Origin of the sequence: Ralstonia mannitolilytica (genome assembly GCF_905397375.1) — a bacterium.
Taxonomy (GTDB): domain Bacteria; phylum Pseudomonadota; class Gammaproteobacteria; order Burkholderiales; family Burkholderiaceae; genus Ralstonia; species Ralstonia mannitolilytica.
The window spans coordinates 281,511-339,181 of record NZ_CAJPVG010000003.1; the positions used below are offsets into that span (position 1 = coordinate 281,511).

Annotated in this window: 50 protein-coding genes (1 of these 50 only partly in view); 13 read left to right on the top strand and 37 right to left on the bottom strand. The window is 65.9% G+C overall.

Going from position 1 to position 57,671, the window contains the following annotated elements:
• From KHN96_RS09405 to rpsB, 17 genes are all read right to left on the bottom strand, one after another.
• A protein-coding gene (locus KHN96_RS09405) for a M24 family metallopeptidase (protein WP_045786765.1) crosses the window boundary here: on the bottom strand, positions 1 to 161 show its start. It extends 715 nt beyond the left edge of the window; the window shows 161 of its 876 coding nt (coding positions 1-161); its start codon is at positions 159 to 161; the stop codon falls past the left edge of the window.
• A 137-nt stretch (positions 162 to 298) separates the two neighbouring features.
• On the bottom strand, positions 299 to 1,081 hold the full coding sequence (locus tag KHN96_RS09410) for a TrmH family RNA methyltransferase (RefSeq protein ID WP_045786764.1): 783 nt from the start codon (positions 1,079 to 1,081) through the stop codon (positions 299 to 301).
• A gap of 19 nt (positions 1,082 to 1,100) precedes the next feature.
• The gene (gene rnhB, locus KHN96_RS09415) at positions 1,101 to 1,799 is read right to left on the bottom strand and encodes a ribonuclease HII (RefSeq protein WP_062739154.1); all 699 of its coding nucleotides are present in this window, start codon (positions 1,797 to 1,799) and stop codon (positions 1,101 to 1,103) included.
• A 4-nt stretch (positions 1,800 to 1,803) separates the two neighbouring features.
• Positions 1,804 to 2,937, bottom strand: a complete 1,134-nt coding sequence (gene lpxB / locus KHN96_RS09420) for a lipid-A-disaccharide synthase (protein ID WP_373271739.1) — start codon at positions 2,935 to 2,937, stop codon at positions 1,804 to 1,806.
• Positions 2,938 to 2,969: 32 nt separating this feature from the next.
• The gene (gene lpxA, locus KHN96_RS09425) at positions 2,970 to 3,782 is read right to left on the bottom strand and encodes an acyl-ACP--UDP-N-acetylglucosamine O-acyltransferase (RefSeq protein ID WP_045786761.1); all 813 of its coding nucleotides are present in this window, start codon (positions 3,780 to 3,782) and stop codon (positions 2,970 to 2,972) included.
• Positions 3,779 to 4,273, bottom strand: a complete 495-nt coding sequence (fabZ, locus tag KHN96_RS09430) for a 3-hydroxyacyl-ACP dehydratase FabZ (RefSeq protein WP_045786760.1) — start codon at positions 4,271 to 4,273, stop codon at positions 3,779 to 3,781. Before fabZ ends, lpxA begins: the two co-directional genes overlap by 4 nt.
• Entirely contained in the window at positions 4,270 to 5,343 is a 1,074-nt protein-coding gene (gene lpxD, locus KHN96_RS09435; RefSeq protein ID WP_045786759.1) for a UDP-3-O-(3-hydroxymyristoyl)glucosamine N-acyltransferase, read from the bottom strand. The genes fabZ and lpxD overlap by 4 nt, the downstream gene beginning before the upstream one ends.
• Positions 5,344 to 5,353: 10 nt before the next feature.
• Entirely contained in the window at positions 5,354 to 5,908 is a 555-nt protein-coding gene (locus tag KHN96_RS09440) for an OmpH/Skp family outer membrane protein (RefSeq protein WP_045786758.1), read from the bottom strand.
• Positions 5,908 to 8,205 (bottom strand): outer membrane protein assembly factor BamA, encoded by a 2,298-nt coding sequence (bamA, locus tag KHN96_RS09445; protein WP_045786757.1) that lies wholly within the window; start codon positions 8,203 to 8,205, stop codon positions 5,908 to 5,910. Before bamA ends, KHN96_RS09440 begins: the two co-directional genes overlap by 1 nt.
• Before the next feature lie 103 nt (positions 8,206 to 8,308).
• Positions 8,309 to 9,697 (bottom strand): RIP metalloprotease RseP, encoded by a 1,389-nt coding sequence (gene rseP / locus KHN96_RS09450; RefSeq protein WP_062739153.1) that lies wholly within the window; start codon positions 9,695 to 9,697, stop codon positions 8,309 to 8,311.
• 87 nt (positions 9,698 to 9,784) lie between these two features.
• Positions 9,785 to 10,975, bottom strand: a complete 1,191-nt coding sequence (gene ispC / locus KHN96_RS09455) for a 1-deoxy-D-xylulose-5-phosphate reductoisomerase (protein ID WP_045786755.1) — start codon at positions 10,973 to 10,975, stop codon at positions 9,785 to 9,787.
• Between the two features lie 11 nt (positions 10,976 to 10,986).
• A complete protein-coding gene (locus tag KHN96_RS09460; RefSeq protein WP_045786754.1) occupies positions 10,987 to 11,805 on the bottom strand; it encodes a phosphatidate cytidylyltransferase in 819 nt (272 codons plus the stop codon).
• A gap of 3 nt (positions 11,806 to 11,808) precedes the next feature.
• Entirely contained in the window at positions 11,809 to 12,585 is a 777-nt protein-coding gene (gene uppS / locus KHN96_RS09465) for a polyprenyl diphosphate synthase (RefSeq protein ID WP_045786753.1), read from the bottom strand.
• A 52-nt stretch (positions 12,586 to 12,637) separates the two neighbouring features.
• Positions 12,638 to 13,198 (bottom strand): ribosome recycling factor, encoded by a 561-nt coding sequence (gene frr, locus KHN96_RS09470; RefSeq protein WP_045786752.1) that lies wholly within the window; start codon positions 13,196 to 13,198, stop codon positions 12,638 to 12,640.
• Between the two features lie 171 nt (positions 13,199 to 13,369).
• A complete protein-coding gene (gene pyrH, locus KHN96_RS09475; RefSeq protein WP_045786751.1) occupies positions 13,370 to 14,080 on the bottom strand; it encodes a UMP kinase in 711 nt (236 codons plus the stop codon).
• 281 nt (positions 14,081 to 14,361) lie between these two features.
• Positions 14,362 to 15,252, bottom strand: coding sequence for a translation elongation factor Ts (gene tsf / locus KHN96_RS09480; RefSeq protein ID WP_062739152.1), 891 nt, complete (start codon positions 15,250 to 15,252; stop codon positions 14,362 to 14,364).
• A 256-nt stretch (positions 15,253 to 15,508) separates the two neighbouring features.
• Complete coding sequence (gene rpsB / locus KHN96_RS09485; protein ID WP_045786749.1) at positions 15,509 to 16,252, bottom strand: 30S ribosomal protein S2; 744 nt, start codon at positions 16,250 to 16,252, stop codon at positions 15,509 to 15,511.
• A gap of 308 nt (positions 16,253 to 16,560) precedes the next feature.
• Between rpsB and map the strand changes: the two genes are divergently transcribed.
• From map to KHN96_RS09500, 3 genes are all read left to right on the top strand, one after another.
• Complete coding sequence (map, locus tag KHN96_RS09490) at positions 16,561 to 17,385, top strand: type I methionyl aminopeptidase (protein WP_045786748.1); 825 nt, start codon at positions 16,561 to 16,563, stop codon at positions 17,383 to 17,385.
• Between the two features lie 95 nt (positions 17,386 to 17,480).
• Positions 17,481 to 20,063: a [protein-PII] uridylyltransferase gene (locus tag KHN96_RS09495; protein WP_045786747.1), complete on the top strand. Its 2,583-nt coding sequence runs from the start codon at positions 17,481 to 17,483 to the stop codon at positions 20,061 to 20,063.
• An 18-nt stretch (positions 20,064 to 20,081) separates the two neighbouring features.
• On the top strand, positions 20,082 to 21,728 hold the full coding sequence (locus KHN96_RS09500) for a pseudouridine synthase (RefSeq protein WP_062739150.1): 1,647 nt from the start codon (positions 20,082 to 20,084) through the stop codon (positions 21,726 to 21,728).
• Between the two features lie 61 nt (positions 21,729 to 21,789).
• Here KHN96_RS09500 and KHN96_RS09505 read toward each other — a convergent pair whose 3' ends face one another.
• The 7 genes from KHN96_RS09505 to KHN96_RS09535 all read right to left on the bottom strand — a co-directional run bounded on the left by KHN96_RS09505 (position 21,790) and on the right by KHN96_RS09535 (position 32,954).
• Positions 21,790 to 22,911: an alpha/beta fold hydrolase gene (locus KHN96_RS09505; protein WP_062739149.1), complete on the bottom strand. Its 1,122-nt coding sequence runs from the start codon at positions 22,909 to 22,911 to the stop codon at positions 21,790 to 21,792.
• Positions 22,912 to 22,979: 68 nt separating this feature from the next.
• Positions 22,980 to 23,513 carry a peptide deformylase gene (gene def / locus KHN96_RS09510; RefSeq protein WP_045786744.1) on the bottom strand — a complete coding sequence of 178 codons (534 nt, stop codon included), beginning with the start codon at positions 23,511 to 23,513 and terminating at the stop codon, positions 22,980 to 22,982.
• Positions 23,510 to 25,948, bottom strand: a complete 2,439-nt coding sequence (gene ligA / locus KHN96_RS09515; RefSeq protein ID WP_062739148.1) for an NAD-dependent DNA ligase LigA — start codon at positions 25,946 to 25,948, stop codon at positions 23,510 to 23,512. The genes def and ligA overlap by 4 nt, the downstream gene beginning before the upstream one ends.
• A 12-nt stretch (positions 25,949 to 25,960) precedes the next feature.
• Positions 25,961 to 27,184 carry a cell division protein ZipA C-terminal FtsZ-binding domain-containing protein gene (locus tag KHN96_RS09520; protein WP_045786742.1) on the bottom strand — a complete coding sequence of 408 codons (1,224 nt, stop codon included), beginning with the start codon at positions 27,182 to 27,184 and terminating at the stop codon, positions 25,961 to 25,963.
• The gene (gene smc, locus KHN96_RS09525; protein WP_115043937.1) at positions 27,185 to 30,700 is read right to left on the bottom strand and encodes a chromosome segregation protein SMC; all 3,516 of its coding nucleotides are present in this window, start codon (positions 30,698 to 30,700) and stop codon (positions 27,185 to 27,187) included. It lies immediately after the preceding gene.
• Positions 30,701 to 30,949: 249 nt separating this feature from the next.
• Positions 30,950 to 31,996 (bottom strand): alpha/beta fold hydrolase, encoded by a 1,047-nt coding sequence (locus KHN96_RS09530; RefSeq protein WP_062739146.1) that lies wholly within the window; start codon positions 31,994 to 31,996, stop codon positions 30,950 to 30,952.
• Between the two features lie 37 nt (positions 31,997 to 32,033).
• Positions 32,034 to 32,954 carry a DMT family transporter gene (locus KHN96_RS09535; RefSeq protein ID WP_062739145.1) on the bottom strand — a complete coding sequence of 307 codons (921 nt, stop codon included), beginning with the start codon at positions 32,952 to 32,954 and terminating at the stop codon, positions 32,034 to 32,036.
• Positions 32,955 to 33,083: 129 nt separating this feature from the next.
• Here KHN96_RS09535 and dapC point away from each other — a divergent pair, with 129 nt between their 5' ends.
• Genes dapC through prmB form a run of 7 tightly spaced genes read left to right on the top strand, consistent with a single transcriptional unit; the run spans position 33,084 to position 38,627 of the window.
• On the top strand, positions 33,084 to 34,283 hold the full coding sequence (dapC, locus tag KHN96_RS09540) for a succinyldiaminopimelate transaminase (RefSeq protein WP_062739144.1): 1,200 nt from the start codon (positions 33,084 to 33,086) through the stop codon (positions 34,281 to 34,283).
• Positions 34,284 to 34,328: 45 nt separating this feature from the next.
• A complete protein-coding gene (dapD, locus tag KHN96_RS09545; RefSeq protein ID WP_004626643.1) occupies positions 34,329 to 35,156 on the top strand; it encodes a 2,3,4,5-tetrahydropyridine-2,6-dicarboxylate N-succinyltransferase in 828 nt (275 codons plus the stop codon).
• A gap of 60 nt (positions 35,157 to 35,216) precedes the next feature.
• Positions 35,217 to 35,630, top strand: coding sequence for a hypothetical protein (locus KHN96_RS09550; RefSeq protein ID WP_062739143.1), 414 nt, complete (start codon positions 35,217 to 35,219; stop codon positions 35,628 to 35,630).
• A gap of 14 nt (positions 35,631 to 35,644) precedes the next feature.
• Positions 35,645 to 35,989 carry an arsenate reductase gene (locus KHN96_RS09555; protein WP_045786736.1) on the top strand — a complete coding sequence of 115 codons (345 nt, stop codon included), beginning with the start codon at positions 35,645 to 35,647 and terminating at the stop codon, positions 35,987 to 35,989.
• A 37-nt stretch (positions 35,990 to 36,026) separates the two neighbouring features.
• Entirely contained in the window at positions 36,027 to 37,178 is a 1,152-nt protein-coding gene (gene dapE, locus KHN96_RS09560; RefSeq protein WP_062739151.1) for a succinyl-diaminopimelate desuccinylase, read from the top strand.
• A 10-nt stretch (positions 37,179 to 37,188) separates the two neighbouring features.
• Entirely contained in the window at positions 37,189 to 37,707 is a 519-nt protein-coding gene (locus tag KHN96_RS09565) for a class IV adenylate cyclase (RefSeq protein ID WP_045786735.1), read from the top strand.
• Positions 37,708 to 37,724: 17 nt separating this feature from the next.
• Positions 37,725 to 38,627 carry a 50S ribosomal protein L3 N(5)-glutamine methyltransferase gene (gene prmB / locus KHN96_RS09570; protein WP_045786734.1) on the top strand — a complete coding sequence of 301 codons (903 nt, stop codon included), beginning with the start codon at positions 37,725 to 37,727 and terminating at the stop codon, positions 38,625 to 38,627.
• Between the two features lie 96 nt (positions 38,628 to 38,723).
• Here prmB and KHN96_RS09575 read toward each other — a convergent pair whose 3' ends face one another.
• From KHN96_RS09575 to KHN96_RS09615, 9 genes are all read right to left on the bottom strand, one after another.
• Positions 38,724 to 39,089, bottom strand: coding sequence for a chitin-binding domain-containing protein (locus tag KHN96_RS09575; RefSeq protein ID WP_062739142.1), 366 nt, complete (start codon positions 39,087 to 39,089; stop codon positions 38,724 to 38,726).
• A 321-nt stretch (positions 39,090 to 39,410) separates the two neighbouring features.
• Entirely contained in the window at positions 39,411 to 40,226 is an 816-nt protein-coding gene (locus tag KHN96_RS09580) for a M55 family metallopeptidase (RefSeq protein ID WP_062739141.1), read from the bottom strand.
• Between the two features lie 9 nt (positions 40,227 to 40,235).
• The gene (locus KHN96_RS09585) at positions 40,236 to 41,261 is read right to left on the bottom strand and encodes a DmpA family aminopeptidase (protein ID WP_062739140.1); all 1,026 of its coding nucleotides are present in this window, start codon (positions 41,259 to 41,261) and stop codon (positions 40,236 to 40,238) included.
• A gap of 1 nt (position 41,262) precedes the next feature.
• Positions 41,263 to 42,162: a glutathione ABC transporter permease GsiD gene (gene gsiD / locus KHN96_RS09590; protein WP_062739139.1), complete on the bottom strand. Its 900-nt coding sequence runs from the start codon at positions 42,160 to 42,162 to the stop codon at positions 41,263 to 41,265.
• Between the two features lie 10 nt (positions 42,163 to 42,172).
• A complete protein-coding gene (gene gsiC, locus KHN96_RS09595) occupies positions 42,173 to 43,096 on the bottom strand; it encodes a glutathione ABC transporter permease GsiC (RefSeq protein ID WP_045786729.1) in 924 nt (307 codons plus the stop codon).
• Positions 43,097 to 43,166: 70 nt separating this feature from the next.
• The gene (gene gsiB / locus KHN96_RS09600) at positions 43,167 to 44,732 is read right to left on the bottom strand and encodes a glutathione ABC transporter substrate-binding protein GsiB (protein WP_062739138.1); all 1,566 of its coding nucleotides are present in this window, start codon (positions 44,730 to 44,732) and stop codon (positions 43,167 to 43,169) included.
• Between the two features lie 49 nt (positions 44,733 to 44,781).
• Positions 44,782 to 46,629, bottom strand: coding sequence for a dipeptide ABC transporter ATP-binding protein (locus tag KHN96_RS09605; protein ID WP_373994663.1), 1,848 nt, complete (start codon positions 46,627 to 46,629; stop codon positions 44,782 to 44,784).
• A gap of 87 nt (positions 46,630 to 46,716) precedes the next feature.
• Positions 46,717 to 47,682: an isoaspartyl peptidase/L-asparaginase family protein gene (locus KHN96_RS09610; protein ID WP_062739136.1), complete on the bottom strand. Its 966-nt coding sequence runs from the start codon at positions 47,680 to 47,682 to the stop codon at positions 46,717 to 46,719.
• Positions 47,683 to 47,699: 17 nt separating this feature from the next.
• Positions 47,700 to 48,692 carry a MurR/RpiR family transcriptional regulator gene (locus tag KHN96_RS09615; RefSeq protein WP_045786725.1) on the bottom strand — a complete coding sequence of 331 codons (993 nt, stop codon included), beginning with the start codon at positions 48,690 to 48,692 and terminating at the stop codon, positions 47,700 to 47,702.
• 239 nt (positions 48,693 to 48,931) lie between these two features.
• Between KHN96_RS09615 and KHN96_RS09620 the strand changes: the two genes are divergently transcribed.
• Both KHN96_RS09620 and KHN96_RS09625 read left to right on the top strand, forming a co-directional pair.
• Positions 48,932 to 50,863, top strand: coding sequence for an ATP-binding cassette domain-containing protein (locus KHN96_RS09620; RefSeq protein WP_062739135.1), 1,932 nt, complete (start codon positions 48,932 to 48,934; stop codon positions 50,861 to 50,863).
• 31 nt (positions 50,864 to 50,894) lie between these two features.
• Positions 50,895 to 52,013 carry a CaiB/BaiF CoA transferase family protein gene (locus tag KHN96_RS09625; protein ID WP_062739134.1) on the top strand — a complete coding sequence of 373 codons (1,119 nt, stop codon included), beginning with the start codon at positions 50,895 to 50,897 and terminating at the stop codon, positions 52,011 to 52,013.
• Here the strand turns inward: KHN96_RS09625 and KHN96_RS09630 are convergent.
• The 4 genes from KHN96_RS09630 to alr form a co-directional block, all read right to left on the bottom strand.
• Positions 51,996 to 52,511, bottom strand: coding sequence for a 2-thiouracil desulfurase family protein (locus KHN96_RS09630; RefSeq protein WP_045786722.1), 516 nt, complete (start codon positions 52,509 to 52,511; stop codon positions 51,996 to 51,998). The two genes, KHN96_RS09625 and KHN96_RS09630, sit on opposite strands and share 18 nt — an antisense overlap.
• A gap of 16 nt (positions 52,512 to 52,527) precedes the next feature.
• On the bottom strand, positions 52,528 to 53,007 hold the full coding sequence (locus KHN96_RS09635) for a disulfide bond formation protein B (protein WP_045786721.1): 480 nt from the start codon (positions 53,005 to 53,007) through the stop codon (positions 52,528 to 52,530).
• 110 nt (positions 53,008 to 53,117) lie between these two features.
• Positions 53,118 to 54,488 carry a DNA repair protein RadA gene (gene radA / locus KHN96_RS09640; RefSeq protein ID WP_045786720.1) on the bottom strand — a complete coding sequence of 457 codons (1,371 nt, stop codon included), beginning with the start codon at positions 54,486 to 54,488 and terminating at the stop codon, positions 53,118 to 53,120.
• A 94-nt stretch (positions 54,489 to 54,582) separates the two neighbouring features.
• Positions 54,583 to 55,710 (bottom strand): alanine racemase, encoded by a 1,128-nt coding sequence (alr, locus tag KHN96_RS09645; protein WP_045786719.1) that lies wholly within the window; start codon positions 55,708 to 55,710, stop codon positions 54,583 to 54,585.
• Between the two features lie 630 nt (positions 55,711 to 56,340).
• Here alr and lplT point away from each other — a divergent pair.
• On the top strand, positions 56,341 to 57,657 hold the full coding sequence (gene lplT / locus KHN96_RS09650) for a lysophospholipid transporter LplT (RefSeq protein ID WP_115043939.1): 1,317 nt from the start codon (positions 56,341 to 56,343) through the stop codon (positions 57,655 to 57,657).
• Positions 57,658 to 57,671: the final 14 nt, after the last annotated feature.

The following is a 57,671-nucleotide window of genomic DNA, read 5'->3' on the forward strand; positions in this document are numbered from 1 at the left end:
TCGCCAAGCCATTCGGTGAGCAGCTTGGCAGCATCCTTTTCCGTCATGCCCGGGCGAAGCATGGCTCCGACGGCCTCGACGCACTGGTAGGCAAGCTGCTGGATTTCGCGGAATTGCGCCAGTTCGTCCATATTGACGTGCGCCAGCGTGGGGGTCGGCATGGCGGTCTCCTTGAGTCTGGTTATCTGGGGCGCTCAACGGTGCCGCCACCAATGTTCCATTACTCAATGGCAAAGTCAATGCAGGTTTTGGCGTTTGAAAACACCGTGTGATGGACAGTCGGCAGAAAAATGGCGCCCTAACGCGCCCGACGTTGGCGCACAGCCTCGAACAGGCAGATGGCTGCCGCGGCAGCCACGTTCAGGGATTCCATCCCGCCCGGCTGAGGAATCACGACGGGAGTGGTCACCGCGGAAAGCCAGACGTCCGACACGCCTGCGCCTTCATTGCCGAACACCCAGCCAACGGGCGTATCGAGCCGTACATCGAACACCGCCTGCCTGGCATGCGAGGACGTCGCCAGCAACGGCACTTGCAGGCGCGACTTCACGCTCTCGAACGTGCAGTGCTCAACGATATTGAGATGGAAATGCGCGCCCATTGCCGCGCGCAGCGTCTTGGCGGACCACGCAAAGGCACAGCCTGCCGTCATGAAGACGTCGCGCACACCCGAGGCGGCGGCGCAACGCAGGATCGAGCCCACGTTACCGGCGTCCTGGATGCCATCGAGGATCACGCAGTCGGCATCGATGACATGCGGCAGGCGCCCTTCCGGGGTGTCGATCAGGGCCATCACGTCGACCCCGTTCACGACCGTCGTGAGTTGGCTGAACAACGGGTCGGCCAGCAGAATGATCGTCTGCGGATCGACGCGATCCAGCAGTGGCGCGACCTCGGGATGCGCCAGGTGCCGTTCAGAGACGAGGCACTGCTGCGGTATGAACCCGGCATCGAGATAGGCCGCGACGAGATGCACGCCATCGAGCATGGACTGCCCGGCGCGCCGGCGCTGCTGCGTGGAACCCGACAGCGCCTTGAGGTGCTTGAACACCGCGTTGTCGCGGGAGGTGATGTGCTTCACGGAATGATCGGGCCCAATGTCAGTCGTCCCATGCGCTTTGGGCCGCGGCGGCTTCGGCGGTCATCACCGTGAGGCCTTGCAGCGCGCGGCGCACAGGTGCGAACGAGCGGCGATGATGCGGCGTCACGCCATGCAAGTCGATTGCCGCGAGGTGTTGTGGAGTGCCGTAGCCGGCATGGACGTCGAAACCATAGTGCGGGAATTCGACATGCAGCGCGGCCAGTTGCCGGTCGCGCGTGACCTTGGCCAGGATGGACGCCGCCGAGATGGCCGGCACCAGCGCATCGCCCTTGACGACGGCCTCCACGGCAAACGCCACCTGAGGGCAGCGGTTACCGTCCACCTGCACGAGGTCGGGCAGCGCGCCTTGAGCGGCCACGCCCTGCACGGCGCGCTGCATCGCGAGCATCGTGGCGTGCAGGATGTTGATGCGGTCGATTTCTTCAACGGTGGCTTCGGCGACGTGCCAGGCCACGGCTTTCTCGACGATCTCTTCGTACAGCGCCTCGCGCTTCTTGGCGGTGAGGATCTTGGAATCGGCCAGGCCCTTGATGGGCTTGCGGGGGTTGAGGATCACCGCAGCGGCCGTCACGGGCCCGGCGAGCGGCCCGCGCCCGGCCTCGTCCACGCCGCAGAGGATGCGGCGCACGCGCTTGCCCGCCGGCGCTTGCACGAGCGGCAGACCCAGTTGCGCAGGATCGGGATTGCGTCCAGCCATGGTGTCAGAGCCTGCCGCGGCTGCGCAGCAGATCGACCACGACCTTCGCGCCGATCTCCGCCATGTTCTGCTTGAGCGTCAGGTGCATCTGCGTGAAGTGCTCGCGCAGGAACGTGGCGTTGGCGTGGTCGCTCAGCTGCAGCAGCGTCTCGCGCGCGAGCGCCTGGGGCGTCGCGTCATCCTGCAGCAACTCCGGCACGACGAAGCGGCCCGAGAGAATGTTCGGCAGGCCCACGTAGGGCAGATAGCCCTTGCGCTTCATGATCTGCGCCGTGAGCCAGGGCACCTTGTAAGTGATGACCATGGGCTTCTTGTACAGCGCGGCTTCGAGCGTGGCCGTGCCGCTGGCCAGCAGGATGACATCGGCCGCCTCCATCGCTGCATGTGACTGGCCGTCCACCACCCACAGGTGCAGGCCCGGATGCTGGGCACGCAACGCATCGATGCGCTCCCGCAGCATGGCATTGGCCGCCGGCAGCACGAATGCGAGGTCCGGCTCCACCAGCTGCATGCGGGCCATGGCGGCAAACAGCGTCGGCCCGAGATGCTTCACCTCGGAATTGCGGCTGCCCGGAAGCACGGCAACGACCTTGCGGCCCAGCGGCAGCCCCAGGCGCGTGCGGGCGCCTTCCACGTCCGGCACAAGCGGGATCTCGTCGGCCAGCGGATGCCCGACATAGGTGGCCGGAATCCCGGCCTTGGCATAGATCTCTGGCTCGAACGGGAACAGGCACAGGATGTGGTCGACCGCCTTGGCGATCGTCTTGATGCGGCCCGCGCGCCACGCCCAGATCGACGGGCTCACGAAGTGCACCACCGGCACACCCGCCTGCCGCATCGCGATCTCGACGTTGAAATTGAAGTCCGGCGCGTCGACGCCGATGAAGGCCAGCGGCGGCTTGGCCAGCAGGTCCTGCTTGAGCTCCTTGCGGATCGCCAGGATCTCGCGCAACTGGCCGAGCACCTCCACATAGCCGTTGACCGACAGCTTGTGCATCGGCCAGTTCGACTGAAAGCCCTGCTCGGCCATGCGTGCCCCGCCGATGCCGCGGTAGGCGATGTCGGCGGGCAGCTGCGCATGCAGCCCCTTGAGCAGCAGCGAGGCCAGCAGATCGCCGGACGCTTCGCCGGCCACCATGCCGATGCGGCGCACCGGCGCGGTCGGCTCGGTCAACGCACGATGCCGCGCTTGGTCGCGGCAATGAAGTCGGCAAACGTGCTGAGCGCCTCGCGGGTCGGGGCATCGCTTGCCTGGGCCATCTGCGCGGCAATTTCGGCCTTGGCCTGGTCGAAGCTCAGATCGCTCTTGTAGAGCAGCTTGTACGCCTGGCGCAGGCCGGTGATCTGTTCCGCCGTGAAGCCGCGGCGACGCAGGCCTTCCACGTTGATGCCGTGCGGGGCGGCCTTGTTGCCGCCCTTGTCGCTCGCGGCGATCACGAATGGCGGGACGTCCTGCACGAGCGCAGAGGCGCCACCGAGCATGGCGTGGGCGCCAATCCGCACGAACTGGTGCACGCCGGACATGCCGCCCAGGATCGCCCAGTCGCCCACTTCCACGTGGCCGGCAATCTGCGCGTTGCTGGAGAACACGGTGTGGTTGCCGACGCGGCAATCGTGTGCGATGTGCACGTAGGCCATGATCCAGTTGTCATCGCCGATGGACGTGATGCCCGCATCCTGCGCAGTGCCAGTGTGGATCGTGGTGAACTCGCGGATGGTGTTGCGATCGCCCACGATGAGCTGCGTCGGCTCATCGCGATATTTCATGTCCTGCGGGCGGCCGCCCACGGACGCGAAGTGCCCGATGCTGTTGTCGCGGCCGAGCGTCGTGTACCCCTCCACCACCGTGTGGTGGCCGATGCGCGTGCCCGCGCCGATACGCACGTTCGGCCCCACGACCGTGAAGGCCCCGACTTCCACGCTCGAGTCGAGCTCAGCCTTGGGGTCGATCTGGGCGGTCGGATGGATCTTGGTGGCGCTCATGCCTCACCCTTCGGTTCGTCCTTGATGATGGCGCACATGATCTCGGCCTCCGCCGCAAGCTCACCGTCCACCATGGCGAACACCTTGAACTTCCAGAAGCCGCGCTTGCCGCGCAGCACTTCGGCGTTCAGGGAAAGCTGGTCGCCCGGCACAACCTGACGCTTGAAGCGGGCGGCGTCGATGGCCGTGAACAGGTACAGATCGTTCTCCTGGCGCTTATGATCCGGATCGCCAAACGTCAGCAGCGCAGCGGTCTGCGCGAGCGCTTCCAGGATCAGCACGCCTGGCATGACCGGATGCCCCGGAAAGTGGCCATTGAAGAACGGCTCGTTGAACGTCACGTTCTTGATGGCCTTGATGCGCTTGCCGGCCTCGAGCTCCACCACGCGATCCACCAGCAGCATCGGATAACGATGCGGCAGCAGGTCCAGAATTTTCTTGATGTTGAAATCGCTGACGAGGCTCGTCGTCGCGTTAGATGCTTCGGTCATGATTCTTGTCGCAGGTCCTTGACCTGCTGTTCCAGTTGTTGCAACCGTTCGCGCATGCGCGTCAGGCCTCGAACGATGGCCGCGTTGCGCTCCCAGTCGCCATGCGGCATGAACGGGAAGACGCTGGTGAAGTGGCCACCGGGTTTGGTGATGGACTTGGTGATGGACGTGCCGCCCGACACCGTCACGCGATCGGCAATCGTCAGGTGGCCGGCAAAATTGGCCGCGCCGCCGATGATGCAGTAGCGCCCGATCTTGGTGCTGCCCGAGATGGCGGCACAACCGGCGATGACGGTATAGGCGCCCACATGCACGTTGTGCGCGATCTGCACCTGGTTATCGATCTTGCAGCCCTGTTCGACCACCGTGTCGGCCATGGCGCCGCGGTCGATGGCGGTGTTCGCGCCGATCTCGACGTCGTCTCCAATGACGGCCCGGCCCATCTGCGGAATCTTCACCCACTCGCCGCCCTGCGGCCCAAAGTCCGGTGCAAAGCCAAAGCCGTCTGCGCCGATCACGGCGCCGCTATGCACGATGCATCGCGCGCCGATCACGCAGCCGTGGTAGATCGAAACGTTGGCGTAAATGAGCGAGTCATCGCCGATGCACGCACCCGCACCCACAAAGCTGTTGCCGACGATTCGCACGCGTTCGCCCAGCACCGCGCCGGCTTCGATGATGACGTTCGGCCCGATCGAGCACGACGCAGGCACCACAGCACCCTCGCCCACGCTCGCGCTCGGGTGAATGCCGGGCGCAACGGGCCGCGCCGACAGCGCAACAAAGCGCTGCGCCACGCGCGCAAATGCAGCATACGGGTTGGCGGCCACCAGCCAGTTCCGGCCGGCAACGTGCCCCTGGCTTTCGAGCGTCTCCAGATCACGGGCCGACACAATGATCGCGCCCGCGCCCGAACTCACGGCCTGGTTGAGGTACAGCGGATTGGAAAGAAAAGCGAGCTGATCGGCGCCCGCCTGATCGAGCGGCGCGATCGACTTGACGATCAGGCCAGCGTCACCCTGGACGGTCGCGCCGAGCGACGCGGCAAGCTCACCAAGCGAAAACGACATGGGAACAACCTCATTTCGCCGATTGCGAAGTGTTCAGGGCCTTCAGCACATCGTCGGTGATGTCGATGCGGGGATTGACGTACACGGCTTCCTGCACGATCAGGTCGTACTTGCGCTGTTCAGCGATCGACCGGATGACGCGGTTGGCGCGCTCGAGCACCTGGGCCAGCTCTTCGTTGCGACGCTGGTTCAGGTCTTCACGGAACTCGCGCTGCTTGCGCTGGAAGTCACGGTCGAGGTCCGACAGCTCACGCTGACGGCGCGTCCGGTCGGAATCGGCCAGCACGGCGGAATCCTTGTCGAGCTTGTCCGACATGGCCTTGAGTTTGGAGGCCATGTCCTGCAGTTCGCGGTCGCGCTTGGCGAACTCGGCTTCCAGCTTGGACTGGGCCGCCTTGGCCGGCTGCGAATCGCGCAGGATGCGCTCCGAATTGACGGCAGCGATGCGGGCTTCCTGCGCCGCGGCGGGCGACGCAACACCGGCAGCAGCCAGCGCGACAAATGCAGCGGACACGCCCATGCGGGACAACGTGATGCGCGTGGATTTCATGATGAATGCGGTCATTAGAATGCAGTCCCGATCTGGAACTGGAAGCGTTGCGTTTGATCTTCGGTCTTGCGCTTGAGCGGGAAGCCCATGCTGATCTTCAGCGGACCGATCGGCGAGAGCCACGACAACCCGAAGCCCGTCGAATACCGCATCTCGCTGAACTTGTACGGTTGGCCTTCTGCAAACACGTTACCGTAGTCGAAGAACGTGAACAGGCGAACGGTACGGTCCACGCCCGAACCCGGCAGCGGGAAGATGAACTCGATGTTGCCGACGAACTTGCTCGCGCCACCGATGGCCACGCCGTTGGCGTCGCGCGGGCCGAGCGTGCTGGTTTCATAGCCGCGCACCGAGCCGATACCGCCAGCGTAGTAGTTCTTGAAGACCGGGAAGTCGCTCTTGCCGTAGCCGTGGCCGTAACCGATTTCGTTGTTGAACGCCATCGTGAACGACTTCGACAGCGGATAGAAGTACTGGTGCTGGTAGTACGCACGGTAGTACTGCAGATCGCCGCCCGGAATACCGAATTCCAGGTTGGCCTGCTGATAGCGGCCGCGCGTCGGCACCAGGGCACTGTCGCGCTGGTCCTTCGACCAGCCGATCGTGATCGGGAAGTTGTTCGTGATGCGGCCGTTCTTGGCAACGTAGTTCTGATAGGCCAGCGGCGTGTTGGCCGTCACGTCGATGGTCGTGCGCTCGTAGCCGATACCGAAGAAGACCGTATCGGTTTCCGAGAACGGCACACCAAACTTGACGTTGCCGCCCTGCTGGACGACGCGGTAGTCCTGGTCACCCGTGTAGTACAGCGGGCGGTACGTGCGGTAGTACAGCTCGGTCGAGCGGCTGATGCCATCCACCGTGAAGTACGGATCGTATTGCGTGACGGCAATCGTGCGGTTCGACTTGGACGTGTTCACATCCAGGCCGAGGCTGGTACCGGAGCCGAACACGTTGTCCTGGCGGATACCTGCCGACAGCACCAGCTTGTCGGTCGACGAGAAGCCCACACCCAGGTTGATCTGGCCGGTCGGCTTCTCGGTCACGTTGACGTTCACATCGACCTGGTCGGCCGTGCCCGGCACGTCCTCGGTGGTGATGTTCGCGTCGGTGAAGTACCCCGTGCGGTTGATGCGGTTCTGCGAGAGTTGCAGCTTTTCGCCGTCAAACCACGAGGCTTCCATCTGGCGCATTTCGCGGCGCACGACTTCGTCGCGCGTCTTGCTGTTGCCTACCACGTTGACGCGGCGCACGTACACGCGACGGCCCGGATCGACCACCAGCGTCAGCGCAACCGTGCGGTCCTTCTGGTTGATCTGCGGCTGCGGGTTGATGGTCGCAAACGCGTAGCCGTACGTGCCGAGCAGGTCGGTGATCGCCTTGGTCGTCGACGACAGCTTGGCCGACGAGAACACGTCGCCCTGCTTGAGCTTGATGAGCTTCTCCATTTCGGGCTGCTTGCCCAGCAGCTCGCCGGTCAGCTTGATGTCGGACACCTTGTACTGCTCACCCTCGTGGATGTTCAGCGTCAGGTAGATGTCCTTCTTGTCCGGCGTGATGGAAACCTGGGTCGACTCAATGGCGAATTCGAGATAGCCGCGATCGAGGTAGAACGAACGCAGCGCCTCCAGGTCAGCCGTGAGCTTCTGCTTCGAGTACAGATCGTTCTTGGTGTACCACGACAGCCAGTTCGGTGTGGAAAGCTGCATCTCGTCGCGCAGGTCCCCTTCGGAGAAGGCCTTGTTGCCGACGATGTTGATCTGGCGGATCTTGGCCGTCGGGCCTTCGTCCACGGTGAACGTGATCGACACACGGTTCGCATCGACCGGCGTGACGGTGGTCGACACTTCGGCGGCGTAGTAGCCGCGCGAAACGTACTGACGCTTGATTTCCTGCTCGGCGCGATCGATCAGGGACTTATCGTAGTAGCGGGCCTCGGCCACGCCCACGCCGCGCAGCGTGCGGCGCAGCGCTTCCTTGTCGAACTCCTTGAAGCCGATGAATTCGAGCTGCGAGATGGCCGGGCGCTCTTCCACGCGGACCACGAGCACGTTGCCCTCAGCGCGGATCTGCACATCCTTGAAGAAGCCGGTGTTGTAGAGCGCGCGGATCGATTCTGCGCCCTTGTCGTCGGTGAAGGTCTCACCCACCTTCACGGGCAGATAGCCGAACACGGTACCCGGCTCGACGCGCTGTACCCCCTCCACGCGAATGTCCTTGACGACGAACGGCTCCACTGCATGAGCCTGACCGGCAGTAACGGTCAGCACGGAAGCCGCCAGCACGCTGAGCGGGAAGCGATGTTGTCTGATCAATCTAATCCCCTAATTGGATCCGGTTGGGAATCCACTTCTGAGTGTTTTCGAAACGCTGGGTTGCCCGCTCACGCCTGTGGCAACGATGAGGCTTGCAACACGTCTAGCCTCGAGTCAGGAATAACCGACTCAGATCGTTGTACAAGGCGAGCGAAGTGAGAAGCAGGATGCAGGCGACGCCGATCTTCTGAAGGACTGCTTGCCAGGATTCCGGCACGGGTCGGCCTGTCAAAAATTCCACGCAATAATACAGCAAATGCCCCCCATCCAATACCGGAACGGGCAATAAGTTCAGGACGCCGAGGCTGACGCTGATCAACGCCAGAAAGCTCACAAACGTCTGCCAGCCAAGGCTTGCCGCCTTGCCTGCAAAGTCGGCCACCGTAATCGGGCCACTCAGGTTCTGCAGCGACGCCTGCCCCACGATCATCTTGCCCAGCACCTGCAGCGACAGCACGGAAGTCTGCCAAACCTCACGCACGGCATGCGCGAATGCGGCGCCCGGCTCGTCGCGGATCAGGGCCGTTTCGACCTTCTGATTCAGTTGCGCGCCAAGCTTGCCGAGCCTCGGACCATTCGGGTTCTTCGGGTCTGCGCTGGCATCCGGACGCACCGGCAGCGTCATCGGCTCACCATTGCGCAGGATATCGATCGACGCATTCTGCTCGGGCATGGCGCGAATCTGGCGGATCAGGTCGGTCGCCTGGTCTGCGGGCACGCCGGCAAAGCGAACGATCTGGTCGCCGGCCTGCAACCCGGCACGGGCCGCCGCACTGGCCGGCAGCACATCGACAACCGTCACGGGGCCGCCTTGCAGGCGCAGACCGATCTGGTCGATCACGTCGGCCTGCGGCGTGCGCGCGGCGCTCGGCAGGCCTTGCAGCCGGACGGTGCGCTCGGCGCCGTCGGTTCCGCGCACCACGACCACCGCCTCATGCCCACCAATGCCGGCCGAGTACAACCGCATGCGGACGTCGCTCCAGCTGCGGACCGGCGTGGGCGCCTCGCTTTCCGTGCCGACCGCAATCACGCGGTCCTTGGCCCGCAGATCGGCTTGCGCGGCAATGCTGCCGGGCGGCGGCGCGCCCAGGATGGGCAGTGGCTCCACGGCGCCGACCCACGCCAGCGCCGCATACAGGACGATCGCCAACAGGAAATTGGCGAGCGGCCCCGCGGCAACGATGGCGAATCGCTTATAGACGGGCTGATGATCGAACGTCCGCGGCAAGTCTTCGGGCAGGATGGGCGGATCCTTCTCCGGATCGCGCGAGCCTTCGCCGAGCATCTTGACGTAGCCGCCCAGGGGAATGGCGCAGATCGTCCATTCCGTACGGTCGGGCCCCCGGCCGACACGGCGGAAGAGCACCTTGCCGAAGCCGACCGAAAAACGCAGCACCTTGACGCCGCACAGGCGCGCGACGCTGTAATGGCCCAGTTCATGAATGACGATCAGTACCGCGATCGCGAAGACAAAGGCTAAAACAGTCTGCAAGAACCTTCTCCGGATGCACTGAAGGACATGCGCAGGATCGCCCCGCGCAAAGCCGCTATGTTACCCGCTCGCTCTGACCGCCCGCTTTCAGGCGGCCGGCAGTTGCACACGGGCAGTTCCGATGTAGTGCTGCGCGTGGGCCCGCGCCTGGGCGTCGGCGGCAAAAACGGTGTCCAGCGAGTCGGCTGGAACGATGGACGCACGGCCCAGGGTATCGGCCACCACGGCAGCGATGTCGGTGAACCGGATGCGGCGCTGCAAAAATGCCTCAACGGCCACCTCGTTGGCTGCGTTCAGCACAGCAGGCGCCGTGCCGCCGGCACGTAGCGCATCAAAGGCAAGCGCCAGACAGGGAAAGCGGCGCAGGTCCGGCGCCTCGAACGTCAGCGTGCCGGTGGCCGCAAGGTCGAGCAGCGGCACGCCCGCGTCAATGCGCTCGGGATAGGCCAGCCCGTACGCGATCGGCGTGCGCATGTCGGGGTTGCCCAGTTGCGCGAGTACCGAGCCGTCGTCGTACCCGACCATCGAGTGAATCACGCTCTGCGGGTGAATCAGGACCTCCAGGCGCTCTACCGGCACACCGAAGAGCCAGTACGCCTCGATCACTTCCAGCCCCTTGTTCATCATGGTGGCGGAGTCGACGGAGATCTTGCGACCCATGACCCAGTTCGGGTGCGCACAGGCCTGGTCTGGCGTCACATCGGCGAGCGTATCGACGTCGCGCGTGCGGAATGGACCACCCGAGGCGGTCAGCACGATGCGCGACACCCCGCGCCCAAACTGCGGCGCCTGCGGCGGAAGACACTGGAAGATCGCGTTGTGCTCGCTGTCGATCGGGAGCACGGTGGCGCCATGCTGGCGCACCGCCTCCATGAACAGCGCGCCCGACATCACAAGCGCCTCCTTGTTCGCTAGAAGCACGCGCTTGCCGGCGCGCACGGCCGCCAGCGTCGGACGCAGCCCCGCCGCACCGACGATGGCGGCCATCACCGCATCGCAATCGGGGTGGGCGGCGGCGGCCTCGAGGGCATCGGCGCCGGACCGAATATCGATACCGGCCGCATCGGCGCCCAGGTGGTCGCGCAAGGCGTCCGCCGCCGCCACCGAGCCGAGCACGGCCATTTGCGGATGAAACTCGCGGCACAGTGCGGCAAGCTTGTCGGCCTGCGCGTTGGCCGTGAGCGCCAGAATGCGGTACTTGTCCGGATGGCGGCGCACCACGTCGAGCGTGCTGTCGCCGATGGAGCCAGTGGCGCCAAGAACTGTCAGGCGAATCATGTCCGGACGCCTCAGGAAATCAGCAGCGCGGCGAGCGGGAACACCGGCAGCAGCGCGTCGATCCGGTCGAGCACGCCGCCATGGCCGGGCAGCAGGCGGCTGCTGTCCTTCATGCCGACCTGGCGCTTGAGCAGCGATTCGAACAGGTCGCCGCCGATGCTCGCGGCCACCAGAAGCAGCGTCAGCACCAGGGCGACCAGGGTGCCGCGCCGATCAAATTCATACGAAAACCAGGTCGGCGCAAACCAGTGGGTCAGGCCCGCCACGGCGGCAATCAGCGCGACCAGCACGGCGCCCCCAATCGCCCCTTCCCAGGACTTGCCCGGGCTGATGCTCGGCGCGAGCTTGCGGCGGCCCACCGCCTTGCCGACAAAATATGCCCCCACATCGGCTGCCCAGACCAGCACGGCCACCGACAGCAAGAACGCGATGCCCTCTGCACGCAACGTACTCACTGCATGGACAAACGCCGGCAGGATCACCATCCCAAGGAGCGCAAACACCAGCTGCCGCCCACCTTGCAACGCGCGAATACCGCCCGCCAGCAGCATCCACGCCACGAGCCATGCGACAACGTCTGCGTAAAACAGCAGGCGGACATCGCCGCGGGCGGGAATGTCGTACCACGCGATCGTCAGCAGAACGACGACCACGGCGTACAGCAGGGGGCCCCAACTGCCCGGCAGACGCACGAGGCGGCCCCATTCCCAGGCGGCCAGGGCGGCGAACACCGTCACCAATCCGACCAGCCCGGCGGGCGGCGCGAAAAACAGAATGGGAAGGATGACAATCAGCAGGCAGACAGCGGTAACCACGCGGGTCAGCAGCATGTGTCAGGCTCCGGCGGACAGCGCGGGGGGGACATCGGTTTCGAGTTGGGCGCTGGTGCGGCCGAAACGGCGCTCGCGGTTGCGATACCACGCAAAGGCGCGGTCAAGCTCGGCGGCATCGAAATCGGGCCAGTAGCGCTCGGTGAAGTACAGCTCGGAATACGCCAACTGCCACAACAGGAAGTTGCTGATGCGCTGCTCCCCGCCCGTGCGGATGAAGAGATCCGGTTCCGGTGCATAGGCGAGTGCCATGTACGGCGCGAGCGTTTCCTCGGTGATCGCTTCGGGCGCAATGCCGGGCTGCGCGGCCAGCAACGCGCGCATGGCCTGGAGAATGTCCCAGCGCCCGCCGTAATTGGCGAGGATCGTCACGGTGAGGCCGGGGTTGTTGGCCGTCTTGGCCTCGGCCTCGCGAATCAGCAACTGGATACGCGGGCTGAACGCCGCCAGATCGCCGACCACGCGCAGGCGGATGCCGTTTTCGTGTAGCTTGCTCACTTCGCGGCGCAGTGCCGTCATGAACAGCTTCATCAGGAACGTGACTTCCTCAGCCGGGCGACGCCAGTTTTCGGAGCTGAAGGCGAACAGCGTGAGATAACCGACACCGCGGCGGGCCGCGGCTTCCACCGTGGCGCGCACGGCTTCGAGGCCGCGGCTGTGCCCGGCGACGCGCGGCAGATGGCGCTCGGTCGCCCAACGACCGTTGCCGTCCATGATGATGGCCACGTGCCGAGGCGTGTCGGCGGTATCGGGTACCGCCAGTGTGGAACTGATATGCATGAATCGGATTTCCCGCCGCCCGCGCCCAGTGCGCATGCAGTGGGATACGGCCTTACACCGTCATGATTTCCTTGTCTTTCTCGGCGACGAGCTTGTCGATCTCGGCGACGAACTTGTCGGTCAGCTTCTGAACCTCATCGCCGCCACGACGCTCGTCGTCCTCGGAGATGGCCTTGTCCTTGACGAGCTTCTTCAGTTGCTCGTTGGCATCGCGGCGCAGGTTGCGCACGGCGACCTTGGCATCCTCGCCCTCGCCCTTGACGACCTTGGCCAACTCCTTGCGGCGCTCTTCGGTCAGCGGCGGCGTCGGCACGCGGATGAGGTCGCCCATGGTGGCCGGGTTCAGGCCCAGGTCCGCTTCACGGATCGCCTTTTCCACGACTTGCACCATCTTCTTTTCCCACGGCTGCACACCGATCGTACGGGCGTCCACCAGCGTCACGTTGGCGACCTGGCTGATCGGCACCATCGAGCCGTAGTAGTCGACCTGCACGTGATCGAGCAGGCCAGTGTGCGCGCGGCCCGTGCGGATCTTGGCCAGATCCGCCTTCAGAGCCTCGATCGACTTCTGCATTTTCTGCTCGGTATTCTTCTTGATATCGGCGACGCTCATACTTCCTCCGAACGATAACGGCCGGCCAGATGCGCACCCCGGGACACGACACAGGGCATCGGCACGGCCGAAAAGACAATAGGCGATTTTACATGGAAGCCGTTCGCCAACGCCATTGATGCGGCGTCAGCGAACGGTAAAAAGACGCTTGCGGCAGCGGGCGAGGCGGCCTTAGACGTGAACGAGCGTGCCCTCGTCCTCGCCCATGATGACGCGCTTGAGCGCGCCCGGCTTCTGGATCGAGAACACCTTGATGGGCAGCTTCTGATCGCGGCACAACGCGAATGCCGTCGCATCCATCACCTGCAGGTTGCGCGAGATGGCCTCGTCGAAGCTGATGGTGGTGTAGCGGGTGGCGCTTGGATCCTTCTTCGGATCCGCGGTGTAGACGCCATCGACCTTGGTGGCCTTCAATACGATTTCCGCGCCGATCTCCGAGCCGCGCAGCGCAGCCGCCGTATCGGTGGTGAAGAACGGGTTGCCCGTACCCGCCGCGAAGATCACGATCTTGCCCTCTTCCAGCTGGCGAATGGCGCGCGGGCGGATGTACGGCTCAACCACCTGGTCCAGGCGCAGCGCCGACTGCACGCGCCCCTCGAGGTTGGCGTGGCGCATGGCATCCTGCAGCGCCAGCGCGTTCATCATGGTGGCCAGCATGCCCATGTAATCGGCCGTGGCGCGGTCCATGCCGGCCGCACCGCCAGCCACACCGCGGAAGATGTTGCCGCCGCCGATCACCACTGCCACCTGCACGCCCAGCTTCACGATTTCGGCGATGTCGTTGACCATCCCTTCGATGGTGCCGCGATTGATGCCGAAGGCATCGTCGCCCATCAGGGCTTCGCCGGAAAGTTTGAGTAGAACGCGCTTGTAGGCAGGCATGGAGATCCTCGTGACGATTCCTGAGACGGGAGACAGGAAAGGGGGAAACGACGCTGCGATTGGCGAAGCCGGGCTTCGCGCATCCCGCAACCTTCTTGCGGGGGAGCCGTCCGGGTGGAATCCCGGGCGACGCCCGCGCAAGGAGGCTGCACCTGCAAACAGGGCACCTTGCGGTGCCCTGTTTGCTCGGCATTATACGATCGCGCCGACGGAGAAAAGTTGCCCTGCCGGCCAGCGCCGGAGGGCGGATCGACTCGCCATCGGAAGCAATCGAACCAGCATTACGCCTGTTGCTTGGCAGCCGCCACCTGGGCAGCCACTTCGGCAGCGAAGTCGTCCTGCTTCTTCTCGATGCCCTCGCCCACCACATACAGCGTGAAGCTCTTCACGGTCGTGTTGGCAGCCTTGAGCATCTGCTCCACGGTCTGCTTGTCGTTCTTCACGAACGGCTGATTCAGCAGCGAGACTTCCTTCAGGTACTTCTGCACGCTGCCTTCCACCATCTTGGCAACGATTTCGGCCGGCTTGCCGGACTCGGCAGCCTTCTGCTCGGCAATGCTGCGCTCCTTGGCGATCAGCTCAGCCGGCACGTCGTTCGACGACAGTGCCACCGGCTTCATGGCCGCCGCGTGCATCGCCACGTCCTTGGCGGCCACGTCGTCGCCTTCGAAGGCCACCATCACGCCGATGCGGGTGCCGTGCAGGTACGAAGCGAGCTTCGAACCCTCGAAGCGCTGGAAGCGGCGGATCGTCATGTTCTCGCCGATCTTGCCGATCAGGCCCACGCGCACGTCTTCCACCGTCGGGCCGAAGCCGTCCTGCGACAGCGGCAGCGCGCCGACAGCCGCAACGTCAGCCGGGTTGTTCTTGGCAATCAGTGCGGCGACCGAGTTGGCGAAGGCCAGGAACGAATCGTTCTTCGAGACGAAGTCGGTTTCGCAGTTGATCTCGACCAGCGCGCCGGTCGTGCCTTCGACGGCTGCGGCGACCACGCCTTCAGCCGTGATGCGCGAGGCGGCCTTGCCAGCCTTGTTGCCGAGCTTCACGCGCAGGATCTCTTCGGCCTTTTCCATGTTGCCTTCGGCTTCGGTCAGGGCCTTCTTGCATTCCATCATCGGCGCGTCGGTCTTCGCGCGCAGTTCTGCCACCATGCTTGCGGTAATTGCCGCCATTCTCATGCTCCTTGTTTCAGATCGTCGTCCGGTCGCGCGCGGTTTCATCCTCGCGTTGCGCCGTCCTGCCGTCCGGTTTCCATCGGACGCACCACCCAATACGACGCGGGCGGGTCATCCGCATGACAAATTCAAAAAAAAGGGGCGTTCGTTACGCGCCCCTGTTTGGCCATCGATTTCGGTGGGGTACCGCCTCACCGGCATGGCCTGGCGTGCGTCCCGCGCGATCACGCACGGGCGCGCGCCTTCTTGTGTTTTAGCCTTCCTGGACTTCGACGAAGTCGTCGCCGCCGCGAGCCGCTTCCACCACTTCCTGCACCGCGTTGGCACGGCCTTCCAGGATCGCGTCGGCCACGCCGCGCACGTACAGTGCAACAGCCTTGCTCGAGTCGTCGTTACCCGGGATGACGTAGTCGATGCCTTCCGGCGAGTGGTTCGTATCAACCACGCCAATCACCGGAATGCCCAGCTTGGCAGCTTCGGTCACGGCAATCTTGTGATAACCGACGTCCACCACGAAGATGGCGTCCGGAATGCCGCCCATGTCCTTGATGCCGCCGATGGACTTTTCCAGCTTGTCCATTTCGCGCTCGAACATCAGCGCTTCCTTCTTGCTCATGGTGTCCAGCGCGCCGGCTTCCTTGGCGGCTTCCATGTCCTTCAGGCGCTTGATGGAGGTCTTGACCGTCTTGAAGTTGGTCAGCATGCCGCCGAGCCAGCGGCTGTCGACGTACGGCATGCCTGCACGAGCGGCTTCCTCGGCCAGGATCTCACGCGACTGGCGCTTCGTGCCGACGAACAGGATGGTGCCCCGGTTGGCTGCCAGTTGGCGCACGTACTTCAGTGCGTCCAGGTACATCGGCAGCGTCTTTTCGAGGTTGATGATGTGAATCTTGTTGCGATGGCCGAAGATGAAGGGGGCCATCTTGGGGTTCCAGAAGCGGGTCTGGTGGCCAAAGTGGACACCGGCTTCCAGCATTTCGCGCATGGTCACGGACATGAAATTCTCCAGTCGGGTTAGGTCTGAAGCCGCCTCAGACATCTCTCGCATGCGGTACGAGAAACACCCGCGGTGAAGCGGCTCGCGATTTCAAGCGCCGCCAACCACATGGCCGGCAACTGCTTAGCCTGCGATTATAGCGACAAAAACCCAATCGACTCAAGACCTTCCGCGCACTTGCAGCGAACAGGCGGAAGCTCGCCCCGCCCCCCCCCCCGGAAAACCCCGTCCGGGCCGCTTTGGTGCGATAATCAGCCTTTTAGCAACGACGCATCGCCCGCGCGTTTGCGTGCAGAAAGAGTCACAGCATGGCCGTTACCCTCCACACCGCCGAAGACATCGCGCACATGCGCGTGGCCTGCCGGCTTGCCTCCGAAGTCCTGGACTACATCACGCCGTTCGTCAAGCCGGGTGTGACCACGGGCAAACTGGACGAGCTGTGCCATGCCTACATGCGTGACGTGCAAGGCACCGTGCCCGCCCCGTTGAACTATGCGCCGCCGGGCTACCCGCCCTTCCCCGCCTCGATCTGCACGTCGGTCAATGACGTCATCTGCCATGGCATTCCTGGCGACAAGGTGCTCAGGAACGGCGACATCGTCAACCTCGACATCACGGTCATCACCAAGGAAGGCTATTACGGCGACACCAGCCGCACCTTCATCGTCGGCGAAGGCTCGATCCTGGCGAAGCGCCTGACACAGGTGACCTTCGAGTGCATGTGGAAGGGGATCGCCGCCGTGCGCCCCGGCGCGCGCCTCGGCGACATCGGACACGTGATCCAGCAGCATGCGGAAGCCGCCGGCTACAGCGTCGTGCGCGAATACTGCGGGCACGGCATCGGCAAGGTGTTCCATGAAGATCCGCAGATCCTGCATTACGGCCGTCCGGGCACCGGCATGGAGCTCAAGGCCGGCATGATCTTCACGATCGAGCCGATGATCAACGCCGGCAAGCGCGATATCCGCACGATGCCCGACCAGTGGACCGTCAAGACGCGCGACCGCAGCCTGTCGGCCCAATGGGAACACACGGTGCTCGTGACGGACACCGGTTATGAAGTGCTGACGGTGTCGGCGCTGACGCCGCCGCCGCCCGAGTTCGTCCGCGAAAGCGCTCCGGCCGCGGCCTGATCTCACACGGCAGGCGCGCCGCAGGGGCCGCGCCCATCTTTTTTTCACAGCGACCGGCCAGTCACGCCGGTCGCTGTTTCATTCCCGCTCCATTCATGCACACTGCCGCCGTTCCTGCCGAAACGTCACCGCGCGACGCCCTGAAGGCCGAACGCGCGCACCTGTTCGCGCAGTTCGACCAGCACGCCAATGTGCAGCAGCTCGTCACCCGCCTTGCCAGGGCGGTAGACCGCACCCTCGTGCAGCTCTGGCAGCAGGCCGACATGCCGGCCAACTGCGCCCTGATCGCGGTGGGCGGCTATGGGCGGGGTGAGCTGTTTCCGCATTCCGACGTCGACATTCTGCTGCTGCTCCCGCATGCCGCCGACAAGGCGCTGGAAGCAAGCCTGGAGGCCTTCATCGGGCGCTGCTGGGACATGGGGCTCGACATCGGCTCTTCGGTGCGCACGGTCGACGAATGCATCAAGGAAGCCGAGCAAGACGTGACGGTGCGCACGTCGCTGCTGGAAGCGCGCTTGCTGACCGGCGACGAAGGCCTGTACCGCACGTTCGAGACGCACTACCAGGGTCACCTTGACGCGGCGGATTTCTTCCAGTCGAAGCTGCTGGAGATGCGCCAGCGGCACGCCAAGTATCAGGACACGCCGTATTCGCTCGAGCCGAACTGCAAGGAAAGCCCGGGCGGCCTGCGCGATCTGCAGGTGATCCTGTGGATGACGCGTGCCGCAGGTTTCGGCTCCAGCTGGAGCGAGCTGCTGAGCAACGGCCTGCTCACGCGCCGCGAAGCGCAGGAACTGGCCGCCAACGAGCGCCTGCTCAAGACCGTGCGGGCGCGGCTGCATCTGCTGGCCGGGCGCCGCCAGGACGTGCTCGTGTTCGACCTGCAGACGCAACTGGCGGAGTCCTTCGGCTACCGGCCGACCACCGCCAAGCGGGCCAGCGAACAGCTCATGCGCCGCTATTACTGGGTCGCCAAGGCCGTCACGCAACTCAACACCGTGGTGCTGCAGAACATCGAGGCACGGCTGTTTCCAAGCGAGCTCGATATCACGCGCACGATCAACGAGCGCTTTGTCGAGCGGCAAGGCATGCTCGAGATCGCCGACCCGGATCTGTACCAACGTGAGCCGACGGCCATTCTGGAAACGTTCCTGCTGTATGAGCAGGTGCGCGGCATCAAGGGCCTGGCCGCCAACACGCTGCGCGCGCTGTACAACGCCCGCACGCTGATGGACGCCAAGTGGCGCAAGGACCCGGCCAACCGCGCGCTGTTCCTGTCGATCCTGCAACAGCCGCAGGGCATCACGCATGCGCTGCGGCTGATGAACCAGACGAGCGTGCTTGGCCGCTACCTGGTGAACTTCCGCCGCATTGTCGGGCAGATGCAGCACGACCTGTTTCACGTCTACACGGTCGACCAGCACATCCTGATGGTGGTGCGCAACATCCGGCGCTTTGCCATTGTCGAGCATACGCACGAGTTCCCGTTCTGCAGCCAGTTGATGGCGAATTTCGACAAGCCGTGGGTGCTGACCATCGCTGCGTTGTTCCACGACATTGCAAAGGGCCGCGGCGGAGATCACTCCGTGCTGGGCATGTCCGACGCGCGGCGCTTCTGCAAGGAGCACGGCATCGCCAAGGAAGACGCCGACCTCATCGTCTGGCTGGTCGAACACCACCTGACGATGAGCCAGGTGGCGCAGAAGCAGGACCTCGGCGACCCGGAAGTCATCCGCCGCTTTGCCGACCTGGTTGGCACGGAGCGGCGCCTGACCGCGCTGTATCTGCTGACGGTGGCCGACATTCGCGGCACCAGCCCCAAGGTGTGGAACGCCTGGAAGGGCAAGCTGCTGGAAGACCTCTACCGCATGACGCTGCGCGTACTGGGCGGCGCCACCACCGACCCGCACGCCGTGCTCGAGGGCCGCAAGGAAGAAGCGCGCGCCCTGCTGCGGCTCGCGGCGCTGGACGACACCGCGCATGAGGCGCTGTGGAAGCAACTCGATGTGGGCGTATTCCTGCGCCATGACGCGCGCGACATCGCCTGGTTCACGCGGCACTTCTACAACCGCGTCGACACCACCATCCCGATCGTGCGGGCGCGCATTTCGCCGGCCGGCGTCGGGTTGCAGGTGGCGGTGTACTCGCCTGACCGGCCCGACCTCTTCGCACGCATCTGCGGGTACTTCGAGCGCAAAGGGCTGACGATTCTCGATGCGAAGATCCACACCACCCACCACGGCTACGCGCTCGACACGTTCCAGGTGGCCGACCCCGGCACGGGCCTGGTGGAGCCCGGCCACTACCGCGACATCATCACGCTCGTCGAGCACGAACTCGCGGAGCAGATCGCGCTCGAGGCTGCACTGCCGGAGCCGCCGCGCGGCCGCATCTCGCGCCAGTCGCGCAGCTTCCCGATCAAGCCGCGCGTGGACCTGCGCCCCGACGAGCGCGGCCAGTACTACCTGCTTTCCATCTCCGCCACCGACCGCACGGGCCTGCTGTATGCCATTGCGCGCGTGCTCGCACGGCATCGCGTGTCGGTGCAATCCGCTCGCATCAACACGCTTGGCGAACGTGTGGAAGACATCTTCCTCGTCGACGGCACCCGCCTGACGCAGGACAACAAACTGCAGCTCGAACTCGAAAGCGAGCTGCTCGATGCGCTCGCCATCTGAGCGCCAGGGTTTTGATTCATGACGACCGATTCCGACGATTTTCCGGGCGACGACAAGCGCCGCGCCGACCCCACCCAGCGCGCCACGCGCCCGGGCAAACGGGCGACCTTGGGTGTGCGCCGCGACGACGCAGGCAACCCCGTACGCAGCACGGGCAAGCCGCTGCGCGCGTCCGACCTGAACCGCGACCGCCTGCCGCTGCGCCCCTCGCAACGCCGCCCCAAGCCGGAAGACGGTACGGGCAAGCCGCGCCGCGACGACGTCCAGACGCGCGAAGCGCAGCCGCGCCGAATGCAGGCTGACCGCCCGCCGCGCCGCTTTGACGACGAACGCCCACCGCGCCGGTTCAGCGACGAGCAACACCCGCCACGCCGGTTCGAAGACCGCCCGCCTCGCCGATTCGACGATGCGCGCCCACCGCGCAAGTTCGGTGAAGACCAGCGCGCGCCGCGTCGATTCGACAACGAGCGCCCCCCGCGCCGGTATGATGACGAACGTCCGCCTCGCCGCTTCGACGACGAGCGCCCACGCCGCTACGGCGACGATCAACGCGGCCAGCGCCGCGAGGGCGATCAGCGTCCGCCGCGCCGGTTCAGCGATGAGCAACGTCCGCCGCGCCGGTTCGACGAAAACCGGCCGCCGCGCCGCTATGGCGACGACCAACGCCCGGCCCCGAGGCGCTTTGACGATGAGCGCCCGCCTCGCCGCTACGACGACGAACAGCGCCCACCCCGGCGCTACGGCGACGAGCGCGCCCCGCGCCGGTTCGACAACGATCGCCCGCCGCGCCGCTTCGAAGATCGCCCGGCACGTCCGCCGCGCCCCGAGCGCGAAGCGCGCGCGCCGCACCCTGTCGAGGCGCAGCCGCAGCGGCCGGCGCGCCAGGCGGAGGACAGCGGCCTGGTTCGCCTGTCCAAGCGCATGTCCGAACTGGGCCTGTGCTCACGGCGCGAGGCGGACGAGTGGATCCCGCGCGGCTGGGTGCTGGTGGACGGCCAGCCCGTCACCGAGCTGGGCTCGCGCGTGCGCCCGGATGCGATCATCGAGATCCACCAGGCAGCGCGGTCCGAACAGGGCGAGCGCGTGACGGTGCTGCTGCACAAGCCGGTCGGCTATGTATCGGGCCAGGCGGAAGACGGCTATCAGCCGGCCGCCGCGCTGTTTGTGCCGGAGAACCAGTGGGAGCAGGACCCGACGCGCAAGCGCTTCGCACCGTGGCAGCGCAAGGCGCTGGCGCCGGCCGGGCGCCTGGACATCGACTCGACGGGCCTGCTGGTGTTGACGCAGGACGGCCGCATCGCACGTCATCTGATCGGGGAGGATTCGACGGTCGAGAAGGAATACCTCGTGCGCGTGGTGTGGAACTCACCGCAAGGCCGGGTCGAGCGCGATATCTCCAAGGTGTTCCCCGAAGAGCTGCTGGAGAAGCTGCGCTTCGGGCTCTCGCTCGATGGCGAGCCACTGAAGCCTGCCAAGGTAAGCTGGCAGAACGAAGAGCAATTGCGTTTCGTGCTGCGCGAAGGCAAGAAGCGCCAGATCCGCCGCATGTGTGAACAGGTGGGGCTGGAGGTCGTGGGCCTCAAGCGCATCCGCATGGGGCGCATCGTGCTGGGCGACCTGCCCGTCGGCCAGTGGCGCTTCCTGGGGCCGTTCGAGAAGTTCTGAACATCGCGCCCATGAAAAACCGGTCAGCGCGCCTGCGTCGACCGGTTTTTTTACATCCGCGTCACAACCGTGGCGCGCGACAGGCCGCTCCGGTTGCATTGGTCGATGACGGCATGCCGAAGACCGCCTGCGCCCCGCAGCGCGAGCCGAACATCCTGGCCTGGTCGTGCCCCACGCCCACCACTTCATGCGCCTGATGGTTGACGCGCTTGCGGCCTGCGAGATGGCGCTCGTAGCGCCAGTAGTTGCGCGCCCGGTCCAGCCGCGTCGGCCCCTCGGCTTCAGCGCCGCACGCCTTGTCGAGCACGCGGTGGTTCGGGTCGTTGTCGTTCGTGCCGACCAGGTAGGTCACGCGGCGCTGGGCATATCGGTTGAACAGCATCCGCCCGCTTTTGCCGGCTGCGTACGGCACCATGTCGACCATGCCGTATTTGTAGTGATCGTAATCGGGGCACACGCTGGTGTCGTAACGTCCAAAGCCCTTTCCCCGCGGGCGCTCGGGCGTGAAATACAGATACGACGACGGGTTGGCCACCACGTAGCGCAGGTCGATGCCGCGCTTGCGAATGCCTTCGTCCACGTTGTTGAGCACAGCATAACGCTGCACGATCTGGCCGCCGCCCGAGTGCCCCGCCACGGTCACGCGCTTCACGTTGGGCGCCCGCGTCGGGTCGGTGATGTAGGCGATCAGGTCATCCAGCACCTGGAGCGAGCTTAGGCCGGTGTACGGCGCATTGGTGGCGTTGAAGCCGCCGATCCAGCCGTCGACAGACCACACCGGCATGCCGTCAAAGCCCTTGCCGGTGTCCGGCGTGCCCGGAAAATTCGGGGCGATCAGCAGGACTTCATCGGGATTGCGGCCGCTGTTCTTGAGCAGCTCGGCGCCGGCGACGTAGTAATCGTTGCCGTTGCGCTGCAGGCCGTGCTGCACGAAAACGACTTCACGGATGCCCTTCAGATCGCCATCGAGCGGATGGTTCGCATAGACGGGAAAGTCGTAGCCATCGGCGCCGCTGCCCAGATGCACGCGCTGCCAGGCCGGCCCTTGCGGCGGCTCGGCGGCGGGCGCGGCGGGCGTCGTCTCGGATGCTTGCGGACCGGCGCAGCCCGCCAGGCCCAACGCGGCCATCGCGGCCACGCACAGCACAAGGCTGCGCCACTGCTTGAACACGATGCGCTCCATATCGTCTCGGTGGTGGATGGACATGCCCACGCCGCCAACGCGGGTGAAGGCACCCCGCCGCCGCAATCTCAGTCGTCGTGGTTGGCGGGCAATTCAGGGAACAGCACTTCCGTAAAGCCGAAGCGGGTGAAATCCTTCACGCGCATGGGGTACAGCACGCCCTGGAGGTGGTCGCACTCGTGCTGTACGACGCGGGCGTGGAAGCCTTCGGCAATGCGGTCGATGGTGTGGCCGTGCTGGTCGAAACCGGTATAGCGCAGGCGCGTGTAGCGCGGCACAACGCCGCGCAGGCCGGGTACCGAGAGGCAGCCCTCCCAGCCGTCTTCCATCTCGTCGGAAAGCGGCTCGAGCTTCGGGTTGATGAGCACCGTCTTGGGCACCGCCGGCGCATCCGGATAACGCTCGTTGCGATCGAACCCGAAGATGACGACCTGCAGGTCCACGCCGATCTGCGGCGCGGCCAGCCCGGCACCGCGCGCCGCGTCCATGGTGTCGAACATGTCCTCGATCAGCGCAGTCAGCTCCGGCGTGTGAAAACGCTCGACCGGCTTGGCGACGCGCAGCAGACGGCTGTCGCCCATCTTCAGAATGTTTCGGATCACGCCTCGTCTCCCGGATTGTTCAACAGCGCGAGCATACCCGCTTCGTCCAGAACCTTCACGCCGAGCTCTTCGGCCTTGGCGAGCTTGCTGCCGGCCTCTTCACCGGCGACCACGTAGTCGGTTTTCTTCGACACCGAACCCGAGACCTTGGCCCCTGCGGCCTCGAGCATGGCCTTGGCTTCTTCGCGCGTCAGGTTGGGCAGCGTACCCGTCAGCACAACAGTCTTGCCGGAGAGCACGCCCTCCTCGGCGGCCTCGGCCGGCATGGCGGCAAGCAGCTCTTCGCGCAGCGCATCGAGCCTGGCCAACTGCGCGCGATGGTCGTGTGCGTCCAGCCATTCGAGCAGCGATGCGGACACGTCCGCCGGCAGACCGGCGAGTTGCCCCGCATCAGCGCTTGCGAGTTGCCCCAGTGTCGGCACGGCCGCGGCCAGTTGCCTGGCGCGGGTGGCCGTCAGCTTGGGCACGCCGAGCGTGGCGTACAGCGCTGCCGCTTCGAGCTTGTCGCGCAGCTTGGGGTTGGGCGCATGTTCACCCTGCGGCGATACGCCCGCCTCCAGCAGTGCATCCAGGGCCTGCTGGTTCTTCGACTCGGCAAAGAAATCGGCGATGGCCTCGGCCACGGTGCCGCCCACGTCGGGCAGCGCAAGCAGCAGCGGCGCCGGCGCGCGGCGGATCACGTCCAGGCTGCCGAGCCAGTCGGCGAGGGTCTTGGCGGTCGATTCGCCCACGTGGCGAATGCCGAGCGCAAACAGGAAGCGCGCCAGCGGCGGCGTCTTGCTGGCCTGGATGCCTTCGAGCAGGTTCCCAGCCCATTTGGTGGCGATCTTGCCGGCGGCGACGGTCTCGGGCGTGACACCATCGCGCTCGTCGGCGCGGCGCTTCATTTCGAGGAAATCGTCGAGCGTGAGCTTGTACAGGTCGGCAATGCCGTGTACGTAGTCGAGCTCGACGAGGTTGTCGATGTAGCGCTCGCCCAGGCCTTCGATGTCCATCATGCGGCGGCCGGCAAAATGGCGGATGGCCTCCTTGCGCTGCGCCGAGCAGAACAGGCCGCCCGAGCAGCGCGCCACCGCTTCGCCCGCTTCGCGCACCACGTGCGAGCCGCACACCGGACACGTCTTCGGCAGCTCGAACGGCGGATACTTGGCGCGCTGTTCCGCGTTGAACAGGTCCGTGCCCGGCACATCTTCCATCGGGCGGCGCTCGAGCACCACGCTCACCACTTCGGGGATGACGTCGCCGGCGCGGCGCACGATCACGGTGTCGCCCACGCGCACATCCTTGCGGCGGACTTCGTCTTCGTTGTGCAGCGTCGCGTTGGTCACCGTCACGCCGCCGACGAACACCGGCACAAGGCGCGCCACCGGCGTGATGGCGCCCGTGCGGCCGACCTGCACGCCGATCGACTCCACCGTGGTCAGCGCCTCCTGCGCCGGATACTTGTGCGCCACCGCCCAGCGCGGCTCGCGTGTGCGGAAGCCCAGTTCACGCTGCAGCGCGAGCGCGTTGACCTTGTAGACCACACCGTCGATGTCGAACGGCAGGCTGTCCCGCTTGGCGCCAATGGCGGCGTGAAACTCCACCAGCCCTTCGCCGCCCTTCACGGCCGCGCGCTCCTTGCTGACGGGAAAGCCGAAATCCTGCAGCGCGTCGAGCACGCCGGAATGCGTGTCGGGCATGTCCTTCCAGCCGGCCACTTCGCCCAGGCCATAGGCGAAGAACGACAGCGGGCGCTCCGCAGCCATCTTCGGGTCGAGCTGCCGCACGGCCCCTGCTGCGGTATTGCGCGGGTTGACGAAGGTCTTCTCGCCGCGCTCGCGCTGGCGGGCGTTGAGCTTTTCGAAGTCGTCGCGGCGCATGTAGACCTCGCCGCGCACTTCCAGCACCTCCGGCACCACGCCGCCAACGGCGGAAAGGCCGAGCGGAATCTGGCGGATCGTGCGGATGTTCTGCGTGACGTCTTCCCCCGTGGTGCCGTCGCCGCGCGTGGCGGCCTGCACCAGGTAGCCGCGCTCGTAGCGCAGGCTGATGGCGAGGCCGTCAAACTTCAGCTCGGCGGCGTATTCGACGGGCGGGTCGGATGCATCGAGGCCCAGTTCACGGCGCACGCTGGCATCGAACGCGCGGGCACCATTGGCCGTGGTATCCGTTTCGGTGCGGATCGACAGCATCGGCACCACGTGTCGCACCGGTGCGAACTCGGGCAGGATCGCCCCGCCGACGCGCAGCGTGGGCGAGTCCGGCGTCCTCAGTTCGGGATGTTCGGCTTCCAGCGCCTCCAGTTCGCGGTAGAGCCGGTCGTATTCGGCGTCCGGCACGCTGGGCTGATCGAGCACGTAGTACTCGTGGGCGTACCGGTTCAGCGTGGCGCGCAGCCAGGCCGCCCGCGCCTCGGGTGTCGCTCCGGACGCGGGTTCTGCGGTCTTGCTCATCGTGGGGTTCCGTCAGTGGCTGAACAGGCGCACCGCCGTGCTGGAGCCGGCCGGAATGCCGCGCGATTCGAGCTTGTCGTACAGCACGCGCAAGTGCTTCTGAATGGCGACGAACGACTGCTCCGTCAGCGGGCGCAGGTTGTCATCCACGACCTGCGCACCCATGCGCTGCGACAGGGTGTAAGCGTATTCGCAGACGAGCTTGAAGGGCTTGGACGCCTCCTCGGCCAGCGGCACGTCCAGCAGCAACGTGATCTGGCGGCCTGCCTTGACGGTCAGGTCGTCGCGCAGGAAATTGGTGTCGCCGAATTGCAGCGTGAACAGCGCGCGCTGCACGCCGTTGGCGCCTGCGTGGAAGCGGGTGAAGCGCGTGCCGTCGCGCGACAGCACGAGACCGTCCTGCGTGGCCACCGTCTGCACGTAGGCGGCCGACCACGGTGCGCCGTCGGAGATCACGCTCACGCCAAGCTGGACGTCGCATTCGGCTGCGAACGCATCGAGCTCGCGCGCGTTGGCGATCGTCTCGTTCATGTCCGGCAGCTCCGGCACGGCATCGGCTGCCTCAGCCAGCGGGTCGATCGCGTTGATGAACTCGGAGAACTCCAGCGCATTCAGCGGGCCCGTGCGATTGGCCAGCTGCACGGCCACCTGCACGTCGAGGTAGCGCTGCCCGGCGCGGATGGCTTCCCATGCGTTGGCGGCGGGGTTCAGGCCTTCCACGTGGATCTGCTTCGTGCCGGCGCGGCGCAGCTTGGCCAGTGCAGGCAGCAGCCGGTCGCCCGACACCTCGCGCTCCGGGTGCAGCGGCACGATGCAATCGATGAGCGGGTCGATCACACCGCTGGCCGGCTCCAGCGAACCCGGTGCGAGTTCCGCCGGCTCGCTGCTGTCGCCGGCCGGCACGGTTTCGAGCGCAGCCTGCTCCTCCGACGGCGCGAGTTCGGCGCCGATCACGCCGGCTTCGGTCTCGGCGCTGCCGGTCGCATGCGCGTGCGGCTGCGGCGCAAAGCCCGGCTCGAGGCGGGGCTCGACACGGCCGATGTCGTCACGGTCGGCGGCGAGGCCGGGCTCCTGGCGTTCCGTCCAGCCGTCGGTACGCGGCGGTTCGTCAACGGGCGGCTGGTACGCCTCCGGACGACGCGCCTTGCGGATCTGCCACTGGTTGTAGGCCACGATCACCAGCACGAACACAATGCCAGCGCCCAGCAGTGCCATCACGAGGTTGTTGTCTTGCATTTAAGCGGCCTCCGCCATCGTCAGTGCGGCGTCCATATCCACCGCCACGATCCGGGACACGCCCTGCTCCTGCATGGTCACACCGATGAGCTGTTGCGCCATTTCCATCGCAATCTTGTTGTGGGAAATAAAAACGAATTGGGTCTTGTCCGACATGCGCTTGACCATGTTGGCGTAGCGCTCGGTGTTGGCGTCGTCCAGCGGCGCATCCACCTCATCAAGCAGACAGAACGGCGCCGGGTTCAGCTGGAACATGGCAAACACCAGCGCAATGGCGGTCAGCGCCTTCTCGCCGCCCGAGAGCAGGTGAATGGTCGAATTCTTCTTGCCCGGGGGCTGCGCCATCACCTGGACGCCCGCGTCGAGAATCTCCTCGCCTGTCATGATCAGCTTGGCCTGGCCGCCGCCGAACAGCGTCGGGAACAGCTCGCCAAAGTGATGGTTGACCTGGTCGAACGTGCCTTGCAGCAGCACGCGGGTTTCCTGGTCGATCTTGCGGATGGCGTCTTCCAGCGTATTGATGGCGTCGGTCAGATCTGCCGACTGCGCATCGAGGAAGCCCTTGCGCTCGCGCGCCGCCGCGAGTTCTTCCAGCGCAGCCATGTTGACCGGCCCCAGCGCGTTGATCGCGTTGTTGATGCGCGTGACCTCGCCTTGCAGGTAGGACGGCTTGAGGTCACCCGTGAGGCGTTCGGCCAGCGCCGCTTCGTCCACATTGGCAGCGGCGAGCTGCTCCGAGAACTGCTCCTGGTTCAGGCGTGCGGCCTGTTCCTTCAATTGCAGCTCGGTGATGCGGTCGCGCAGCGGCTGCTGGGCACGCTCGGCGGTCAGGCGCTGCTCATCGAAGGCGCGCAGTTGCGCCGACAGCGCATCGAGCTCCGTACGCGCGATCGTGAGCTTTTCTTCCTTCTCGGCGCGGCGCTCCAGCGCTTCCTGCAGGCCGGTGTGGGCGGTCTGCTCGTTGATCGTTTCGAGTTCGGCGCGTGCATTTTCCAGCGTGAGAACGATCTGCTGCGCCTGGTCGTTCGCCACCTGGATGTTGCGCTTCAACTCTGCGATGCGGTTCTGCAGGTTGCGCTCGGCAAAGTGCGCCTCCTGGGCGCCGCGCTCCAGCTCACGCAGCGCATTGCGGGCGTCGCCCAGGCGCGCTTCCAGCGCTTCGAATGCCTGCTGGCTGTCTTCGAAACGGGCCTGCATGTCGGCCAGCGCCGCGTCGTGCTGCTCGAAGGTCGCCTCGGATTCGGCACGGATGGCGCGCTGCTCTTCGATCTGCGCACGGATCTCTTCGAGCTCGCTGTCGATCTGGCCGCTGCGGGCGTTGTAGCGCTCCATGGCTTGCGAGAGCTTGAGCACGTCCATCTGGAGCACGTGCACGCGGCGCGTGGCCTGCTCGGCGCGGGCGCGCACCTGGGTGAGCGTCTGGCTGGCCTGGGTGTAGGCGGCTTCGGCGCGCACCGCCGCGCTCTTGGCTTCGTCGGCCAGCAGCATCTGCGCACGCACCTGCTTCTGCAGGTTTTCGATTTCCTGCGCGCGGGCCAGCATGCCGGCCTGCTCGGAATCGGGCGCGTACAGCTGCACCGACGATCGACCGATCAGATGCCCGGCCTTGACGACAAACGTGCCACCCTCGGGCAGCGTTTGCCGCGCGTTCAACGCAGCCTGCATGTCGTCGGCGATGTAGACGTCGGCCAGCCAGTCTTGCAGCACGGCGCGGATGCCCGGTTCGGTCACCTGCACGAGCGACATCAGCGGACGCAGCCCGGCGGGCGCCTCGGCCGGCACGGCAGCAGCCGGCGGCGTATAGAAGGCGAGCTTGGCGGGCGGGGCGTCGGCGGCAAACGCCTTGATCCAGTCGAGGTTCGACACCTCCAGTGCGCCGAGCTTCTCACGCAGCACGGCCTCGAGCGCAGGCTCCCAGCCCTGTTCGATCTGCAGCTTCTTCCAGAAGCGCGGCAACTCGCTCAGCTCGTGCCTGGCCAGCCACGGCTGGACCTTGCCGTCGGTCTGCACGTTTTCCTGCAACTGCCGGAGCGCGGCAAGGCGGGCTTCGAGATTGGCAATGGCAGCGGCTTCCGATTGCACGCGGTCTTGCGCGGCGCGGCGAGCCTCGTCGAGTTGCGGCAGTTCCGTCTCGGCGTCTTCGAGCGCGGCCTGCGCTTCGGCGAGGATCTCTTCCTGCTCCGCAAGTTCGGCACGTAGCGCTTCGAGCTGCGTGTCGTCGGGCTTATCAAGGCCGCTGGCTTCTTGGGTGAGGCGTTCGCGGCGCTGTTCGAGCTGCTGCAGGGCCTGGTCGGCATTGCGCTGATGCGCGGCCTCCAGCTTGAGCGCCTGTTCGGACTGCAGGATCGCCGCACGCTGGTCGTTCAGGGCGGCCTGCGCGTCGCGCCACTGCGCTTCGAGGGCCGGCAGCTCGTCGGACTTGCGGGCGACCTCCTCGGCGGCCTGGGCGGCGCGCTCTTCGGCCATCGCCAGTTCTTCTTCGGCGGCCGCGAGATCGGCCTGCGCCTGCTCGCCCTGCGTGTGCCATTGCTCCTGCTGCGCGGTGAGCGTGGCGATCTGCTGCTGGATACGGTTGCGCGATTCCACCACGTAGCGGATCTCGGCCTCCAGGCGGCTGACCTCGGCGTTGGCCTCGTACAGCGCGCCCTGTGCCGCGTGCATGGCGTCGGACGACGCATAGTGTGCGGCGCGCATCGTTTCGAGTTCGGCCTCGATGTGGCGCAGCTGCGCGGTCTGCGCATCCAGATCGATCTGCGCCTGCTGGATCGCACGCTGGTGGCGTTCCTGCTCGCCTTGCGCTTCACGCTTGCGCAGCAGCCACAGCAGGTGCTGCTTCTCTTCGCCTTCCGCCTGGAGTGCCTGGAAGCGCTGCGCCACCTCGGCCTGGCCTTCGAGCTTTTCGAGGTTGGTGCCGAGCTCGCGCAGGATGTCTTCCACACGGGTGAGGTTCTCGCGCGTGTCCGACAGGCGGTTTTCGGTTTCGCGGCGGCGCTCCTTGTACTTGGACACGCCCGCGGCTTCTTCCAGGAAGATGCGCATGTCGTCGGGCTTGGCCTCGATGATGCGCGAGATCATCCCCTGCCCGATGATGGCGTAGGCGCGCGGGCCCAGGCCCGTGCCAAGGAAGATGTCCTGGATGTCGCGGCGGCGCACCGGCTGGTTGTTGATGAAGTACGAAGAGGTGCCGTCGCGGCTCAGCACACGCTTGACGGCGATCTCGGCGTACTGGCTCCACTGGCCGGCGGCGCGGCCTTCCGCGTTGTCGAACACGAGTTCGACGCTGGCCCGGCCGGCCGGCTTGCGCTGCGTGGAGCCATTGAAGATGACGTCCTGCATCGACTCGCCGCGCAGTTCCGCGGCGCGTGATTCACCGAGCACCCAGCGCACGGCGTCGATGATGTTGGATTTACCGCAACCGTTCGGGCCGACGATGCCGACAAGCTGGCCCGGAACATGGAAATTGGTCGGATCGACGAAAGACTTGAAGCCTGCGAGCTTGATCGAAGAGAGGCGCACGTTGAGTCGTCTCGAAGGGATCAGTAAGGGTGATAAAGCGGGCGCCCGAGACACGCGCCGCCGTCATCACATAAGCGCCGTACGAGGCGGGATGACACGGCACGCGCCAGGGGCGCGGATGGCGCCATCATACCATTCGCTCCCCTCCGTCCAGCCAACCGAATCGCTACAAAAATGGACGAAATTTGCTGCATCCGGCGGCGAATTGCTGCTCATTTGTCAGCAGTTTCATCCTTTCGACAAATCGTGTCAGTCGGGCCGGCGCGTGCGCGGCGCTTCCGGGCCGGCAAGCCAGTCCAGCAGCGCTTTGTGCAGCGCATCAGGATCCTGGATCTGCGGCGCATGGCCTGCATCGGGCAACTCCACCAGCGTGGCGCGCGGAATCGCCTTTGCCGTCGCCCGGCCGAGTTCGGGATAACGGCCGAGCTGCGCGCGTGACTCGGCCGGGGCGAGATCCTTGCCGATCGCCGTGGTGTCTTTCTGGCCGATCAGCAGCAGGGTCGGCGCGCGCACCTGGCCGAATTCGTAGACCACGGGCTGCGTGTAGATCATGTCGTACAGCAGCGCGGAGTTCCAGGCCACCAGTTCCCGCCCCGGGCCGCGGTACATGCCGGCCAGCATCTGCACCCAGCGCTCGTAGTCGGGCCGCCACTGCCCGGCGTAGTACGTCGACTGCTCATAGGCGCGGATGCGCTCGGCGGTGGTCTGCTTCTCGCGCGAGAACCACTGGTCGACCGTCAGCGACGGCACGCCCTTGGCCTTCCAGTCCTCCAGGCCGATCGGGTTGATCATCACGAGCCGCGACACCTCGGTCGGATACATCAGCGCATAGCGGGTTGCCAGCATGCCGCCCGTCGAATGGCCGACCACGATGGCCTGCCCGACGCCGAGCGAAGCCAGCAGCGCGTGCGTGTTGTCTGCCAACTGCTGGAACGAGTACTGATACGCACGCGGCTTGCTCGATTTGCAGAAGCCGATCTGGTCGGGCGCGATGACGCGGTAGCCGGCGCCCGCCAGCGCGGCGATCGTGCCTTCCCACGTGGCCGCGCAGAAGTTCTTGCCGTGCAGCAGCACCGCGACCTGGCCGTTGGGCTGCTTCGGGGCGACATCGAGGTAGGCCATTTCCAGTGCGTTGCCCTGCGACTCGAACTTGAACAGCCTGACCGGTGCGGGATAGTCGAAACCCTCCAGGCGCGGGCCGTACGCGGGGCCGCCTTCAGCGGGCGCGGCCTGCGCGGCGGCGGCCGCCATCGACAGGGCGACTGCCACTGTCATGACCATCGAACGAAGCAACATCGGCAGCTCCTCCGGTTGATACGGGAAATACCGCAGCCTACTTGCGCCGCGACAGGCCGGACAGCGCGCCCGCCAGGATGATGCAGGCACCGCCGGCGATCTCCTGCGCGGACAACGTCTCCGACGTCAGCAGCGCCGACGACACCGCCGCCACCACGATCTCGAACAGCATCAGCAGCGCCGCGCGGTTGGCCGGCAGGCGCTGCAGGCCGCGCTGCACCAGCGCGTTGCCGCCCACCAGCACGCAGGCCATGGCGGCCACCAGCATCCATGTCGTGCCCTGCGCCAGCGCGGCAGGCACCGCACGCGCGCCATCGAACAGCAGCGCTGCCGGAAAGCCCACGCATGCGCAGCCTGTAAACACCACCACCGTGCGCATCTCCGGCCGCATGGTCGGATGCCGCTGCCCGACGAGGCGCGACAGCACGTTGTTGCAAGCAAAGGCAAAGCCTGCGATCAGGCCCGCCCACTCTGCGGCCGAACCCGGCCACGGCGTGCCGGCGTCGCCCGACCACAGCATCATCACCGCGCCGGACAGCGCCAGGGCAAGCAGCACGCCGCCACGCCAGCCCAGGCGTTCATGCAGCCACAGCCGTGCGAGCAGCGCCGTCCATACGGGCGTGAGATAGAACAGCAGCAACACCCGCATCACCGTGCCATGCACCGTGCCCCACACGAAGCCCGCGTTGGTCACACCGGCGGCCAGCCCCAGCGCCGGGATCAGCCACGACCACTGGAACGAATGGAAGTGACGACGCAGCAACACGGCGGCCAGTATGGCGGCCGCGGCACCGGTCATCGACGAGGCGATCATGCTGCCCAGGCCCCAGCCCGCCAGCAGACGGTACGGATACCAGGAAATGCCCCAGACCGAGGCGCCCAGCAGAATGAAGAGCGCGGCCGTCCATTGCGGCTCGGGATGGGTCGTGGCGTCTGCCGGTGAAACGATTGCTGTCATGGAACCAATAAAAAAACGGCGGAAAACCGCCGCAGCCTGCAATGTCTTGGGATCGTCAACACCCGTTGGCCGTATAATTTCCGGCTTCCCGCCAAGCGCCCGGCTTGGCCTACAACCCAGCCCAGCACCGTGAATCCGCGCCTGTCCGCCCTGCAGCCGTATCCGTTCGAAAAACTGAAAGCGCTCGTCAAGGACGTGACGCCCAGCCCCGCGCATACGCCGATCAGCTTCGGCATCGGCGAGCCCAAGCACCCGACACCGGCGCTCATCAAGGATGCGCTCGTCGCCGCGCTCGGCGGGCTGGCGAATTATCCCACGACCATCGGTTCCGATGCACTGCGACAGTGCATCGCCGGCTGGCTGGAGCGCCGCTACGGCCTGCCGAGGGTCGATCCGGCCACGGAGGTCATTCCCGTCAACGGCTCGCGCGAGGCGCTGTTCTCGTTCGCGCAGACCGTGATCGACGGCAGCAAGCCCGGCGCCCGCGTGCTGTGCCCGAACCCGTTCTATCAGATCTACGAAGGCTCGGCGCTGCTGGCCGGCGCCACGCCGCTGTTCGCCAACAGCGACCCGGCGCGCAACTATGCGCCCGATTTCGCCGCGATCACGCCCGAAGAATGGCGCAACGTGCAGCTCGTCTTCGTATGCAGCCCCGGCAACCCGACCGGCGCCGTGCTCACGCTCGAAGACTGGAAGCAGCTCTTCGCGCTGTCGGACGAATACGGCTTCATCATCGCGTCGGACGAGTGCTACTCCGAAATCTACTTCGACGAGGCCAACCCGCCGCTCGGCGCACTGCAGGCCGCGCACCAGCTGGGCCGCGGCTTTGATCGCCTGGTGATGTTCTCGAGCCTGTCCAAGCGCTCCAACGTGCCGGGCATGCGCTCCGGTTTCGTGGCCGGCGACGCCAAGCTGCTCAAGGCATATCTGCTGTATCGCACGTATCACGGCAGCGCGATGAGCCCGTCGGTGCAATCCGCTAGCATCGCGGCGTGGAACGACGAGACCCATGTGCGCGACAACCGCGCGCAGTACGTCAAGAAGTTCCAGCAGGTCACGCCGATGCTGGCCGAGGTGCTGGACGTGGCCCTGCCCGATGCAGCCTTCTATCTGTGGGCCAACGTCAAGCGCACGGGCCTGTCGGACACCGAATTCGCACGCCAGCTGCTGGCCGCCAAGAACGTCGCCGTGCTGCCGGGCAGCTATCTCGCGCGCGAGGCGCATGGCACGAATCCGGGCCAGGACTACGTGCGCATCGCGCTGGTGGCCGGCGTGGACGAATGCCTGGAAGGCGCACGCCGCATCGTCGAGTTCTGCCAGCAACGCTGATCCTGATTTTTCTCTTCTGCTTCCTCTCCGAGAGCCAACAAGACCATGACGCAACAACTGCAATCCCTGATCGACCAAGCGTGGGAAGACCGCGCCAACCTGTCGCCCAAGTCCGCTCCGGCCGATGTCCGCGAAGCCGTCGCCAACGTGATCGGCCAGCTCGATCGCGGCGCGCTGCGTGTGGCCGAGAAGAAGGACGGCGAGTGGATCGTCAATCAGTGGATCAAGAAGGCCGTGCTGCTGTCGTTCCGCCTGGAAGACAACGCGCCGATGGCTGCCGGCGGCTTCACGCAGTTCTACGACAAGGTGCCGAGCAAGTTCGCCAACTACACGGCAGAAGACTTCGCGGCGGGTGGCTTCCGCGTGGTGCCGCCGGCCGTGGCGCGCCGTGGCTCGTTCATCGCCAAGAACGCCGTGCTGATGCCGTCGTACGTGAACATCGGCGCTTACGTTGACGAAGGCACGATGGTCGACACGTGGGCCACCGTCGGTTCGTGCGCACAGATCGGCAAGAACGTGCACCTGTCGGGCGGCGTGGGCATCGGCGGCGTGCTGGAGCCGCTGCAGGCCAACCCGGTCATCATCGAAGACAACTGCTTCATCGGCGCACGCTCGGAAGTCGTGGAAGGCGTGATCGTTGAAGAGAACTCGGTGATTTCGATGGGCGTGTACCTGGGCCAGTCGACCAAGATCTACGACCGCGAAACCGGAGAAGTCAGCTACGGCCGCATTCCGGCGGGCTCGGTGGTGGTGGCGGGCAACCTGCCGTCGAAGGACGGCTCGCACAGCCTGTACTGCGCCGTGATCGTCAAGAAGGTCGACGCCAAGACGCGCGCCAAGGTTGGCCTGAACGAGCTGCTGCGCGGCGATTAAGCACCGGCGCAAGGCATGCCTGCTAGTCTTGCGGGCATGCCAACCACTTCAAGCGCAGCCATGTCCGAACGCAATGCCACCGGCTCCCGCTTGGGCAAGCTGCGCCACCGCATCATGGGTCTTGATCCAAACACCATCGGGACTGTCCTGTCGCTGCTGCCCACCATCCTGGAGCAGGCGAACAAGACCATCGACAAGTTCAAGAACCGCAAGAAAACCGGCACCGAACCTGCCCGCGCAGAAGGCGCCGCGCCCGATCCGAATACACGCATCGCCGAGCTGGAAGCGGCGATCCTGCAGCAGGCTGAATCCGTCAAGCTGCTGGCTGAGCAGCACGCCATCACCATCGACGCGCTGCGCGACGAAGCCGCGCGGCTGGAGCGCCGCCTGAAGCGCATGACATGGCTGGCGTCCATCGGTCTTGCCTTGGCCGTTGCGGCCCTCGCGTTTGCCCTGCAAGCCTCTCGACACTGATTGCGAATCCCACCATGACGACCCTGCACGGCATCCCCAATTGCGACACCGTGAAGAAAGCCCGCACGTGGCTCGAATCGAACGGCGTTGCCTACACGTTTCACGATTTCAAGAAGCAAGGCGTGAGCGCCGACATGCTGGCCGGCTGGCTCAGGCATGTGCCGCTCACCACGCTGCTCAACCGCAAGGGCACCACGTGGCGCGCCCTGTCTGACGCCGACAAGGCCCGCGCCGAAGACGAAGCCGGCGCCATCGCGCTGATGCAGGCCAACCCGTCGCTCATCAAGCGTCCGGTGCTCGTGCACGGCAAAAGCGTCAACGTCGGCTTCTCGGCGGATCAGTACGCCGCCCTGTTCTAACCACAAAAACATCACCGTGACTGTCGTCATGTCGAACATGCAGCCCACGCTTGCCCTCACTGAAGACCTGATCCGCCGCCGCTCCGTCACGCCCGAAGACAAGGGCTGCCAGGACGTGCTGATCGAACGCCTGAGCGCCGCCGGCTTCGAATGCGAAACCGTGGTCAGCGGTCCGGACCACTTTCGCGTGACCAACCTGTGGGCGGTCAAGCGTGGACGCGCCGGCACCGGCGGCAAGCTGCTGGTCTTCGCAGGCCACACCGACGTGGTGCCCACCGGCCCCGTCGAGCAATGGCACTCCGACCCCTTCGAACCCACGCACCGCGACGGCAAGCTGTACGGCCGCGGCGCGGCCGACATGAAGACTTCCATCGCCGCCTTCGTGGTGGCATCGGAAGAGTTCGTTGCGAAGCATCCGGACCACGCCGGCTCGATCGGCTTCCTGATCACCAGCGACGAAGAAGGCCCCGCGCATGACGGCACCGTCAAGGTGTGCGACCTCCTGCGCGCACGCGGCGAACGACTCGATTACTGCGTCGTCGGGGAACCGACCTCGGTGTCCACGCTCGGCGACATGGTCAAGAACGGCCGTCGCGGCTCGCTGTCGGGCAAGCTCACGGTCAACGGCGTGCAGGGTCACATTGCGTATCCGCATCTGGCGAAGAACCCGATCCACCTGGCCGCGCCCGCACTTGCCGAACTGGCCGCCGCCAAGTGGGACGACGGCAATGAGTACTTCCCGCCAACCACGTGGCAGATGTCGAACATCCACGGCGGCACGGGTGCGACCAACATCATCCCGGGCCACGTCACCGTCGACTTCAACTTCCGCTTCTCGACGGCGAGCACGCCCGAGGGCCTGAAAGCCCGCGTGCACGGCATCCTCGATGCGCACGGCCTGGACTACACGCTGGACTGGACGCTCGGCGGCGAACCCTTCCTCACCCCGCGCGGCGAACTGTCCGAAGCGCTCAGCGCCGCCATCCAGGCCGAGTGCGGCGTCACCACCGAGCTATCGACGACCGGCGGCACGTCGGACGGCCGCTTCATCGCCAAGATCTGCCCGCAGGTGATCGAGTTCGGCCCGCCGAACGCGAGCATCCACAAGATCGACGAACACGTCGAAGTGGCGTTTATCGAGCCGCTGAAAAACGTATATCGCCGCGTCTTGGAAACGTTGATCGCCTGAGGTTGCCCCGATGGCGCGCAACGTCGAGATCAAGGCGCGTGTGCGCGATGTGGCTGCGCTGATTGAACGCGCGGCCGCCATCGCGGATTCCGGCCCCGAGCGCATCGAGCAGGACGACACGTTCTTCGCCTGCGCGAACGGGCGCCTGAAGCTGCGGCAGTTCTCGCCCGAGCGCGGGGAGCTGATCCACTACTTCCGTGCCGACAGCACCGGCCCGCGGGTGTCCAGCTACCACATCGTTCCGACCAGCGCGCCCGATGCCCTGCGCGACACGCTGGCCGCCGCCATCGGCACCGCCGGCCGGGTCATCAAGGTGCGCCAGCTGTATCTCTCCGGCCAGACGCGCATTCATGTCGATGCGGTGAAAGACCTCGGCGATTTCGTCGAACTCGAAGTCGTGCTGCACGATACGCAGTCCGAAAACGACGGCGTGAAGACCGCCCATCAACTGATGCGCACCCTGGGCATTGCCGAATCCGACCTGCTCGACGTGGCCTACGTCGACCTGCTCGCTGCCACCCAACGCTGAGCCAACTCACGTCACCCATGACCACGCCTACCCTCCCCGCTTCCCACCCGTTCACCACCGTGCGCGACCTGCTGCGCTACGCCGTGTCGCGCTTCACCGCGGCGGGCCTCGTCTTCGGCCACGGCAGCGAGAACGCCTACGACGAAGCCGCCTACCTGATCCTGCACACGCTGCACCTGCCGATCGACACGCTGGAGCCGTTCATGGACGCGCGCCTGCTGCCCGAAGAAGTGGCGGCCGTGCTGAACGTGATCGAGCGCCGCGCCGTCGACCGCGTGCCCGCTGCGTACATCACGCACGAGGCGTTCATGCACGGCATGCGCTTCTACGTGGACGAGCGCGTGATCGTGCCGCGCAGCTTCATCGGCGAATTGCTCGAAGACGGGCTGGAACCGTGGATCGACCAGGAAGACGGCCCGACCGACGTGCTGGAGCTGTGCACCGGCTCGGGCTGCCTGTCGATCCTGGCGGCGCTGCAATGGCCCAATGCGACGATCGACGCGGTGGACCTGTCACCGGATGCACTGGTGGTGGCCAATCGCAATGTCGACGAATACCGCCTGCAAGACCGCATCCGCCTGCACGAGGGCGACCTGTATGCGCCGCTGCCGCCGGGTGTGCATTACGACGTGATCCTGACGAACCCGCCGTACGTAAACGAAGCGTCGATGCAGGCGCTGCCGCCCGAGTATCGTGCCGAGCCGCACATGGCGCTGGCCGGCGGCAACGACGGCATGGACATCGTGCGCCGCATCCTGGCCGACGCGCCGCGCTACCTGAAGCCGCACGGCGTGCTGGTGGTGGAAATCGGCAACGAGCGCGAAAACGTCGAAGCGGCGTTCCCCGATCTCGACCTCATCTGGCTGCCGACCAGCGCGGGCGAAGACCAGGTGTTCCTGATTACGCGCGAGGCGCTTTAAGCGCCGAGTGTTCTGCCCACGCGCGGGCTTCGGAACCGGACGCACCAAGCGCAACTCGCAGGCGAGGCTGCAACGGCCGCCGCTGCCGAAACAGCGTCAGGACCTCACCTCATCGCACGCGTCTTTCACGACGCAGATGGAAAAACGCTTGTCGAACACCTGGCCGCTCGGGCAGCGGTCGAGCACGGCCCGGGACTGTGCATCGCACGTGGCGTAGGCGGTGGTGCAATTGGTGCGCTCGGGCTGCTTCGGGCCGCGGTTGGTGCCGTCGTCGACCATGAATCGGGCGGAAGGCCCCGGGCACTTGAATTCCGCGGCGGCTTTGGCCAGCGCGGCGGCCTCTTTCTCGGCCTTGGATGTTTGGGGCGCGGGCGGATTGGGAGATGGGCGGCGGTCGCAGGCGGTTACCGTGACGACTGCTAGCGCACACAGCAACGTGGTGAGTGTGAGTGCGCGGGTCATGGGGGGGCTCCTTCGGGGGTTGGATGTGCTGAAGTTTACGCTGTGATGTGCGTTTTTGGTCCATCCCTGTTTCGTCCCCTGTCGGGGCCGACCGACTTTCTTTGTCTTGCCAAAGAAAGGTAGGCAAAGACAGGCGCGCCCGAGATGGCGACCCACTCCTTGAATTTCTGTAACCGGGCGGAGCCGGGGAAAACTCGCTGCGCTCAGACAGTTCCCCGTCTTTTTTCCGCCCGCTTACAGAAATTCAAGGCGCCATCCAGGGCATGAACGGCCAAACCGTCGGGGCGCGTGCGCTGCCGCCGTGACGCGTCGAGCTGGTGCTTAACGCAGCATCGCGGACATGGCGGAGAGGCTGTTGAGCATGCGCACGGCATGTTCTACGGAGTCGGCGGCGAAGCGCAGCATCGTGCCGTCGACGCGCTCCAGGGCGGGCCATTGGCAGAACAGATCGGCCAATGCGGGCGTTTGCGTTTGCAGGCGGCAGACGATCGGTGCCTGGAGGCGCAGCGGCATGCTGAAATGGCCGCGCCGTACCGTGGCTTTGACCGCTGCGTAGATGGCTTCGCACGACTGCTCGGGCGAGAGCGATGTGCCGGCGTTCTGGCCTTCGGCCTGCTTGGTCTCGACAAACGTGGTGTGCGGCAGCAGCGGCTTGGTTTCCTTGATGAACATGTCGTCGCCGCTGGCCACGGCCACCGGCACACCGCGCTCGCCGGCCAGGGCGCCGTAGAGGCCGGCTTCGCCCAGTTCCTGTTCGTTGAACCAGACGCGCGCAAACGCGAAGCTGTTGATGGTGTGTGCCAGCACGCCACGGCTGCCGGCGCGCGCGTGGTAGCCGATCATGCAGACGGCATCGCAGCCGTCCACGCCGGCCATCATGCTCAGGTAGCGCGGCTTGCCGAGGACGAAGCGTGCGCGGCGGTCGATGGAATCGGGGATGAGGTTGCGGAAACCTCCGTGCGAATCGTTGACGAGCACGTCCGTGGCGCCGCCATCGAAGGCACCGCGCACGGCGGCGTCGGCTTCGGCGGTCATCCAGCGGCGGGCGCGTTCGTATTCGCCGTTGCCGGGGCGCGTCTGCTCGGGGTGGAACACGTTGGCCACGCCTTCGATGTCGGCGGAAATCAGGATTCGCATGGAGTCAGGTCAGATCAATTCGGTCAGTGCGCGGCGCGTGTTGCCGTCGCGGCCGGTGACGGCCGTTGCGTGGAACAGCGCGTGCACGATGGCTTGTTCGACGCTGTCGGCGGCGGCCTGGAACAGCGGGTCGAGGTGCGATTCGTGGGTCATGGCGACGGCCGGCATGGCGCGTGTGCCTTCGTGCGGCACGGTGTAGGCAGTGGAGAACGCGAGCGCGATGTCGCCGCTGCCATGGCCGAAGACGGAGCCGGTGCGCGCCAGCCCGGCGCCAGCGCGCAAGGCAAGGCGGCGCAGCTGGCGTGCATCAAGCGGTGCATCCGTGGCGAGCAGCATGATGATCGAGCCCTTTTCCGGCGCCGGTGTGCCGGCAGACAGCGCTTTTGCCAAGTCCGCACCGACGTTGCGCCCTGCAAGCGTCAGGTTTTCCGTCACGCCAAAGTTGGACAGCACCAGCGCGCCCACCGTGCGTTGCGTGCCGTCAGCAAGCGCTACCACGCGCGACGCAGAGCCGATGCCGCCCTTCACGCCAAACGACGACATCCCGCGCCCTGCCCCGACCGCGCCCTGCTCAAACGCTTGGGCTGCCGCAGCGTAGGCCGCGTCGTAGTGGACGTCCTGCACGGCAAACGCCTGCAGGTCGTTCAGGTAGCCGTCATTGCACTCAAAGACCAGCGGATTGACCGTCGACCATGCGCGGCCGATCTGCGGGTTGGCGGCAACCGCCTGGCGGATCTGTGCCTGCGCCACGGCGCCCACGGCAAACGTGTTGGTCAGCGCAATTGGCGTTTCCAGCACGCCGAGTTCGTCCACCTGCACGAGGCCGATGCTCTTGCCGAAGCCGTTGAGCACGACGCTGGCGGCGGGCACCTTGTCGAGAAACACGTCGCCCGCGTGCGGGCGTACCACGGTCACGCCGGTCTGGATGTCGCCGCCGGCAATCGTTGCGTGGCCGACCGTGACGCCGGCCACGTCGGTGATGCTGTTGCGTGTGCCGGCCGGCAGCGTGCCGATGGCAGGAAGGCGGATCGGCATATCAACGGCGGTCGATCTTCGGATCCAGCGCGTCGCGCAGGCCGTCGCCCAGCAGGTTGAACGCCAGCACGGTCAGGAAGATGGCCAGGCTTGGGAAGATCGCCACGTGCGGCGCCGTCACCATGTCGGCGCGCGCCTCGTTGAGCATCGCGCCCCACTCCGGCGTAGGCGGCTGTGCGCCCAGGCCCAGGAACGAAAGGCTGGCAGCGGTGATGATCGAGGTGCCGATCCGCATCGAGAAGTACACGACGATGGACGAAATCGTGCCCGGCAGGATGTGCCGCATGATGATCGTCCAGTCCGATGCGCCGATGCTGCGTGCGGCTTCCACATACGTCAGGTGCTTGAGCATGAGCGTGTTGCCGCGCACCAGCCGCGCAAACGCCGGAATGCTGAACACCGCCACGGCAAAGATCACGTTGATCATGCCGTTGCCCAGGATGGCGACGATGCCGATGGCCAGCAGGATGCCGGGGAAGGCGAACAGCACGTCGGAGATGCGCATGACGATGCGGTCCCACCAGCCTTCGTAGTAGCCGGCCAGCAGGCCGAGCATGGTGCCCACGATGGCGCCGATGATGACCGACACAAAGCCCGCTTCGAGCGAGATGCGCGTGCCCATCAGGATGCGGCTGAAGATGTCGCGGCCCAGCGAGTCAACGCCAAACCAATGCTGCGCCGACGGCCCCGCGTTGAGCGCGTCGTAGTCGAAATAGTTTTCCGGGTCGAACGGCACGATGTGCGGCGCGAGGATGGCGATCAACACCAGCGCGATCACGAACACACCGGCGCCCATCGCCAGATGCTGCTTGCGGAACTTGCGCCAGAACTCCGTCCACGGGGTGCGGACGGGTTCGGTGGCGCCTTGCGGTGCGACCGCCTGGCTTGTGGCTTGGGTCATGGCGGCCTCCTTACTTCTTGTAGCGGATGGTGGGGTTGATGACGGTGTACAGCATGTCCACCACGAGGTTGATCAGGATGAACTCCAGGGAGAACAGCAGCACCTCGGCCTGGATGACCGGGTAGTCGCGCATCTCCACCGCATCTACCAGCAGGCGCCCGAGACCCGGCCAGTTGAACACCTTCTCCACGACGATCGAGCCGCCCAGCAGAAAGCCGAACTGCAGACCCATCATCGTCACCACCGGGATCATCGCGTTGCGCAGGCAATGCTTGATGACCACCACCGTCTCGCGCACGCCCTTGGCACGGGCGGTGCGTACGAAGTCTTCCTGCAGCACTTCCACGAACGATGCACGCGTGAAGCGCGCCATCACGGCGGCCACGGCCGCGCCCAGCGTGAGCGAAGGCAGGACGTAGTGCTTCCAGGTATCCGCGCCGATGGACGGCAGCCAGCCGAGCTGCACCGAGAACACCTCCATCAGCAGCATGCCAAGTGCGAACGCGGGGAACGAAATGCCCGACACGGCGAGCGTCATGCCCAGACGGTCGGGCCACTTGTTGCGCCACACGGCGGATGTGATGCCGATCACCATGCCGAAGATCACCGCCCACACCATGCTGGTGATCGTCAGGTTGAGCGTCGGCCAGAAGCGTTCGCCAATCTCTTCGCTCACCGGGCGCTTGGTGCGGATGGAGTTGCCGAATTCACCGCGTGCGGCGTTGGCGAAGAAACGCACGAACTGCTCGTGCATCGGCTTGTCCAGGCCCAGGTCCTTGCGTACGAGATCGACCGTCGTCTCGTCCGCTTCGGGGCCGGCGGCCAAACGCGCCGGGTCGCCGGGCAACAGATGCACGAACAGGAACACCAGCACTGCCACGATCAGCAGCGTCGGGATCACGCCCAGCACACGTTTTACGAAGTAATTCAGCATGGCAAATCCACCGCAGGCGGAAATTCAGTGGCCCGCACAACGCCTGCGCGGGCCGGCACAACGTTGAGGCTTACTGCTTGATGTCGATGTCATCAAAGCTGAACGAGCCGTCCGGCGCCACGTAGGCCCCCGACAGACGCTTCGAACGTGCGTAGACGATCTTCTCCGTCACCAGGAAGGCCCACGGTGCGTCTTCCCAGATGCGCTTCTGCGCGTCGGTGTAGAGCTTCGACTTCTCTGCGCGATCGGTCGTGCGCAGCGCGCCCGCGATGTCGGCATCGACCTGCTCGTTCTTGTAGTACGCCGTGTTGAACGACTTGGGCGGCATGGCTTCCGATGCCAGCAGCGGACGCAGCGCCCAATCCGATTCACCCGTCGACGACGACCAGCCTGCGTAGTACATGCGCACGCCGGCGTCTTCCGGCTTCGGCACGCTTTCGACGCGCTCGACGCGCTGGCCGGCTTCCAGCGCCAGCACGGACGCCTTGATGCCGACCTGTGCCAGTTGCTGCTGCACGAACTGGATGATCTTCTGCGCCGTCGTGTGGTTGTAGGCCGACCACAGTTGCGTCTCGAAGCCGTTCGGATAGCCTGCTTCCTTCAGCAGCTCTTTCGCCTTGGCCGGGTTGTACGGCCACGGACCCAGCTTGACGGCGTAGTCCACGCCCGGCGGCACCACACCTTCAGACGGCACGGCGTAGCCCGCAAACGCCACCTTGGTCAGCGCATCCTTGTTGATGGCGTAGTTGATTGCCTGACGCACCTTGGGGTTGTCGAACGGCTTCACGTTGGTGTTGAAGCTGACATAGCGCTGAATGATCGACGGCGCTGCAATCAGGTCAACCTTCGGGCTGCTCTTGAGCACCGCGGCCTGCTCGAACGGAATCGTGAACGCAAAGTCGGCTTCGCCCGTCTGCATGACGGTGGCGCGCGTGTTGTTGTCGACCACCGGCTTCCAGGTGATGGTGTCGATCTTCGGCAGGCCATGCTTCCAGTAGCCGTCGAATTTCTTCCCCTTCAGGTAGTCGGTCTGTTTCCATTCGACAAACTCGAACGGGCCGGTGCCGACCGGGTGGAAGGCGATGTCCTTGCCGTACTTCTTGAGTGCCGTGGGCGAAATCATGGCCGCCGACGGGTGCGCCAGCACGTTGATGAACGGCGAGAACGGCTCCTTGAGCGTCACGCGCGCGGTGTACGGATCCACCACTTCGGTCTTCGCCACGCGGTTAAACAGCACGAAACGCTTGAGCTTGTTGGCCGGGTCCGTCACGCGGTCCAGGTTGGCCTTGACGGCGTTGGCATCAAACGTGGTGCCGTCGTGGAACTTCACGCCCTTGTGCAGCTTGAACGTGTAGACCAGGCCGTCCTTGCTGACGTCGTAGCTGTCGCACAGCACGTTGACCAGCTTCATGTCCTTGTCGAAGCCGAACAGGCCTTGATAGAACGACTTGGCGGCGCTGAACGACAGCGTGTCGTTGGCGTCGTACGGGTCCATCGTGGTGAAGGTCGAGTAGACCGCCATCACGGCGTCCTTGGCGGCAAAGGCCGGCATGGTGAATGCCGCCAGGGCCAGGCCGCTGGCAACCATGGCTGCGCGCGGGCCGAATGCGACTCGGTGGGCAAAGCGATTGAACATTTCCTTCCTCCTCATCAAAGATGACGTCTCACTGCGTTCTGTATTGCGATTAATACGCGCCGCCAATCGAATGGCGGGCAACAAAGTGGTCTGGCGCCACTTGCACCAACGGCTGCACCACCGGCAGGTCGCCAACGGCACGGATCGGGCTGGGGATTTCGTGCGTGGAAAGCTCACGCTTCAGGTGACGGCGCGCCGGGTCCGCAATCGGCACGGCCGACATCAGCTTCTTCGTATAGGGGTGCTGCGGGTTTTCGAAGATCGCGCGGCGCGGACCGATCTCGACGATCTGGCCCAGGTACATCACGGCCACGCGATGGCTGATGCGCTCCACCACCGCCATGTCATGCGAGATGAACAGGAACGCAACGCCAAACTCCTTCTGCAGGTCGAGCATCAGGTTGACGATCTGCGCCTGGATCGACACGTCCAGCGCGGACACCGACTCATCGGCAATCACCACCTTCGGGTTCAATGCCAGCGCGCGCGCAATGCAGATGCGCTGGCGCTGCCCGCCCGAGAACTCGTGCGGATAGCGCGACGCATGCGCGGCCTGCAGGCCCACCTTGTCGAGCAGCCATTCCACGCGTTGCTGCGCCTCTTTGCCGGAAGCCACCTTGTGCACCAGCAGCGGCTCCATGATGGAGTAGCCGACCGGCACGCGCGGGTCCAGCGAGGCGAATGGGTCCTGGAAGATGAACTGGATGTTTCGGCGAAGCGTCTGGAGCGCGGGCCCCTTCAACTCGTCGATGTTCTGGCCGGCAAATTCGATGCTGCCGCTCTGGCACTCCACCAGACGCAAGAGCGACCGTCCCGTCGTCGACTTGCCGCAACCCGATTCGCCGACCAGCGCCAGCGTCTCACCAGGGTAGAGATCAAAACTGACCTGCTCCACCGCATGCACCCGGCGCGTGACGCGGCCGAAGATGCCCGTGGGCACGTCAAAGCGCGTGACGAGATCACGCACACGCAAAATGGGTTGCACATCGTGCGACGCCGCCGGTTGCGGTGTCGTATCGACCGCGGCGGCCGTGCCATCCACACGCAACAACGGAAAGCGCGCCGGACCATCGGTGCCCTGCATCGAGCCGAGGCGCGGCACCGCCGACAGCAGCGCACGCGTATACGGATGCGCCGGCTGTGCGAAGACCGTGGCCGACGGGCCCTCTTCCACGCGATCGCCCTTGTACATCACGAGCACGCGGTCGGCCACTTCCGCCACCACGCCCATGTCGTGCGTGATGAACACCACGGCCATGTGCAGCTCCTGCTGCAGCGCGCGTATCAGTTGCAGGATTTCGGCCTGGATGGTGACGTCCAGCGCGGTGGTCGGCTCATCCGCAATCAGCAGCGACGGTTTGCATGACAGCGCCATCGCAATCATCACGCGCTGGCGCATGCCGCCCGACAGCTGGTGCGGATAGCGCCCCAGCACATTGCGGGCTTCCGGAATGCGCACCAGCTCCAGCATGCGCAGCGCCTCGGCCTTGGCTTCACTGGCGGACTTGCCCTGGTGCAGGCGGATCGATTCGGCAATCTGCTCACCCACGGTGAACACCGGGTTGAGCGAGGTCATGGGCTCCTGGAAGATCATCGCGATATCGGCGCCGCGCACGCCACGCATGGCCGCCGGGCTAGCGTTGGCCAGGTCCAGGACCTCGCCGTTGCGGCGGCGCAAATGCATCTGCCCGCCGACGATCTTGCCGCCGCCGTGCTCCACCAGCCGCATCAGCGCCAGCGACGTCACCGACTTGCCCGACCCCGATTCGCCCACCACGGCCAGCGTCTCGCCGCGGTCGACATGGAACGACAGGTTGCGCACCGCGTCGACCACACGTTCGGACGTGGCAAAGCGCACGCTCAGGTCCTGCACCTGCACGACGCGCTGATCGGGCATGGCAATGACGCTGCTGGCACTGGGCTGTTTGGTTGCTGTCACGACAAATCTCCTGCTGTCCTGCTCGCTTCTCTGCTGGGCTGCTTCTTACCGATAGATCGACACGACGGGCGCTTCGGCCCCGCGCGCAAACCCGCGGTACATCCCTTCGGTGTTGAACGGCAACGCAACGTTGCCCTGCGCGTCGACGGCGATCATCCCGCCGCGGCCCTCGATGGCGACGAGCTTGCGCATCACCACATCGTCCGCCGCGTCGGCCAGCGACTTGCCGGCGTACTGCATCTGCGCGGCCACGTCGTAGGCCGCGACGGCGCGGATGAACATCTCGCCCGTGCCCGTGCACGACACCGCCGCCACGTTGTTGGCGAAACACCCTGCCCCGACGATCGGCGTATCGCCCACGCGGCCGACCTTCTTGTTGGTGACGCCGCCCGTGGACGTGGCCGCCGCCAGCCGGCCTTGCGCATCGCACGCCACGGCACCCACGGTGCCGAACTTGCTGTCCGGGTCGATGGGTTCGGCCGGCTTGGCCATGAGTGATGCGGCGTCGTGGTCGAGGAACATCGCCATGCCGTCTTTCTGGCGGGCACGCTGCCACTGGGCGTAGCGGGCCTCGGTGTAGTAATAGCCGGGCTCGACGAACTCCAGGCCCTGTGCCTGGGCGAATGCCTCGGCGCCCTCCGAGGTGAACAGCACGTGTTGGCTGTGCTCCATCACGGCACGGGCCGCGAGGATGGGGTTGCGCAGCCGTTTGACGCACGTCACCGCGCCGGCGGCCAGCGTGGTGCCATCCATGATCGACGCATCGAGTTCGTACGTGCCGGCGCTCGTGAGCACCGCACCCTTGCCGGCATTGAACAGCGGGCATTCTTCGAGCAGGCGCACGGCCTCGGTCACTGCATCGAGGGCGCTGCCGCCGTCCACCAGGATGCGCTGGCCGGCAGCCAGGATGTCGTTGAGCGCCTGCTGGTAGCCGGCTTCCTTGTCGGCGCTCATGTCCGAACGGGTGATGGTGCCGGCGCCGCCATGGATGGCGAGAATGGGCGTGGTCATGCGTGGCTCTATGAAAATCAGTTTTCAGCGGCGCGCTTGCGGCCGCGGCGAGAGGTGGTGGACGCGCCGGAAGCGTCGGCGCCCGATGTGCCTGGGCGCGATGCCTGGCCGGTATGCAGCCAGGGCAGCACGAAGGCAGTCAGGCGCTCGGCAGACTCGAGCGAATGCGCAGAGCGATGCGCCACCGCGCCGCACAGCGCCTCGAACAGCGCCACGGCGGCCGTGTCCGACGTCGCGGAGAACTGCCGCTCGGTGCGCGCATACAGCGCGATGCCGGCCAGCGGCGCGAGCGGCGAAGTCGGGCCATCGGTCAAGGCCAGCACCTGGCAGCCCTGCTCGCCGGCTTGCCTGGCCAGGGTGATGGTGTCGGCGGCATAGCGCGGAAACGCGATGGCGATCAGCAGGTCCTTCGGGCCGATCTTGCGCAGCTGGCGGGCCGCGTCCGATGCGCCGCCCGCCTGCGAGACGGAAATCACCGTGTTGCAGTACAGATCCAGCCCGTGGCGCAGCAGCCCGGCGAGGTAGCCGCTGGCGCCAAAGCCCATCACGTAGATGCGCTGCGCACCGAGGATGGCATCCACCGCGCGCTCGCAGGCGGCGGCATCGACCATGCGGCGGGTGGCATCGAGGTTGGCAATGTCTTCGTTGAGCGAGGCGGCGAAAATCTCGGCGCTGGTGGCCGGCCGGGCCAGCTCGTGACGCAGCTTCTCGACCGGGGCGAGCGTCGCCTCGAAGCCGCGCAGCAGCTCCGCGCGAAACTGCGGATAGCCGTCAAAGCCCAGCGCCAGCGCAAAACGGTTGGCCGTGGCAATCGACATGTCCACCGCGGCGGCAAACTCGTCGATGCGCATGGTGGCGGCGCGAAACGGGTTCGCCAGCACGTATTCGGCCATGCGCTGGTGCGCCGGCGTGAGCGTGGCAAGCGCCGCTCCGATGCGCTCGGAGACCGAGGCATCGGCCGCGAATGCGCCCTTGGACACATCCGTACGCTTGCTGGTGGGTTTCGCCATGTTCCTGGGCTGTGAAAATTTTGTGTAAATGTATTTTCACGAATGGCGCATGTAAAGAAAAAAACTTTCATGCAGACCTATGGTTTTCCCTAGGTCAAAAGCGTCCGCACAGATGCCGGGCGCGCGGCGCGCTTCAACGGTGCAATGCACCACATCGGCCGCTCCCGGCGCGCCAGGATCGTGCGCGGCGGCAGGCTACAATCGCACCCTTCTCCGATTGTCCAAAAGCGCAGTTCTTCGTGATCCGATTCGACGACCTCGTCCTCCAGCGCGGCACCAAGGTGCTGTTCGACCACGCCACCGCCACCCTCAACCCTGGTGAGCGCGTGGGCCTCGTCGGCGTGAACGGCAGCGGCAAATCCACGCTGTTTGCGCTGCTGCGCGGCGACTTGCATGCCGACGGCGGCGAGGTCGCCATCCCGCCCACCTGGCGGATTGCCCACGTGGCGCAGGAAACGCCCGCGGTTGACCGCAGCGCGCTGGACTACACGCTCGACGGCGACACCCGCCTGCGCGACATCGAACGCCGCCTGGCCGCCGCCGAAGCTGCGCACGACGGCCACGCCCAGGCCGAAGCCCACGCCGCCTTCGCCGATGCCGACGGCTACACCGCACCGGCGCGTGCGCAGGCGCTGCTGCTCGGTCTCGGTTTCACGATGGCGCAGACCACACAGCCGGTGGCGAGCTTCTCCGGCGGCTGGCGCATGCGGCTGAACCTCGCGCAGGCGCTGATGTGTCCGTCCGACCTGCTTCTGCTCGACGAACCGACGAACCACCTGGATCTGGACGCCGTGGTCTGGCTGGAAGACTGGCTTTCGCGGTATCCCGGCACGCTGGTGACGATCTCGCACGACCGGGAATTCCTCGACGCCGTGTGCAACGTCACACTGCACATCGAGCAGCAGAAACTCAAGCGCTACGGCGGCAACTACACGCAGTTCGAGACGCAGCGCCTGCAGCAGATGGCGCAGCAGGAAGCCGCCTACGCACGGCAGCAGAAGCAGATCGCGCATCTCGAATCGTTCATCACCCGCTTCAAGGCCAAGGCCACCAAGGCCAAGCAGGCGCAGAGCCGCGTCAAGGCGCTCGAGCGCATGGAGCGCCTCGCGCCCGTGCATGCGGCGGCGGGCTTCTCGTTCGAATTCCGCGAACCCGATGCCGCGCCCAACCCGATGCTGACGTTCGAGGCGGTCGATTGCGGCTATCCCGGCCCGAGCGTTGATGAGCCCATCACCATCCTCAAACACCTGACGTTCTCGATCCAGACCGGCCAGCGCATCGGCCTGCTGGGCGCCAACGGCCAGGGCAAGTCGACGCTCGTGAAAACGCTGGCCGATACGCTCGCGCCGCTGTCGGGCACGATCCGTCGCGGCAAGGGCCTGCAGATTGGCTACTTTGCCCAGCACCAGCTTGAGACGCTGGACGACAACGCCTCGCCGCTGCTGCACCTGGCGCGCTTGGCCCCCGACGTGCGCGAGCAGGAGCTGCGCGACTTTCTCGGCAGCTTCAACTTCCGCGGCGACATGGCGACTGCGCCCATCGCCCCATTCTCCGGCGGCGAAAAGGCGCGCCTGGCGCTCGCGCTCATCGTCTGGCAGCGCCCCAACCTGCTGCTGCTCGACGAGCCGACAAACCACCTGGACCTCGACACGCGTGAAGCGCTGACGATGGCGCTCGCCCAGTTCGATGGCACGCTGATCCTCGTCTCGCACGACCGGCACCTGCTGCGCGCCACGACCGACCAGTTCCTGCTGGTCGGCCAGGGCACCGTCGCACCGTTCGACGGCGACCTGGACGACTACCGCGACTGGCTGCTCAAGCAGGCGGCCGCCAAACGCGCCGCGGCAAGCGCGCCGGCCACCGAGGCCGGCGTCGCGCCCGCAGCCAATCGCCGCGACCAGAAGCGCGAAGAAGCCGAGCAGCGCCAGCGCCTGGCCGCCCTGCGCAAGCCGCTGCAAAAGGACGTGGACGCCATCGAAAAGCGCATGGCCCCGCTGCAGAAGGAAAAGGCCGAGCTGGAGGCGTTCCTGGCCGACAGCGCCGCCTATGAGGAAGCCAACAAGGCACGCATGATGGAAAGCCTGCGCCGCCAAGCCGAGATCAACACCGAACTCGGCGCGCTGGAAGAACGCTGGCTCGAACTGCACGAACAACTCGAACAGATCGGATAACGCCGGCACGTCCGGCCAGGGAGACTTGCAGATGACCGTTTCCGCTTCGTCGCCGGACGCCCCCACCGCCACGCAGCACCCACTGGCCGGCGTGCGCGTGCTCGACCTCACGCGGCTCTTGCCGGGCCCGGCCGCCACTCGCCATCTGGCCGACCTTGGCGCGGACGTCATCAAGATCGAAGACCCTGGTCCGGGCGATTACGCGCGCGACATGCTGCGCTCGTCCGCCGATCGCGAAACCGGCCGCCCCAGCCTGTTCTTCCGCTCGCTCAATCGCGGCAAGACCGAGGTGCGGCTCGACCTCAAGCCCCCCGAAGGCCGTGAAGCACTCATCGAGCACGTGCGCCATGCCGACGTGCTGATCGAGAGCTTCCGCCCCGGCGTGATGGCGCGCCTCGGCCTCGGCTGGGATACGCTGCGCGCCGCCAACCCGGCCCTCGTGATGTGCTCCATCACCGGTTACGGCCAGGACGGCCCGCTCGCGCACGCGGCCGGCCACGACATCAACTACGTGGGCTATGCGGGCATGCTCGATCAGCTCGCCGGCGCCGACGGCGCGCCCATCGTCCCCAACGTGCAGATCGGCGACTTGCTCGGCGGTGCCCTCACGGCGGTGGTCGGCATCCTGGCCGCGTTGGTGGATGCGCGCGCCACCGGCCGCGGCCGCTACATCGACGTATCGATGACCGACTCGGTCTTCGCGCACAACCTGATGGCGTTCTTTGCGGTGGGCACCCGTGGCAAGGCGAGCCCGGCCGGCACCGACCTGCTCAACGGCGGGGTTCCGTGCTACGGCGTGTACCGCACGGCAGACGATCGCTTCATGGCGGTGGGCGCGCTCGAATTGAAGTTCTGGCAGACGATGTGCGACGTCATCGGCAGGCCGGAGTGGAAAGACCGGCATTGGTCGCTCGGCCAGCCGATTGGCGGTGAAGACGCCCGCGGCATCCATGATGAACTGGCCACGCTGTTCCGCACCGCCACGCAAGCCGAGTGGACAGCGCGCTTTGCCCATGCCGACTGCTGCGTTACGCCCGTGCTGCGCATGGAAGAGGCCATGCGGCATCCGCTCTTTACCGAGCGCAACAGCGTGGTCAACGAGAACGGCGCGCCGGTACAGCTCGCCCTGCCGTTACGGTTTGCCGACTGAACCGTCGCGATCGAGTATGGCCAGCAGATGCGCCGCGTCTTCCAGCTGATGCTGGCTGAAGACGCGAATCCCGTGCTGGCGCAGTAGCGCCGCCGTCACGCCCTGGCCCGGCTGCAGCTGACCGGAGAATGTTCCGTCGTAAAGAAACGCCGAACCACAGGAGGGGCTGCGCTCGGTGAGCACGGCCACCTGCGCGCCGGCCTCCTGCGCTGCAGCCAGGGCGCGTTGCGCGCCCCGAACAAATGCGCCGGTGACATCGCGACCGTGGTGCTCGAACACGCGGGCTGCGCCGCGCAACACAGCGGCGCCGCCGCCTTCGCCATGGATTTCCGCCGGCGGGCGCGGCACCGGCAAGCCGCCTGCCATCTCCGGGCAGACCGGGATCACCCGGCCTTCCATCTGCCAGCGCGCGAGGATGCCGCCCTCCGTGACCACCGTACCGCCGTCGTAGCGCACAGGCTGGCCCAGCAGGCAGGCGCTGACCAGTACGCGCTGCATGGCCCGCTTGGCTCCCTCAGCGGCGCTCGCGGCGGATCATCGCCACCACCAGTGTCAGCGCAAGGATGACCATCCAGATCAGCGACCATGCCGGGATTGACACGCCCAGAATGGGCGGCGTCGGCGCCGTGCACAGGCCATCGGACTCGAATACCTGCGGCAGCCATTTGGCTGTCGGCAGCGCGTTGACCCAGTTCTCGATCGGGTCGATACCGCACGTGGACTTCGGGTTCAGCAGCAGCGACACGTGATACCCCGCCACGCAAATGCCGGCCAGGCCCGACAGCATGCCAAGGCCGTGCCACAACAGCCGCGTGGCGGACGACAGCGCCGCCAGCAGCGAAAACACCCCGATCCCGAGCAGCGCAAACCGCTGCAGAATGCACAGCGGACACGGCTGCAGCCCCTCGGCGTGCTGCAGATACAGCGCATAGCCGACGAGCCCGAAGGCGATCACGGCAATCAGCAGGAAAAAGGCGCGCGAATTGGCTTGCATGGCGGCGTCTGGACAGAAAGATTCAGCGGGAAAAGTTGGCGGATTATCGCATTGCAACGGCATCGGCATTTTCAGATCGCCCGCCGAGACCGTTGCAAGTTGTTGAACGATCAGGCCTCGAGCGCACGCACGCGGTCGATGGCCTGCTCGATGCGCTCGACCGCAATCACGTCCAGCCCGTCGATGGGCTGCTTCGGTGCGTTCGATTTGGGGATCACGGCGATCGAGAAACCCAGCTTGGCCGCTTCCTTCAGGCGCTCCTGCCCGCGCGGCGTCGGGCGGATTTCCCCGGCCAGGCCGATCTCGCCGAAGACCACGAGCCCGCGCGGCAGCGGCTTGTTGCGCATCGACGAATGAATGGCCAGCAGCACCGCCAGGTCCGCCGCCGGCTCGGTGATCTTCACCCCGCCCACGGCGTTGAGGAAGACGTCCTGGTCAAAGCAGGCGATGCCGGCATGGCGATGCAGCACCGCCAGCAGCATCGCCAGCCGGTTCTGCTCCAGGCCTACCGCCAGGCGGCGCGGGTTGGGCACATTGGCCGTGTCCACCAGCGCCTGGATCTCCACCAGCAGCGGCCGCGTCCCTTCCTGCGTGACGAGCACGCACGAGCCCGGCACCACCTGTTCATGCTGCGACAGGAACAGCGCCGACGGATTGGCCACGCCGCGCAGGCCGCGCTCCGTCATCGCGAACACGCCGAGCTCGTTCACGGCGCCGAAGCGGTTCTTGAAGGCGCGCACCAGCCGATAGGCCGAATGCGTATCGCCCTCGAAATACAGCACCGTGTCGACGATGTGCTCGAGCACGCGCGGCCCGGCCAGCGCGCCCTCCTTGGTGACATGGCCGACGAGGATCGTCGTCACATCCAGCCGCTTGGCGATGCGCGTCAGTTGCGCCGCACATTCGCGCACCTGCGCCACGGAGCCCGGCGCTGAGGTCAGCGCCTCCGAATACAGCGTCTGGATGGAATCGATGACGACGACCTCGGGTTTCTCCGCCTCGATGGTCGCCTGGATGCGCTCGAGCTGGATTTCCGCCAGCAGCGCGAGGTTCGGGCTTTCGATGCCCAGGCGCCGCGCCCGCAATGCGATCTGCGCGCCGGACTCTTCGCCGCTCACATACAGCACACGGCGGTCGGCCGACAGGTTCGACAGCGCCTGCAGCAGCAGCGTCGATTTGCCGATGCCCGGATCGCCGCCGATCAGCACCACGCCGCCGCTCACCAAGCCGCCGCCCAGCACGCGGTCGAACTCGTCGATACCGCTGGAGAAGCGCGGCACGTCCACCGCGTCGATGTCCGACAGCTTGCGTACCGTGGCACTGGACGCCAGCGACTGGAAACGCGCGCCGGCGCCGGTCGCCGGCTGCGCCACTGTCTCGACCAGCGTGTTCCACTGCTGGCAATTGGGGCACTGCCCCGCCCATTTCGGCGACGTGCCCCCGCACTCGGTGCACGTATAGACCGTCTTGCTCTTGGCCAAGCAACCCCCTGCTGACGGCCGCTGCGCTCGGGCGGCGGCCGCTTGATCTTGATGTGATGTCGATGCCGACGATGACACCGGCGGGCAACCGCCCTCAGGCCGCCTTGCCGAGCGTGTCGCCCGTGTCCGCTGTGCCAACCGGCTCGACGAGCACCGGCACGCGGGGCGCCAGCGCGCACATCAGCTCATAGCCGACGGTGCCCGCGGCGTGCGCGACATCGTCGATCGGCAAGCCTTCGCCCCAAAGCGTCACCGGCGTGCCGACGCGCGCGTCCGGGACGCCGGTCAGGTCCACGGTGATCATGTCCATCGACACGCGGCCCACGAGCCGCGTGCGCACGCCGTCAACGAGCACCGGCGTGTGGTTGCCACCCCAGCCCGGCGCATGGCGCGGGTAGCCGTCGGCATAACCGCACGCCACGATGCCGATGCGCATCGGCTGCTCGGCGGTAAAGCGCGACCCGTAACCGACGGTCGCGCCGGGCTGCAGATCCTGGATGGCAATCAGCTCGCTCTTGAGCGACATGGCGGGCAGCAGGCCCGTACCCTCGATGTCGGCTGCCACGCCGGTGGGCGATGCGCCGTACATGATCACGCCGGGGCGCACCCAGTCGCGATGCGCCTTCGGGTGCCACAGCGTGGCGGCGGAGTTGGAGAGCGATGCCTCCCCAGGCAAGCCCTGCGTGGCCTGCTCGAACGCCGCGAGCTGGTGCTCGATCCCGCGCGGGCCGTCGGCATCGGAAAAATGCGTCATGTGCACGATGGTGCCGACACCCGAGATGGCGCGGGCGCGCTCCCATGCCGCCCGATACGCGGCCGGGGCAAAGCCGAGGCGGCTCATGCCCGTGTTGATCTTGAGCTGCACGCTGATCGGCCCCTTGGGGCGGGCCAGTTCCAGCATACGCAACTGCTCTTCGTTGTGGACGGTCGTCGTCAGGCGGTACTGCTCGACGATCGCCAGATCCTCCGGTTTGAAGAAGCCCTCGAGCAGCAGCACGGGTCCCTGCCAGCCCAGCTCCCGCAGGCGGATCGCCTCGTTCAGGTCGAGCAGGCCAAAGCCGTCGGTCTGTCGCAACCCCTCGTACACGCGCTCGATACCGTGCCCGTAGGCGTTGGCCTTGACGACGGCCCACACGCGCGAGTTGGGCGCGTGTCGACGGGCAACCTGGAGATTATTGGCGAGTGCGGGACCGTGAATGACGGCGTGGATGGGTCTAGGCATGACGGCAAACCTGCAAAACGTTGGGACGATGGGCGCTCGTGGCGCGGCGTCGGTGTTGCACTGCAATATGTCTGTATAGCAGACCGGACCGATGTACCCGGCCCTGCATGATGAGCGTTCTATTTGACCACAGGACGCCGACTGGTTCGCCCCCACCGGCCGAGCGGGAGAAAAGAAAGTGCCCGATCGTCACCGGAAGCCCGCAAGTTTCGTGATATAAAGCCGTTCAATTTAGGCATGGGAAAACAGTCGTGATGCGCTCGCTGCATACGGAAAGTTGGGCAATAGCCACTTCTTTTTGCGCGATGGCGCCACATTCGGTTTGACCATGCACGCAGGCGAGAAGAAAACCCGCACCGGGCGGAACACACGCCCCGGACGCCTGTCTGTGAAGATTCCCGCGGCAACCCGGCGATGCGTGCCGGCCATGCCCAAGGGAGCCACGATCTGGGGAGCCCGCGCGCGTGACGACACCCGTGCCGCAAGCGCGCAGCTGCACGTTGCTCTGGCCGGTCAGCCGGAGCACCGCCTGGCCGGTCACCCCCGGGAACACTTCGGCCTGCCGGCACGCTGCCGGCAAGTCGTGAAGACCGGAATGCCACCGCGCTCTACGGGGACGAATTCGAAGGTATGAAGAAGGGTTTTTACACCATCATGGCGGCGCAGTTCTTCTCGTCGCTGGCTGACAATGCGCTGCTCATCGCGGCCATCGCCCTTCTGACGGAGATGCATGCACCGCAGTGGATGACCCCGCTGCTCAAGCTGTTCTTCGTGCTCTCTTACGTTCTGCTTGCCGCCTTCGTGGGTGCGTTCGCAGACTCCATGCCCAAGGGCAAGGTGATGCTCATCACCAATGCGATCAAACTCGTGGGCTGCGGCGTCATGCTCACCGGCATCCATCCTTTGCTCGCGTACGGCGTGGTCGGCTTTGGGGCGGCGGCCTACTCGCCTGCCAAGTACGGCATCCTCACCGAGCTGCTCCCCGCCGAGAAGCTCGTCGCCGCCAACGGCTGGATCGAAGGGCTGACGGTGGGTTCCATCATCCTGGGGACGGTGCTTGGCGGGGCGTTGATCTCCAAGCATGTGTCGTCGTGGCTGCTGTCGTTCGATATTCCCGGGCTGGAAGCCATCGACACCCCCGCTGAGGCGGCCATGCTGGTGATCATGGTGATCTACCTCGTTGCGGCCCTGTTCAATACGCGCATTCCCGACACCGGGGCACGGTATCCGCAGCAGGAAAAGAACCCGGTCCGCCTGATCTCCGAATTTGCCGACTGCTTCAACGCCCTGTGGCGCGACAAGCTCGGGCAGATCTCGCTGGCCTTGACGACGCTGTTCTGGGGCGCGGGCGCCACGCTGCAGTTCATCGTGCTCAAGTGGGCGGAGCAATCGCTGGAACTGAACCTCTCGCAGGGCGCCATCCTGCAGGCCGTGGTGGCCGTGGGCGTGGCCGCGGGCGCGATGGCCGCCGCCGTGAAGATCCCGCTGCGCCGCTCGCTCGACGTGCTGCCGGTGGGTGTGGCGATGGGCGTGGTCGTCATGCTCATGGCCTTCTACACCAAGCACACGATTCCGGAAGTCACCTTCCAGATCGGCACGATGAAGCTGCCGCTGTACATGCTGATCGCCTACCTGTTCCTGATGCTGGTGGGCGCCATGTCGGGCTTCTTCGTGGTGCCGATGAATGCGCTGCTGCAGCATCGGGGGCACGTGCTGCTCTCGGCCGGCCACTCCATCGCGGTGCAGAACTTCAACGAGAACGTTTCGGTACTGCTGATGCTGTGCCTCTACGCCCTGCTCATCAAGCTGAACGTCTCGGTGGGCGTGGTGATCGTCTCGTTTGGCCTGTTTGTCTGCGCGACGATGGCCCTGGTCATGCGCCGGCATCGCCTCAACGAAAAGCTGTACCACTCCGCCGCCCTCATCGGCGAGGACAAGCACCACTGAAGCCACACGCCGCG

Bases quoted from the DNA above. Each gene is read 5' to 3' on its own strand.
- KHN96_RS09520 (WP_045786742.1), bottom strand. From the start codon at position 27,184: ATGCAAGACAACAACCTCGTGATGGCACTGCTGGGCGCTGGCATTGTG.
- KHN96_RS09585 (WP_062739140.1), bottom strand. From the start codon at position 41,261: ATGCCGATCCGCCTTCCTGCCATCGGCACGCTGCCGGCCGGCACACGC.
- lpxB (WP_373271739.1), bottom strand. From the start codon at position 2,937: ATGGTGGCCGGCGAAGCGTCCGGCGATCTGCTGGCCTCGCTGCTGCTC.
- fabZ (WP_045786760.1), bottom strand. From the start codon at position 4,273: ATGACCGAAGCATCTAACGCGACGACGAGCCTCGTCAGCGATTTCAAC.
- KHN96_RS09615 (WP_045786725.1), bottom strand. From the start codon at position 48,692: ATGGCGAAACCCACCAGCAAGCGTACGGATGTGTCCAAGGGCGCATTC.
- KHN96_RS09555 (WP_045786736.1), top strand. From the start codon at position 35,645: ATGACGACCCTGCACGGCATCCCCAATTGCGACACCGTGAAGAAAGCC.
- KHN96_RS09605 (WP_373994663.1), bottom strand. From the start codon at position 46,629: ATGCCCGATCAGCGCGTCGTGCAGGTGCAGGACCTGAGCGTGCGCTTT.
- KHN96_RS09550 (WP_062739143.1), top strand. From the start codon at position 35,217: ATGTCCGAACGCAATGCCACCGGCTCCCGCTTGGGCAAGCTGCGCCAC.
- ispC (WP_045786755.1), bottom strand. From the start codon at position 10,975: ATGATTCGCCTGACAGTTCTTGGCGCCACTGGCTCCATCGGCGACAGC.
- uppS (WP_045786753.1), bottom strand. From the start codon at position 12,585: ATGCATATCAGTTCCACACTGGCGGTACCCGATACCGCCGACACGCCT.
- KHN96_RS09460 (WP_045786754.1), bottom strand. From the start codon at position 11,805: ATGCTGCTGACCCGCGTGGTTACCGCTGTCTGCCTGCTGATTGTCATC.
- ligA (WP_062739148.1), bottom strand. From the start codon at position 25,948: ATGAGCAAGACCGCAGAACCCGCGTCCGGAGCGACACCCGAGGCGCGG.
- dapD (WP_004626643.1), top strand. From the start codon at position 34,329: ATGACGCAACAACTGCAATCCCTGATCGACCAAGCGTGGGAAGACCGC.
- rpsB (WP_045786749.1), bottom strand. From the start codon at position 16,252: ATGTCCGTGACCATGCGCGAAATGCTGGAAGCCGGTGTCCACTTTGGC.
- KHN96_RS09535 (WP_062739145.1), bottom strand. From the start codon at position 32,954: ATGACAGCAATCGTTTCACCGGCAGACGCCACGACCCATCCCGAGCCG.
- gsiD (WP_062739139.1), bottom strand. From the start codon at position 42,162: ATGACCCAAGCCACAAGCCAGGCGGTCGCACCGCAAGGCGCCACCGAA.
- pyrH (WP_045786751.1), bottom strand. From the start codon at position 14,080: ATGCCTGCCTACAAGCGCGTTCTACTCAAACTTTCCGGCGAAGCCCTG.
- tsf (WP_062739152.1), bottom strand. From the start codon at position 15,252: ATGGCGGCAATTACCGCAAGCATGGTGGCAGAACTGCGCGCGAAGACC.
- map (WP_045786748.1), top strand. From the start codon at position 16,561: ATGGCCGTTACCCTCCACACCGCCGAAGACATCGCGCACATGCGCGTG.
- KHN96_RS09580 (WP_062739141.1), bottom strand. From the start codon at position 40,226: ATGCGAATCCTGATTTCCGCCGACATCGAAGGCGTGGCCAACGTGTTC.
- KHN96_RS09530 (WP_062739146.1), bottom strand. From the start codon at position 31,996: ATGTTGCTTCGTTCGATGGTCATGACAGTGGCAGTCGCCCTGTCGATG.
- KHN96_RS09630 (WP_045786722.1), bottom strand. From the start codon at position 52,511: ATGCAGCGCGTACTGGTCAGCGCCTGCCTGCTGGGCCAGCCTGTGCGC.
- rnhB (WP_062739154.1), bottom strand. From the start codon at position 1,799: ATGGCTGGACGCAATCCCGATCCTGCGCAACTGGGTCTGCCGCTCGTG.
- KHN96_RS09440 (WP_045786758.1), bottom strand. From the start codon at position 5,908: ATGACCGCATTCATCATGAAATCCACGCGCATCACGTTGTCCCGCATG.
- lpxD (WP_045786759.1), bottom strand. From the start codon at position 5,343: ATGTCGTTTTCGCTTGGTGAGCTTGCCGCGTCGCTCGGCGCGACCGTC.
- KHN96_RS09575 (WP_062739142.1), bottom strand. From the start codon at position 39,089: ATGACCCGCGCACTCACACTCACCACGTTGCTGTGTGCGCTAGCAGTC.
- KHN96_RS09505 (WP_062739149.1), bottom strand. From the start codon at position 22,911: ATGGAGCGCATCGTGTTCAAGCAGTGGCGCAGCCTTGTGCTGTGCGTG.
- KHN96_RS09635 (WP_045786721.1), bottom strand. From the start codon at position 53,007: ATGCAAGCCAATTCGCGCGCCTTTTTCCTGCTGATTGCCGTGATCGCC.
- lplT (WP_115043939.1), top strand. From the start codon at position 56,341: ATGAAGAAGGGTTTTTACACCATCATGGCGGCGCAGTTCTTCTCGTCG.
- KHN96_RS09610 (WP_062739136.1), bottom strand. From the start codon at position 47,682: ATGACCACGCCCATTCTCGCCATCCATGGCGGCGCCGGCACCATCACC.
- alr (WP_045786719.1), bottom strand. From the start codon at position 55,710: ATGCCTAGACCCATCCACGCCGTCATTCACGGTCCCGCACTCGCCAAT.
- gsiC (WP_045786729.1), bottom strand. From the start codon at position 43,096: ATGCTGAATTACTTCGTAAAACGTGTGCTGGGCGTGATCCCGACGCTG.
- KHN96_RS09500 (WP_062739150.1), top strand. From the start codon at position 20,082: ATGACGACCGATTCCGACGATTTTCCGGGCGACGACAAGCGCCGCGCC.
- frr (WP_045786752.1), bottom strand. From the start codon at position 13,198: ATGAGCGTCGCCGATATCAAGAAGAATACCGAGCAGAAAATGCAGAAG.
- dapE (WP_062739151.1), top strand. From the start codon at position 36,027: ATGCAGCCCACGCTTGCCCTCACTGAAGACCTGATCCGCCGCCGCTCC.
- gsiB (WP_062739138.1), bottom strand. From the start codon at position 44,732: ATGTTCAATCGCTTTGCCCACCGAGTCGCATTCGGCCCGCGCGCAGCC.
- prmB (WP_045786734.1), top strand. From the start codon at position 37,725: ATGACCACGCCTACCCTCCCCGCTTCCCACCCGTTCACCACCGTGCGC.
- KHN96_RS09565 (WP_045786735.1), top strand. From the start codon at position 37,189: ATGGCGCGCAACGTCGAGATCAAGGCGCGTGTGCGCGATGTGGCTGCG.
- KHN96_RS09495 (WP_045786747.1), top strand. From the start codon at position 17,481: ATGCACACTGCCGCCGTTCCTGCCGAAACGTCACCGCGCGACGCCCTG.
- lpxA (WP_045786761.1), bottom strand. From the start codon at position 3,782: ATGAGCGCCACCAAGATCCATCCGACCGCCCAGATCGACCCCAAGGCT.
- KHN96_RS09625 (WP_062739134.1), top strand. From the start codon at position 50,895: ATGACCGTTTCCGCTTCGTCGCCGGACGCCCCCACCGCCACGCAGCAC.